A 53347-nucleotide genomic window follows, 5' to 3' on the forward strand; every position below is an offset into this window, starting at 1 on the left:
ATGTGGAAGGCGCGGGCCACGGGCTGCGGGTGATGGGGCTTTCGCCCGGCACGGTGGCCACGCAGATGCAGCGCGAGATCAAGGCGAGCGGTGTGAACCCTGTGAGCCAGATGAGCTGGGAGGACCATATCCCCGCAGAGTGGCCGGCGCGCGCGCTTTTGTGGATGTGCGGGCCAGAGGCCGATGGGCACCTTGGGCAGGAACTGGCCCTGCGCGACGAGGCGCTGCGCCGGAAGGTGGGCCTGATATGATTACCCTCACAAAAGACGGAGCACTCTGGGTTGTGTCTCTAAACCGCCCTGAAAAGGCCAATTCGCTCACGGCGGCCATGCTGGAAGAGCTCTGCGAGATTGTCGAAGGTGCGGGCGCGGCGCGGGTGCTTGTGCTCACAGGGGAGGGCAAGGTTTTTTCCGCCGGAGCCGACCTTGACGAGGCGCGCGCAGGGCTGGCTACCTCGCCGCTCTGGGAGCGGCTTTCAGGCGCGGTGGCGGCTTTTGAGGGGCTCAGCATTGCCGCGCTCAACGGCACGCTGGCGGGCGGGGCCATGGGCATGGCGCTGGCCTGTGACATCAGGCTGGCTGTGCCTGCGGCCAAGTTTTTCTACCCAGTGATGAAGCTCGGCTTTCTGCCGCAACCCTCGGACCCGGCGCGGATGCGTGCGCTTATTGGCCCGGCGCGCGCCAAGCTGGTGCTGATGGGCGGGCAAAAGATATTGGCCGAGGAGGCGCTGGCCTATGGGCTGATTGACCGGATCGTTGCGCCTGACGCGCTGTTGGAGCAGGCGCGGGACATCGCCGCTGATGTTTTGGCGGCAAAACCCGAGATTATCAGCGGCATCAAGCGGATGATTTGACCCAGTCGCGCGCTTCTTCAAGCTCGGCCAGGTCAAACATGCGCAGCTTGGTTGAGATAAAATAGCCAGCGGCCTTTGTGAGCGGGCTGATCCAGCCGATATCAGACACGACGGCCACGCGCCGGATATGTTTGATATTGGCGATGTCAAACTTGAGGCCCGGCCAGATGATTGAGGGGTCAAAGCCTGTGAAGCTTTCGATCACCTCAATGAAGTTGACGGTGCCATGTTTGTCGATGAAGGCCTGCATGGGCGCGAGCGCCTTGTCATAGTCTTCGCGGGTGATATGGCCTGAAACCGTGATTGTGGCGGTTTTTGTGTTGTCGTCTTCGGCGTAGATCAGGGGCATGTCGGGCCCTCCTTCCTAGGGCATATATAGCAGAGCTGTTCTGTGCGCTCTTTGCGCTGGCGCAAGTTTGCTGGTCTGGCTCTGCTCAGTTGTAAAATTTGTCTGAACGGGGCATTAGCCATAGCTGTGGACGAGTTATCGGGGAAAGTGGACATGGACGGGCAACCAGAGATCATCACCATGGCGATGGGCTATTTGAACCAAGGCTGGGCGCTGGCGCAGGGCTGGCTTTTGAGCCCTGCGGCCTGGTCGCAGTTTGCCTTGCTGATTGTGGCTTATCTTTTGGCGGTTCTGGCGGCGCGGATGCTGCGGCCCAAGCTTGCCGCGCTGCTCACGCCCGAGGCCACGCAGCAGAACATGCTGGCCAATGCGCGGCGCTGGCTTCTGGTGTTTATCCCGTTGATGCTGCCGCTTCTGGCCTATGTGTTTACCGCTGTAGGCGAAAGTGTGGTGCGCTCGCTGTTTGATTCGGGCGCTGTGATTGCCTTTGGCAAGCGGGTGTTTCTCTTCCTCGCTGCGCGCATTCTGGTGCGCGAGATCTTGAGCGACCCGTTTTTGAGGCTCTTGGGGCGCTATGTGTTGATCCCTGTGATGGCGCTTTATGCGATCGGTTTGCTGGATTTTGTCAGCCTCAAGCTGAGCGAAACCGTGATCAGCCTTGGCAACATCAGCTTCTCGCTCATGTCGATCGTGCGCGGGCTGATTGCCGGCTCGATCCTGTTCTGGCTGGGGCGCTGGTCAAACGATCAGTCGAGCGCCTTCATTGAAAAGCAGCAGGAGATGCGCCCCGCCACGCGCACGCTGGCGGCCAAGACAGCCGAGCTTATGATCTTTGGTGTGGCCTTTTTGTTGCTGATGAACATCATGGGCATATCGCTCACCTCGCTGGCGGTGCTGGGTGGTGCGATTGGTGTGGGCCTCGGCTTTGGCCTCCAGAAGATTGCATCCAATTTCATCTCCGGTGTGATCCTGCTTGTTGAGGGGCAGGCAACCGTGGGCGACTATGTCGAGCTGGACGGTGGCGAGGCGGGCAAGATCGTGAAGATGACAGCGCGTGCGGCCATATTAGAGACGTTTGATGGCCGCTGGATTGTGGTTCCCAACGAAGATTTTATCACCACGCGGGTGGTGAACTACTCGGATGCCGGCAGTGCCAACCGCTATGAGGCGCCCTTCTCGGTGAGCTATGACACCGATATCAACCTTGTGCCTGACATTGTTGAGGCGGCTGTGGCCAAGCACCCCAAGGTGTTGGCCAAGCCCTATCCGCCCGATTGCGAGCTGCGCGGCTTTGGCGACAGCGGCGTGGATTTTGCCGTTGAGTTCTGGGTCAACGGGCTGGACGACGGCGAGAACAAGTTCACCTCCGATGTGCTCTTCCTCATTTGGAACGCGCTCAAGGACAACGGCATCACCATCCCCTATCCGCACCGTGTTGTGGAACTGCACGACAAGCGGCAAGGGTGAAGCGCGCCCTTGTCATAGGGGCGGGCCCAGCGGGGCTGATGGCCGCCGAAGAGATGGCGCGCGCGGGGCTGCATGTGACGGTGGCCGAGGCCAAGCCCAGCGTGGCGCGCAAGTTTCTCATGGCGGGGAAGTCGGGGCTCAACATCACGAAAGATCAGCCCTTCGAGGCTTTTGTTGCAGCCTATGAGCAGCCTGCCCTGCGCCCGATGCTGGAAGCTTTTGGGCCTGCGCAGGTGATAGCCTGGGCCGAAGCGCTGGAGCAGGAGGTCTTTACCGGCAGCTCCGGGCGCGTGTTTCCCAAGGCGATGAAGGCCTCGCCGCTTCTGCGCGCCTGGCTTGCAAGGTTGGCGGCGCTGGGCGTTGACATCAAGACGCGCCACCGCTGGCTGGGCGGGCAGAGCTTTGATACGCCTACGGGGCAGGTTGCGCTTGCCGCCGATGTCACCGTGCTGGCCATGGGCGGCGCAAGCTGGGCAAGGCTCGGCTCCGATGGCGCCTGGGTCGCGCAGATGCCCGATCTTGTCGCGCCGTTCCAGCCCGCCAACATGGGCTTTGCTGTGGCGTGGTCGCGCCACATGGAGCCGCTGTTTGGCGCGCCTGTGAAGCCGGTCGCGCTGCGGGCTGGCGGGATCAAGCATCGTGGCGAATTTGTCGTCTCGCGGCGCGGGCTGGAAGGCAGCGGCATCTATGCTGTCTCTAAAGTGATGCGCGAAGGCGCGCCGCTCTGGCTGGACCTGATGCCAGACGTGACGCTTCAACAGATCGAGTCCCGCCTCGCAAAAGCGGGCAAACAGAGCCTGCCCAATGCGCTCAAACGGCTGAAGCTTGACCCTGTGAAGCGCGCGCTTTTCTTCGAGTTCGGCAAGGATAGAGACACATCTGTTGCCCAAACGCTCAAAAACCTGCCCATCGCCCACGCGGGCCCAAGGCCGATGGACGAGGCGATCTCCACAGCCGGTGGCTTACGCTTTGAGGCGCTCACCGAAGGCCTCATGCTCAAAAGCCAGCCCAACATCTTTGCCGCCGGCGAAATGCTCGATTGGGAAGCCCCCACAGGCGGCTATCTCATCACAGCCTGCCTCGCCACAGGCAAATGGGCCGGCCGGCACGCGGCTCAAGCGGCCTAGCCCTTTTTTATTGCCTCAAATATCCCACCGATTCCGCGCAGCGAGTGCGCTCTATCGGTCATCGCGTTTGCTGCGCAAACTGCTTGGGGGGTCCGGGGGGAGCAGCGCTCCCCCCGGCGGGTCGGATTGTGCGCAGCACAATTCGAAATGAGTTAATGCGCCTCGGCCCAGTTTGCGCCTTGCCCGGCATCGACCACAAGCTGCACGTCGATCTTCACCGCCGGTTCGGCGGCGCCTTCCATAACCTCGCGGGCGCGGGCGATTGTTTCCTCGACAGCGCCATCTTCGACCTCGAACAGGAGTTCGTCGTGCACCTGCAAGAGCATCTTTGCGGGCAAGTCTGCAATCGCCTCTGGCATGCGGATCATGGCGCGGCGGATGATGTCGGCGGCGGTGCCCTGGATGGGCGCGTTGATGGCGGCGCGTTTGGCAAAGCCGGCGCGCGGGCCTTTGGCGGCGATCTCCGGGGTGTGGATCTTGCGGCCGAAAAGCGTCTCTACATAACCGTGACTTTTGGCAAATTCGGTTGTGGCGTCCATATAGGCCCGGATGCCGGGGAAGCGTTCGAAGTAGCGGTCGATGAAGCCCTGCGCCTCGCCGCGCGGGATGCGCAGGTTGCGCGCGAGGCCAAAGCCCGAGATGCCGTAGATCACGCCGAAGTTGATCGCCTTGGCGCGGCGGCGGATGTCGGGGGTCATCTCCTCCAGCGGCACATCGAAGATTTCCGAGGCGGTCATGGCGTGGATGTCGTGCCCGTCGCGGAAGGCCTGTTTGAGCGTGTCGATCCCTGCGATATGGGCGAGGATGCGCAGCTCGATCTGGCTATAGTCAAGCGCGATGAGTGTTTTGCCCTCTTCGGCGACAAAGGCTTCGCGGATGCGGCGGCCTTCCTCGCTGCGGATCGGGATGTTTTGCAGGTTCGGATCGGACGAGGCGAGGCGCCCGGTGTTGGCCCCTGTTTGCACATAGGAGGTGTGCACGCGGCCTGTTTCGGGGTTGATGTGGTCTTGCAGCGCGTCGGTGTAGGTGCTTTTGAGCTTGGAGAGCTGGCGCCAGTCCAGCACGCGCGCGGGCAGTTCGTGTTCTGTGGCCAGTTCTTCGAGCACATCGGCGCCCGTGGCGTAAGCGCCTGTTTTGCCCCGTTTGCCGCCTTCTATGCCCATCTCGTCAAACAGGATTTCGCCCAGTTGTTTGGGGCTGCCCACGTTGAAGCTGCGGCCGGCAAGCGCGTGAATTTCGGCCTCCAGCCCGGCCATTTTCTGCGCGAAAGCGTTGGACATGCGTGACAGCGTGTCACGATCCACCTTGATGCCGTGCATCTCCATTTGCGCCAGCACGGGCACAAGCGGGCGCTCCAGCCGTTCGTAGACGGAGGTGACCTTCTGGGCGTGCAGCTGTGGTTTGAAGAGCTGCCAGAGACGCAGGGTGATGTCGGCATCTTCGGCGGCATATGTCACGGCGTCCTCAATGGCGACGCGGTCAAATGTGATGGCCGATTTGCCGCCGCCAAGGAGCGACTTGATCGGGATCGGCGTGTGGCCGAGGTAGCGCTCGGAGAGCGTGTCCATGCCGTGTCCGTGCTCGCCTGCGTGCAGTGCGTAGGACATGAGCATGGTGTCATCCATGGGGGCGATATTCAGGCCGTAGCGTTTGAGCATCTTGGCGTCATATTTCATGTTCTGCCCGATCTTGAGCACCGAGGGGTCCTCCAGGAGCGGTTTGAGCAGGGACAGGCACTGTTCCAGCGGCATTTGCCCTTCTGTCAGCTCGTTTGTGCCAAAGAGCTGACCTTCTTCGCCCTCTTTATGCGCGAGCGGGATGTAGCAGGCATGGCCCGCCTCCACGCAGAGCGAAATGCCGACAAGGTCGGCGCGCATTTCGTCAAGGCCGGTGGTTTCGGTATCCACCGCCACATAGCCGCGGGCGCGGGCCTTGGCGATCCAGGCTTCCAGCGCTTCGGCTGTGTTGACCTTCTCGTAGGTTGCTGCGCCAAAGGCGGGGGCTTCGGGCGCGCCTGCGGGGGCGGCGGGGGCGTCTGGCTCCACGATCTCGGGGGCCTCTGCGCCAAGCTGGTCGGCGATCCGCTTGGAGAGCGTGCGAAACTCCATTTCGGCGAGGAAGCTCAGGAGCGTGTCTGGGTCGGGGTCTTGCACCTCGAGGTCATCAAGCGTGAAGGTCAGCGGCGTTGCGCAATCGAGCTGCACGAGGCGTTTGGACAGTTCGATCTGGGCGCGGTGTTCGATGAGGGTTTCGCGGCGCTTGGGCTGTTTGATTTCGCTGGCGCGGTCGAGCAGCTCTTCGAGGCTGCCGTATTCGTTGATCAGCAGCGCGGCGGTTTTGATGCCGATGCCGGGCGCGCCGGGAACGTTATCAACCGAGTCACCGGCGAGCGCCTGCACATCGACAACGCGCTCGGGGTAGACGCCGAATTTTTCATGCACGCCGTCGCGGTCGATCCGGCGGTTTTTCATCGCGTCGAGCATTTCGACACCGCCGCCGACAAGCTGCATGAGGTCTTTGTCGGAGCTGATGATTGTGACGCGCCCGCCAGCCTCGCGCGCCTGAACCGCAAGTGTCGCGATCATGTCGTCGGCTTCGTAGCCCTCAAGCTCTTTGCAGGCGATGTTGAACGCCTCGGTGGCGCGGCGGGTGAGCGGCATTTGCGGGCGCAGATCTTCGGGCATGGCCTCGCGGTTGGCTTTGTAGAGCTCATACATATCGTTGCGGAAGGTGTGGGAGCCTTTGTCAAAGATCACGGCGACATGTGTGGGCGCGTCGGGGCCTGTGTTGCCCTCAACGTAGCGGTGCAGCATGTTGCAAAAGCCAGCGACCGCGCCGATGGGCAGGCCATCGGACTTGCGGGTGAGCGGGGGCAGCGCGTGATAGGCGCGGAAGATGAAGGCGGAACCGTCGATCAGATGAAGGTGGCAGCCTTTGCCGAATGTCATGCGCGTGTCTCCCCATAGGTCTGGGCTATGGTTTGCCACGTTGCGCGCCGCGCTTAAAGGGGATTATCGCCCAGCCCGAATAGCACCGCAGGTGCCGGGCTATCGCCTGACCGCCCCGTCGGGCTGGCGATTTGGCAAAGTGTGGCGCGCCTCATTATTGGCGCGCGGGCTTGGCAGAGATAAAGTGCTTCGAAGGAGTGTTGTTCGCCATCCCGCGGTCAGGCGATGGCCCAACACTCTGGCGGGGGCAAAGGAACAGCTACTTGGGCCAAAAAAAGGCCGCCCGTGGGCGACCCGTTTCTTGCGCAATGTTTTGTGGCTCAAACTTTGTCTGCAAAGTCCTTGTGGACATATTTTGCATCGCAATAGGGGCATTCGACCCAGCCGTGCTCGCCCGGAATCTGAAGCCAGATGCGCGGGTGGCCGCCGGTGCCGCCATCACATGACACGCGGTAGCTGTCGACGATTTTTGTCTCGGGCGCTTGGGTTGTCATCGGGCAGTTCCTTCAGAGGCCTTGGTTTGGCTCATATAAGACAAGGCAGGCCGCGGGGGCAAGCCTGATCAATCGGCAAAGAGATAGTCGATATTGGCAATTTCAAGGCCCATTTCCTCGGTGGTGGCCAGGAAATGGGCCAGGGCCGTTGCGTTTTCTTCCAGGCTGCCTGTCTCGCTCAGGCGGTGGTGCCCGTCAAAATGGGCATCCCGCAGAATATCGCTTTCGTGGAGCATATCGGCCCGAATTGTGGGCAGCAGCCTTTCCAGCGTTTCGCGTGGGGTCTTCTCACCGGCAAGGCCAACCCGCATGGCGTGGCCCGTGAGATAGGCATCGGAAAAGTCGCATTCTATTTCAAGCAGGCGCGTTTTGGAGCGGTCTGAACAGAAATCATTGAGCAGGTCGATATTGCTCGGATCGATACAGACAACAAGTTGGTTGGTCTCGTAATAGTCAAACAACATCCGCAGAAGCGCCCGGCGGTGGCGGTGGCGTTTGACGATGGTAGACTGGAGGCCGCCAAGATCGGGCAGGGGTGTGCTTTCCTCGTTGAAGAGATATTCGACACAGGGAATGCCGCTAAACTTGTGAATGCGCTCCACCAGCCGCTTGGCGACATGCCATTTCTTGCAGACCACAATCAGCAGCTCGCGCTCGCGGCCGATGGACCCTTCGCTCTCCCAAAAACGGGTGCCAAAGCGGCGGCCCTCGCGGCCCCGGCTTGTCAGAAAACGAAAGAGGCTGGCCCCTTCATTGGAGATTTTGAACGCTCGGCCCCGGGTGGCATAGAGCAGCCCGAGGCGGCGCTTGAGCTCTTTGGCTTCGGGGCTGATCTTGCGGGCGAAGAGATAATCCTGACTGAGCAAGAGGTCGTAGTGATCGTTGTAAAAGGTGACAGGCATTCCGTAGTCGGTGAACATGAGGAAGGTTAGGGTGCGGGTGCGGATTTCGTTTTCCGGCACAAGGTGGCGCACGAGGGTTTGAAAGAAGGTCTCATCGGGAATCCATGTGGTGCGGAAAAAGCGCATGACATCTTTGCGGGCCTTGGTGAAGGCGAGGATCCATTCGATGGTGCGCCGCCGCAGGCACCACCACTGGCTGCCTATCTGCACCTCAATATCATGGGGGATCTTGCGGGTGAGGCCCAGCTTGCGCTGGAGGTTGAAGGCTGCATAGAATCTGCGTTTCTGGGTGCGTTCGTTGAAGAAATGCCGGTAGATCAGGCGCTCTTCCTTCATGCCGGTCTTGATCCAGTCACTTTCAAAATAGTCAAAGCTTTCAATGTAATCGACATCTTCATTGTCGAGAAAGTCATGGGCGTATTCCGCTGATTTGATGGCCATGCAATCGCCTGAGAGCATGTAGAAATGCGTGGCGCGCGGAAAGGCGGCAACAGCCGCTTCAACCGCGTTGAGCGTGGCTTGCACCAAAGACCAGGCCCCCCAGCCACATTTCAGCCGTTTGTGGGCGAAGGTGACGTTGGGGTTGTCCTTGAGCGCGCTCTCTATGGCGGCAAAATCGGCCGGTTTGGCGCGGGCATCAAAATGGATCGACATGTAGTCACCCGCGGCTGTAAGCCGCTCGGCCTGCTTGATGATGGCCTCTGGGTCTTTATGGCAGAGCAGTATGAAAGCGATTTTTGCCATAACGGAAACATTTACCTAGAAATTCTTCAAACTGTTTACTTGATAGAGGTGAAGGCCGGTTGAATAAACACGAAATCTTTGCTTTTTTGCGAACATTATAACGAGTGCTGTCGCCATGGGCGATTTTAGGAGGCGAAAATGGGTTTTCCCGGAACATGGATGACCGAGAGCGAGAGTGTCGTGTATCGGGTTGTGCCCAAATGTGCTTGCTCCACGATTGGGCAAATCATGTATTATTCTGATCATGGGGTGTTTTTTGACGGTGATATCCACGATGCCACCGAAGGGCTGCACAAATGGGCGCGTGAAGAGAGCCAGCCGCTGATCAACGCCAATGTGAGGACGCATAATTCCTTTGCCTTCACCTGTGTGCGCAATCCTTACACGCGGATTCTCTCAAGCTTTTTTGACAAGATCTGCGGGATTCAGCGCAACGGGCGGCGTTATCGTGGGAACCTTGTGCCGCTTCTGATCCAGAAATACGGGATCGAAGTGGGCGGGGAGGATGGCAAGCAGGAGTTTGACCAGATCAGGAGTTTCCGCCGCTTTTTGCTGTTTGTGCGCGACACCATTCGCTGCCGGCGGCCAATGGACCCGGACATTCACTGGAGTGCAATGTCGGGCCATGTGAGCACCTTTATTGTGAACGGTGGGCGCTATGACAAGATTGTCTGGACAGAGCAGTTCAACGACGGGATGCAGCAGGTGCTCAGCGCAATCGAGACTCCGCATGTCGTTGATCTGAAGGCCATTCCCCGGTTTAACGAAAGCGAGGGGCACGGGCCAAAGCGCGCGCATCCTGTGGAAGACTATTTTGACGATCTGTCGATGCATCTGGTTTACGAGATCTTCAAGCGCGATTTCAACCTGTTCAAATACGACTTTGAGGACCCATCCAACAAGATGCCGGTAGGCGAGATTGATTTGGACGAGGTTCATGCGAAGCTGGGCGATTGAGCGGCGCGGCTTTTGTAACGGCCTTGTGAATTTTTCATGAAGTTTCGCTTTTCGGGATTCAGATCAAATCTGTTTGCCTGAGTGGCAGGCAATTTCCTTTTGACTGCAAAGGAGATTGCCATGACACAGCACTTCCCGATGATAGACTATCGCCTCGCTAACGCGGCACCTGAACTTGAGGTCAGGAACCTGTCGCTTTGGTATGAGTCCAAGAAAGCGCTTGAAGACGTGAGTTTTGATCTTCATCCGAGCGAGCTTTTGGCCTTTATCGGCCCATCTGGCTGCGGCAAGTCAACCGCGCTCAAGTGTCTGAACCGGATGCACGACGATACACCAGGCGTCAGAATCGAAGGAGAGATTCTGTTCAGGCAGAAGGATGCCTATGCTCGGGACGTTGACCCGCCTGAGTATCGGCGTCACTTTGGTTGGGTCGCGCAAAAGCCGAACCCTTTCCCGGCTACGATTTATCGGAACGTTTCTTATGGCCCCCAAATTCATGGGCTAACTTCTGGCAAGGCAGACCTCGATGAGCTTGTGGAAAGCTGTCTGCGCCAGGCGCATCTGTGGGAAGAGTTGAAAGATGTCTTGCACAAGAAAGACGGAACAGAACTGAGTGGAGGTCAGCAGCAGCGGCTCTGTGTTGCGCGTGCCTTGTCGACGAAGCCTGAGATATTGCTGATGGATGAACCGACGGGATCGATTGATCCGATTGCAACGGCCAAGATTGAAGAGCTGATGATCTCGCTCAAGCAAGACCATGCGATTGTCGTGATCACGCATTCGATGATGGAAGCGCGCAGGGTGGCCGACCGTGTGGCTTACTTTCACCTCGGCAATCTTCTGGAGATCGGGCCGACCGAGCAGATGTTTACCGCTGCGCAAACCCGAGAGGCACGTTCATTTATCGCGGGCAAGTTCGGCTGATCAAACCACAAGCCCTTCGCGGCGGAAGACCTGCATCATCGGCACTTCGGGGCGCGGGCCAACGTGGCTGATCACCTCGGCGGCGCAGAGATTGCCCATTTTGCCGCAAGTTTCCATATCGCGGCCCGAGACGAGGCCGAAGAGGAAGCCGGCGGCGAACTGATCGCCCGCGCCTGTGGCGTCGACGGGGGTAATTTTTGTCACGCCGATATCGGTGCGCTGGCCTTCGTGAAGGATGCTCACGCCATCGCCCGAGCGGGTGCAGACCACGAGCGGGCAGGCGGCGGCGACGCGGGCAAGATCGGCCTCAAGATCATTGTCCTGATAGAGCGAGCGGATTTCGGCCTCGTTGCCGATGACGAAATCCATTTCGTTTTCGATGAGGTTCACAAAATCGGCGCGGTGGCGCTCGACACAGAAGGGATCGGAAATGGCGATCCCGGCGCGGCCTCCTGCGGCGCGGCAGGCGCGGGCGGTGCGGATGAAGGCGTCTTTGCCTTTGTCCTTGTCAAAGAGGTAACCTTCGAGAAAGACCACTTCTGCCCCTGCGGCCACGGTTTCGTCCACATCTTCGGGGCCAAGTTCGGCGGAAATGCCGAGGTAGGTGTTCATCGAGCGCTCGCCATCGGGAGAGACAAAGATCATCGAGCGCGAGGTGGGCAGCTCGCCGCCCGCCACGGGGGCATTCACAAAGTCGATGCCCTCCTTTGTCATCGCGTCAGCGTAGAAATGGCCCAGCTCATCGTCGCGCACGCGGCCTATGAAACCGGTGGCGAGGCCGAGGCTGCCGATGCCGGCGATTGTGTTGGCAACAGAGCCGCCCGGCGTTTGCACGCGCGCGCCCATGGCCGCAAAGAGCTGTTCGGAGCGCTCTGTCTCGACCAGCTGCATGATGCCTTTTTCGATGCCCATTTCGGTGAGGAAGCTGTCGGAGGACTGGGTGATGACATCGACAACAGCGTTGCCGATGCCGACAACTTGATACTTCTTCATAGGTTTTTTTCCTCGAATGCGCAGAGATCACGGATGATACAGGTGGCGCAAAGCGGTTTGCGCGCTTTGCAGTGGTAGCGGCCATGCAGGATGAGCCAGTGGTGGGCGTGCTGCTGGAAATCAACGGGGATGTTGTCTTCTATAGCGCGCTCCACGGCGTCGACATCTTTTCCGGGGCAGATGCCGGAGCGGTTGCCGACGCGGAAGATATGCGTATCGACCGCCTGTGAGGGATAGTGCCACCACATGTTGAGCACGACATTGGCGGTTTTGCGGCCCACGCCCGGCAGCGAGACAAGAGCGGCGCGAGAGTTGGGCACAACGCCGCCATAGTCTTCAACCAGTATGCGGGAGAGCTTGATGACGTTCTTGGCCTTGTTGCGGTAAAGCCCGATTGTCTTGATGTGCTCAATCAGGCCTTCTTCGCCAAGCGCCAGCATCTTTTCGGGGGTGTCGGCTATTTTGAAGAGCTCGCGTGTGGCCTTGTTCACGCCCACATCGGTTGACTGGGCCGAGAGCGCCACAGCAACGACAAGGGTATAGGCGTTGACGTGATCCAGCTCGCCCTTGGGGGCGGCGTCTGCCTCTTGAAAGCGGGTGAAGATCTCGCGGATCGTGTGATAATCAAGTTGTTTGGCCATGGGCAAACCCTATGCCCGCCTGTGGCCAAAAGGGCAAGGGACCAGCCGGAGCTGGCCCCTGTTTTCGCTCAGAACGACCAGACGACCGTGTCATCGCCCATCATGGCGCCGGCCATGGCGGGAGGCTGGGCCACGCCCACGCCCTCCATCAGCACGCTGGCATCCGCGCCCTTGCCGGGGAGGTAGATGGCGCAGACTTCAACGCGCGCGCCTTTGTCCATCGCCATTTTCAGAAGGCCCTGCGGGCTTGCGCCCCTTGGCGGCTGACCGGCTGTCGCGCTGTCGGGGGCCTGGGCAAGGGCCATATCTGCGGCAGGACCACAGAGCAGGATATGCGCACGGTGGCCCCGGCCCATGGCTTGGGTGGTGAGCACCATCGACATCAGCTGCACTTGTGCGTTTTCGGATGTGACGACTGTGACCAGCTTGTCGGGGCCATCGCTTGCAACAGCAGGCATGGCAAGCGCGGCGGCAAAGAGTGTGACGGCAAGAATTTTCTTCATGGAACTCTCCAATTGCTAAACGAAACGAACGCGCGCCTGAAAAACATATGCCAAAAGCGCTATATTAAAACGTGCCATTCTGACGCGTGTGCAGGCCTGTGGCGGATTTCCGCAGGAAACGGGTCGCCTGGAGCTTTGGGGCGGAGTAATGTTTTGGCAAGGAGAGAGCTGCAATGACCATAGACGCGCCTGAAGGGCAGTATCACTACAAGCTCATGCGCCGCGCCTTGGAGGTGATTGACGCCGCTGAGGCACCGCTTTCGCTTGAGGCGTTGGCGGGCGAGATGAACATGAGCGCGGCGCATTTCCAGCGCATGTTTTCGGCCTGGGTGGGCGTGTCGCCCAAGCGCTACCAGCAGTATTTGCAGCTGGGCGAGGCCAAGCGCCTCCTGAGCGAGCGCTTTACCACGCTGGAAACGGCGCAGTCTGTCGGGCTGTCTGGCAGCGGGCGGCTGCATGACCTTTTTCTGCGCTGGGAGGCGATGAGCCCCGGCGAATTTGCCCGCAAAGGCGCGGGGCTGAGCATCCGCTACGGCTGGTTTGATACGCCGTTTGGCGCGGCCATTGTCATGGGCACGGAGCGGGGCATTTGCGGCATGGGATTTGCCGAGGAGATGGGCCGTGAGACCTGTTTTGAGGATCTGGCGCAACGCTGGCCTGCGGCGGAGTTTGTGCACGCGCCCGAGCGGCTGGCGGGCTGGGTGACGGCGGGGATCAGCGGGACGGGCGAGACCGCGTTGCACCTGATGGGTGCGCCTTTTCAGATTAAGGTTTGGGAGGCTTTGCTGCGCGTGCCCTCGGGGCATGTGACCACCTATGGCGAGATTGCGGGGGCGATTGGCAGCCCCAAGGCTGTGCGCGCTGTGGGCACGGCTGTGGGGCGCAACCCTGTGAGTTGGCTCATTCCGTGCCACCGCGCCCTGCGCAAATCGGGTGCGCTGGGGGGCTATCACTGGGGATTGCCTGTGAAGCGGGCGCTGCTGGCTTGGGAAGCGGCCCGCGAGGAGGCGTGAGCCGATGGGCGAATTGCTGCCGATCAGGGGGGAAGGCCGCTTTGAGCGCAGGCTCAGGCAGGCTATATATGGGGTAAGCCGCAAGCTCTGTGGCAGGTATAAGATGAGGCAAAAATGACTCCTATTTCAAAATTGATGGCCATGGGCGCCCTGGGTGCGACTGTGGCTTTGACGGGCTGCACCGAGGCGGGGCTTGTCAATCAGCAGGACCCGAACCGGCAGGCCAAAGAGGGCGCTTTGCTTGGCGCCGCGGCGGGCGCGCTGATTGGGGCGATCACCCAGGATGACGCCAAGAAAGGCGCGTTTCGCGGGGCGATTGTGGGCGCGGGTATTGGCGGGCTGACCGGCGCGGCGCTGGACCAGCAGGAGCGTGATCTGCGCGAGAAACTGGGCAGCGATGCGAAGATCGTCAACACCGGTGAGCGGCTGATTGTGACCATGCCGCAGGATATTCTCTTTGCCACGGACAGCGCGAGCCTGCGCCCTGATTTGACCCGCGATATTCGGGCTGTGGCCAGCAGTTTGCAGGCCTATGAGGACTCGACTGTTCAGGTGATTGGCCATACCGACAACACCGGTGATGCGGGGTATAACCAGAGCCTCAGCCTGCGCCGGGCGCAGGCGGTGACGGCGGTATTGGCAAGTGAAGGCGTCAACAGTTTCAGAATGCAGGCGATTGGCCGGGGCGAAGATGCGCCGCTGGCCACCAACCTTTCGCCGGAGGGACGCCAGCTTAACCGCCGCGTGGAAATTGTGATCACGCCGAGCGTGTAAGCCCCACCACAGGTTTTACAGGACACCCCGCCCCTGAGAGGGCGGGGTTTTTCTTTTTGCGCACAGGGGCTGTGCATCTGTGGGAATTGTGCCTTGCGGGCTGGCAACCTAGGTAGGGGCATCGTGTAATTCAGGAGGCCAGCATGGCTCAGGTTAAACTTCTCGGACTGTCAGGCGCGCTGCGCAAGGGTTCAACAAACACATTGCTTTTGAAAGAGGCGGCGCGGCTTATGGGCGATGCGGAGCTGACGCTCGCCGATTTGAACCTGCCGCTTTATGACGGCGACCTTGAGGCCGCCGAGGGCGCGCCGGCTGCGGTGACAACACTCGCCCAGCAGATCGCGGCGGCGGATGCGGTGATCCTGTCGTCGCCGGAATACAACAAGGGCCTCAGTGGTGTGATGAAAAATGCGCTGGACTGGGTGAGCCGGGTGGAAGGCAACCCTTGGGCGGACAAACCCGTGGCGCTGATGTCCGCTGCGGCAGGGCGCGGGGGTGGCGAGCGCGGCCAAGTGACGCTGCGCAGCTGTATGGTCCCTTTTTCACCACGGTTTGTAACGGGCCCCGAAGTTGCGGTGGCTGCGAGCTATGCGGAGTTTGACGAAGAAGGGCGGCTGAAGGGCGAGCTTTATGTGAAGAACCTCACCGCCCTGATGGAAAAGCTGCGCGCCGCACTCTGAGGCTTCGAATTTGCTTTGCAAATCCGACCCGTGCGAGGGGGCAAGCCCCCTCGCGCTCCCCCGAGCCCTTTGCACAGCACAGGCGACGACCGATAGGGTGCGTTTGCGGCGCTGTTGAGCTTGGATATTTAGAGCAATAAGAAAGACAAAGCTGCGGTTTAGAGCACCTGTATCACGTCTTTGTCTATGCTGAGGATGTAGCCGCGGCGGGCGATATTTTTGATCAGAAGTTGGGAGACCAACTGATTGCCCAGGGTGTCGCGCAGCCGTTTGATACGGGTGGCGCCGGCGGCTTCATCGCAATCGGCGGCGTTGCGGCCCGAGATCATGGCCTCGATTTCGGCTCCGTTGAGGATGTCGTCATCCATGCGGGCTTCGGCTAGGACAGAGAGTGTTTCCATCGCAGCGCCCGTGAGCTTGAAGCCCATGTTGTTGAGGTAGACGGTGTTTTCTGCGCGGCTGAGCAGGAGGGAATTAACCTGAATGCCGGTGCGTTCGATCACGGCCATGCGGCGGCTGAAGCTGGCGAGGCCGAGCAGCAAGACGAAAGCCGCGATGAGCATGGCGGTTGCGAAGACCAGAAGAATGAAGATGACCATGCGGTAGCTGGCCAATGTGTCGGCGAAGGCTGTGCCGGATTGGGCGAGGATTTCCAGGAGTTTGATATTGGCTTGATCGGTGAGATCGTGGTTGGCTATGAAAAGCTGCTCAACGCGGGCGTTGAAGGCGCCGGCATCGGGGAGGGTGAGAAAAAGCACCACAGCGGCCACCAGCAGGATCATCACGATGGCGAAGATTCCGAGGTAAACGCTGCGCATGGGGGTGCTCATGCGCTCAGAAGCGGAGATAGAAGGATCCTGCACTCTCTTTCCTCTCGTTTAGGCCAGTGGCGTTGAAGACCGAGACAATATTGAGCAGCACCCAGCCACCTTTGGCAAGCCGCCCCGCCAGCTCGGTGGCGGCAGCATCGGGGGTGCAGGGGCCGGACAGGCGGGCGACACCGTAGTGCAGCTTGAGCGGGTTATCTTGTTTGGCCTTGTAATCGGCAAAGCAGTCCTGGGCCTTGAGCGGGGCCGCCAGAAGCGCCAGGGCGGCGGTTATGAGCATGAGCTTTTTCATGCTGTCAGACTGCGCGCTTTGGCTGTGTTATTCAATATCCAACCCCGCGCCAAAGCGGCGATATTGGATAGCGGCGCGGGGTTATTGCCTGTCTTTGATGCGGGGCTGACGGTGGGTTTGGGATTGGCTTGCATAAGATATGCGGGCCACAGAAAACCGAAAGGAGACCCACCTATGTCACGGAAATTTATGGCTGCTGTTGTGGCGGGCGCTGTTGCGTTCTCGTTGATCGGGGCGAGCCCGAGTTTTGCAGGGAGCCGCGAGCGCGACAAAGCCTTGCTGGGGCTGGCGGCCTTTGTGCTTTTGGGCGCAGCGCTTGCCGATGTCTCAACGGAGCGCAAACGCCATGACCATGCCGCGCATGAGCCGGTGCGCGCGCGACCTGTGCCACCGCAGCAGCGCAAAAAGACATTGCCGCGCGCCTGTCTGAGAGTGGTGAACACCCGCGGCCAGAGCATCCGCTTTCTGGGCCAGCGTTGTATGCAAAACAGCTACCGTTGGACGGCACAGCTGCCACGGAACTGCTCTGTGAAGCTCTGGACACGGCAGGGCCAGCGCCGTGGCTATGCACCGCAATGCTTGCGCCAATATGGGTTCCGCCTGGCGGGGTGAGCCATATCGGCTCTTGATCCGGACCTGTCTTACCTGTCATTTGGCGGCATGACAGGACCGGATCTTTCTTTTGAGCGCGCCGCGATGGCGCGTGGCTTTGCGCGCATTGCGGGTGTTGACGAGGTGGGCCGTGGGCCGCTGGCGGGGCCGGTGATGGCCTGTGCCGTGGTGCTTGATCTTGCACATATTCCCGAGGGGCTGAACGACAGCAAGAAGCTTACGGCCAAGCGCCGCGACGCACTTGCGAAAGCGATCATGGCCAGTGCGGAGGTGAGCCTTGGTGCGGCCACCGTGGAGGAGATCGACCAGTTGAATATTTTGCGGGCCAGCCATTTGGCGATGGAGCGGGCCGTGGCGGGGCTCAGCACACCGCCGGACCATTGTTTGATTGACGGCAACCTCATTCCCAAGGGGCTGACCGCGCCGGCGGAGGCGATTGTGAAGGGCGATGGCAAATCACTCAGCATTGCGGCGGCGTCAATTGTGGCGAAAACCGAGCGTGATGCGCTGATGCTGGCGCTGGCGCAACACTACCCGGGGTATGGCTGGGAAAGCAACGCGGGCTACCCATCAAAAAGTCACAGGTTGGCGCTTCAAAATCTTGGGGTGACCCCACACCATAGACGTTCGTTCAAACCAGTGCACAATATCTTGTATCAACAAAAAAATGTAAGTGACTGATTCAAAAAAGAAATTGACCGCGAATCGGCAATGACTCATCCTAGGCCTCAATAAGCGTGTGCAAAAAGCACCGAGACAGAGGCAGAAAATGAAAACGAAAACACCCAAGGCGAGCGCCGTTGCGCTTCCGCTGAACACAATTCTTGACGGTGATTGCATCGAGCGCATGAATGCGCTTCCTGCTGAGAGTATTGATTTGATTTTTGCGGATCCGCCCTACAACTTGCAGCTCAAGGGCGATCTTCACCGCCCCGACAACTCCAAGGTGGATGCGGTGGATGACCACTGGGACCAGTTTGACAGCTTCAAGGCCTATGACACATTCACCCGCGAGTGGCTGGCGGCGGCGCGCCGTTTGCTCAAGCCCAATGGGGCGATCTGGGTTATTGGCTCGTATCACAATGTCTTCCGCATGGGGGCAGAGCTGCAAAACCAGGGGTTTTGGATTCTCAACGATGTGGTGTGGCGCAAGTCAAACCCCATGCCGAATTTCCGTGGCAAGCGCTTTACCAACGCCCATGAGACAATGATTTGGGCGGGCAAGAGCGAGAGCAGCAAATATACGTTCAATTACGAGGCGCTGAAGGCGCTGAACGAAGGGATACAGATGCGTTCGGACTGGGTGATTCCGATCTGTAACGGCGGTGAGCGCCTGAAGGACGAGAACGGCGACAAGGCGCACCCGACACAGAAGCCTGAAGCGCTTTTGCACCGTGTGATGATCGGCTCGACCAACCCGGGTGATGTGATTTTGGATCCGTTTTTTGGCACGGGGACAACTGGCGCTGTGGCCAAGATGCTGGGCCGCGATTTTATTGGAATCGAGCGCGAAGAGGCTTATCGCAAGGTGGCTGAGAAGCGTATCAGAAATGTGCGCAAGTTTGACAAGGCCGCGCTGGAAGTGAGCGTCAGCAAGCGTGCGGAGCCGCGTGTGCCGTTCGGGCAGCTTGTGGAGCGTGGAATGCTGCGCCCGGGCGAAGAGCTTTACAGCCTCAACGGGCGACACAAGGCCAAGGTGCGCGCCGATGGCACGCTGATTGGCGATGATATCAAAGGTTCGATCCACCAGGTGGGCGCGCATTTGGAAGGCGCACCAAGCTGTAACGGCTGGACTTACTGGTGCATCAAGCGGGATGGCAAACAGGTTCCCATCGAGCTGTTCCGCCAGCAGATCCGCGCGGAGATGCGCAACTGACATTCACAAAAAGGCACCCCCTGAGAGCGGCTCTTAATTGAGCCGACGGGGGAGCTCTGTGCGAAACCCAACACCGCCGGTGCCTGTGGCCTGACTCCACGGCACTTTACCTTGGCCCCGCTCTCTATTGAGGCGGGGCCTTTTTTTCAGCTTTCCAGCGCTGTGATCATATCGACGCGGGTGGCATGGCGGCCGCCCTCAAAGCTTGTGCCGAGGAAGGCGTCAACGATGTCAAGCGCCAGCCCTTCTCCTGTCACACGCGCACCGATGGACAGCATATTGGCGTTGTTATGCGCGCGGATCATGCTGGCAGAAAAGGGTTCTGAACAGACACCGCAGCGGATGCCTTTGACTTTGTTGGCGGCCATCATGATACCCTGACCGGTGCCACAGAGGATGATGCCCAGCGCACAATCGCCCGAGGCCACGCGCTCGGCGGCGGCCTGCCCGTGGGCGGGGTAATGTGTGCTTTCCGGCGTTGTCGGGCCGATATCGACCGGCTCCCAGCCCTGCGCGGCGATATGTGTGGCGATGGCTTGGCGCAGCTCGATGGCGGCGTGATCGCTGGAGAGGGCAATGCGTTTGTTGGCGCTCATTGTGGCGGTGTCCTGTCTTTGTTTCTGGCGCGCGGGCTAGCGCGGCATCGGGTTTGTGCCTTTGTTATAGGGCGTCCACTCGGTAATCTCGGGGTAATACATTTCGCGCCAGCGGCGCACCCGAGGGTTCATATACTTGCGCCAGAGCGGCGGCACCATAGCCGCCATTGTCATGATCGGGTAACCGTAGGGAAGCTGTGGCGCCTGGTCGATATCGTAGTTTTGCAACAGCGGGAAGCGGCGGTCGGGTTTGTAGTGATGATCGGAGTGGCGCTGAAGATTGATGAGCAGCCAGTTTGACGCCTTATGCGCGGCGTTCCAGCTGTGGTGGGGCATGACGTGCTCGTATTTGCCTTCGCCCAGGTGTTTGCGGGTGAGGCCGTAGTGCTCGACATAGTTCACAAGCTCAAGCTGCCACACGGCGATGAAGGCTTGCCAGAGGAAGAGGCCGAGGCCGACCCAGCCGCCAATGAGGAGCGCCAGAAGCAGCATCGCGCCTTGCAGCGCCCAATAGCGGAAGAAGGGGTTGGAGGTATCGCTCCAAGGCAGCTCCTTGCGGGCGAGCATGTCTTTCTCGGCCTGAAAGGCAGAGCGCAGCCCCTCGCGCAACACGCGGGGGAAGTAGCGATGAAACCCCTCGCCCATGCGCGCTGTCACCGCGTCGCGCGGGGTGCCGACATAGCGGTGATGCACCAGAAGATGTTCGGTGCGGAAGTGCGAGTAGAGCACCATGGCGAGCAGGATATCGCCCAGCCAGCGCTCGAAGCGGTTTTTCTGGTGCATGAGCTCGTGGCTGTAGTTGATGCCGATGGTGCCGGTGATCACCCCGACCCCGAAGAAGAGCACAATGGTTTCCAGCGCGCCGAGGTGCTCGGCCCGGGGGACATAGTAGAGCAGCCCGAAGAGTGTAAGAAACTGGAGCGGTGCCCAGATTTGGGTGATGAGCGCATAGGCTTTGAGATGTTCCTCGCCAATGCCGGGATCGGCGTTTTCGAGATTGAGCCCAAGCAGGGCGTCAAGGCCAGAAAAGAGATACCAGGTGGCCACTGGCAACAACACAACCGTCCAGCCGCCATAGAGGGCCCCGATCCAGGCAAGCGGGATGAGTATAAGCGAGAGCCAGAACGGCAGAGCACGGCTGAGGCTGGCTGTCTGTTGGGCGGTAAGCATGGCGAAACCCTTTACTGAAACATATAGGCGAGACTATCGCAGGTGAGTGTTGAACGCGCTTTGCGCAAGGTCAAACGCCTTTCGCATGACGGTGGGCAGGGCGTTGCGGGCAAAGCGGTGTTTGGCGACAAACTCCAGCCCCTCGGCCTTGGCGTCTTGCGGGAGGTGGGCGATCTGCACATCAAGGCGGAGGTGAAAATGCGTGAAGGTGTGGCGGGCCTCTTCGGCAAGCGGCTGCCAGTCGGCTTCAAGGGGGGGCTGGGCGATTCGGTCTGCGCCCCATTCGGCACCGGGCCAGCCGAGCATACCGCCCAAAAGGCCTTTGTCAGGGCGACGCTCCATCAGCCAGGCGCCATCGGCGCGCCGGCCGATATAGGCAATGCCCAGGCGTGTGGGCTTGGCTGCCTTGGGGCGCTTGTGTGGCAGGGTCTCGGCAATCCCTTCGGCGCGGGCCTTGCACGGCGCGCGCCAAGGGCAGATGCCGCAGGCGGGCGCGCGTGGCGTGCACAGGGTTGCGCCAAGGTCCATCACCGCTTGGGCGTAGTCGCCCGCGCGTTTCTGGGGCGTGAGAGAGGCAGCATGGCTGCGCAGGGTTTCCTTGCTGTCAGGAAGCGGCTCTAACACGGCGAAAAGGCGTGACATGACGCGCTCCACATTGCCATCGAGCACTGTCTCTGGCTGATCATAGGCGATGGCGCTGAGGGCGGCGGAGGTATAGGGGCCGATACCGGGAAGTTTTTGCAGGCCCTCGCGGGTGTCTGGAAAGCCACCGAGCGCGGCCACCGCGCGGGCACATTTGAGCAGATTGCGCGCGCGTGCGTAATAGCCAAGGCCCGCCCATTCGGCCATCACATCTTCGTCGCGGGCGTTGGCCAGCGCCTCGACGGTGGGCCAGAGCAGAAGAAAGCGCGTAAAATAGGCTTTCACAGCGGCCACGGTGGTTTGTTGCAGCATGATTTCCGACAACCAGACTGCATAGGGATCAGGGCGCACCCCGCGTGTGCGATCAGCCGGGCTGACCCGCCATGGCAGCGTGCGGGCATGGACATCATACCACGCAAGCAGATCGGACGCAGAGGCCGTTTCACGCATTGTTTATACCTTATTGACCAATCGCTCTGTGCAAGGGGCACAGGCAGGGGTAACATGGCGCGGATGACCAAAGATGCAAGCCATACCCAGCGCAAACGCGGATTTAAGCGGGCTGCCAACCTTATGGGAGACAGGATCAAAGCTGTTTCCCAGCAGCGCGGTTTTGCTGTTTCGCGCTTGCTCACCCATTGGGAAGAAATTGCCGGACCAGAGATAGCCGCGATCAGCCGTCCGGTTGAGGTAAGTTATGGTAAGGGCGGTTTTGGAGCAACGCTGTGCTTGCTGACGACAGGGGCCAATGCGCCGGTGCTGGAGATGCAGAAAACCGGGCTGCGGGCGCGTGTGAACGCGGCTTACGGCTATAATGCGATATCCGGCATCCGGATCACCCAGACCCATGCCAGCGGCTTTTCTGAGGGGCAGGTCGATTTTGCCCACCGCAAGATCAAGGCGGGGCCAGAAGAGACCGACCCCGAGGTGCTGCGCAAGGCGCGGGCTTGCGCTGTTGCTGTGGGCGACACCAATTTGCGACAGGCTCTTGAAGCTTTGGGCCAAAACATTCTAACCAAACACAAACGCTTAAAGTGAGAAGAATATGAAACAGATACTTGCTATTGTCGGGATTGCGCTTGTTGCCGGGATTGGGTTCTGGGTGATCAACCAGAACAAGACCCCCACGCCCGTGGCCGCAGATTTGGGCGGCACATCAGCGGGTGACACTAGCGCGCAAAGCGCAGAGAGCGCAGAGACGGCGCAGCAGGCGATTGTGGAAATGACTTTGGGCAATGTGAATGCGCCGGTGAAGGTGACGGAATATGCCTCCTACACCTGCTCGCATTGCGGGGCGTTCCATCGTGAGGGCTTCAAGGACCTGAAGGCCAATTACATCGACACCGGCAAGGTTCATTTCACCTATCGTGAGGTCTATTTCGACCGGGCCGCGCTTTGGGCTTCCATGGTGGCCCGCTGTGGCGGGGCGGAAAAGTTCTTTGGCATCACCGATCTCATCTACAAGGGGCAGCGCGAATGGCTTGGCGGCGGTGATCCCGTGCAGATGGCGGATGGGTTGCGCAAGGTTGGCCGTGTTGCGGGGCTTTCAAGCGAAACGCTTGATGCCTGCCTGGAAGATCAGGACAAGGCGCAGGCGCTTGTGGAGTGGTTTCAGGCCAATTCAGAGGCTGATGGCATTGAATCGACTCCCTCGTTCATTGTGGGCGAAGACCGGGTGATTGGTAACAATTATGCCAAGCTGCGCGATGTGATCGACGCCCAACTCGGGAATTGAGCCATGTCCGCACCGCTGGAAGGACTGAAAGTTATCGAGCTGGCCCGCATTCTGGCTGGGCCCTGGGCTGGCCAGACCCTGGCGGACCTTGGCGCGGAGGTGATCAAGGTTGAGGCTCCGCAAGGAGATGACACGCGCCAATGGGGCCCACCCTTTGTGGAGCGTGAGGGAGACAGATCGGCCTCGTATTTCCATGGCTGCAACCGGGGCAAAGCCAGCGTTGTGATTGATTTTCGCACCGCCGAAGGGCAAGCGCATGTGCGTGAGCTGGTGAAAGATGCGGACATTCTGATCGAGAACTTCAAGCTGGGCGGGCTGGCCAAATACGGCCTTGATTATGCCAGCCTGGCCGAGGTGAACCCCCGGTTGATCTATTGTTCGATCACCGGCTTTGGCCAGACCGGCCCTTATGCCCATCGGGCGGGCTATGACTACATCATTCAGGGCATGTCGGGGCTGATGTCGATCACCGGTGAACCCGACGGGCAACCGCAGCGCGCCGGTGTCGCGATGACAGATGTGTTTACCGGGGTGTATTCGGTGGCGGGCATTCTGGCTGCCCTTTACCAGCGCGAGCGCACGGGGCGCGGCCAACAGCTTGATATGGCCCTTCTGGATGTGGCTGTTGCGGTGACGGCAAACCAGGGGTTGAACTATCTGACCACGGGCGTTGCGCCCGGACGGACCGGGAATTACCATCCGAATTTGACACCCTATCAGGTGTTTGACTGCAAGGACGGCCATATCATCATCGCAACGGGCAACGACGGGCAGTATCAGCGGCTGTGTGACTTGTTGGGCCTTGGCTGGATGAAAGATCACCCCGATTACAAGAGCAACGCCGACCGTGTGGCCCACCGCCCGGCCATGATTGCGCTTTTGATGGGCGAAACGGCCAAGCGGACCAAGGCCGAGCTGCTTGCGGGCTGTGAGGCCGAGGGGATTCCGGCCGGACCGATCAACAATATGGCTGAAGTTTTTGCTGATCCGCAGGTCAAGGCGCGTGGGATGCAGATTGAGCTGGACGGCGTTCCCGGAATCCGTGCGCCATTTGTGTTTACTGATGCGCAGCTGGCTTTGACGCGACCTTCGCCCAAACTTGGCGAGGATGGCTGAGGTGTTTCGGACTGTGCTGCGCACAGTCCGACCATCTGGCCGACCATCTGGGGGCGTTGCCCCCAGACCCCCTACACACTTTCAAACAGAAGCAGATGGGTCGGCCTCTGGGAGGGTCTGGAGCAGGGATGTGAGCTGCTCGGGATCATCAAAGAGAAGCCGCACCGGCAGGGTGAGCACCTCCTGACGCAGGGATTGGGGCAGGCGGACGGCGTCTTTTTCTGTGGTGACGAGGCGGGCATTGTGACGTTTGGCGTCTTTGGACAAACGGGCCATGAGAGCGGGTGTCAGGGGCTGGTGGTCGGCGAGGGCTTCGCTGTGCACCAAGATGGCGCCGAGGGCCTTGAGGCTGGCGAAGAATTTTTCCGGATGGCCTATTCCGGCAAAGGCAAGCACGCGGGTGTCTTGCCAGTCCATGCCCGTGGCCAGAGGCTGCAATGTTGCGGTGAGCCGCGGGACTTGCACTTTTGGGGCGAAGCTTTGCTGATCGGCGGAGCAGCCCAGTGTTATGAGCGCATCTGCGCGTTTGAGGCCCGCCCCGGGCGGCTCGCGCAGGGGGCCAGCGGGCAGGCAGCGCCCGTTGCCGAAGCCGCGTTTGGCGTCAACCACCACAAAGGAGAGGTCTTTCTTGACGCTCGGGTCTTGGAAGCCGTCGTCAAACAGGATCACGGTGGCCCCGTCTTGGACGGCCATTTCGGCCCCCTCACGACGCGACTTTGCGACAATGACGGTGCAGAAGGCCGCCAGCAGCAGCGGCTCGTCTCCGACCTCTGTGGCGCTGTGCTGACGAGGGTTGACGGTGAGCGGGCCTTGCAGCTGGCCGCCATAGCCGCGCGAGACAACAATTGGTTTGCTGTGGCCACGGGCCAGCAGCGCCTGCACGAGGGCGATCACTGTCGGGGTTTTGCCAGTGCCACCGGCATTGATATTGCCCACGCAGATCACCGGCACCGGGAGGCTGCGCGCGTTGAGCGCTCCGCGAGAGAGGCGGCGGGCGGTGGCTCGGGCGTAAAGCGCGCCAAGCGGAGCGAGCAGGCTGGCCTGCCAGCTGCGGCGGCGAAACCAGAAGCGGGGGGTTTGCATCAGCGCGTCTCCAGCTGGTCGAGTGTGTCGTGAATGAGGGCGGTGACGCGGTCTGTGGCCGCAGCACCGTTTGTGGCGATTTCCCAGGCCGCCATGGCCATTTTGGCCGCGCGGTCGGGGGCAGAGAGCTGGCTCACGGCTGCGGCAAGGGTTTGGGTGTCGCGCACGATATGCGCCCCGCCGGCTGCGGCAAAGCGTGCGTAGCTCTCAAGATGTTTGCCGACGTTGGGGCCATACACCAAAGCAGAGCCAAGGTTGGCCGCACTGTAGGGGCTGTGCCCGCCACATCCTGAAACCAGCGAGCAGCCCATGAAGCAGATAGGTGCGACCCTCAGGAAGAGACCGAGCTCGGCGGGATCTTTTGCGAGGAGAACCTGGGCGCTCTCATCGCCCAGCCCGTCAAGGTCGGGCCAGAGCGTGTAGCGCAGCTGGTGGTGCTCAAGGGCATGTTGAAAAGCGTCGCTGTCGCGCTCCTGATCGGGTAGGAGAATGAGCAGAAGCCGGTGGGCTGAGCGGCTTGCCTTGATATGGGCGGGCAAGAGGATGTCGAGTTCGGCGAGGTTTGTGCCGGCGGCAAGCCATGTGGGCCTCGATTTTATTGCAGCGGCAAGGCTGTCGAGCGCGGCCTCGTTGCATCCGGGCGGGGGCAGGCCCTCTTGCAGGGGGCCGCTTACAAAAACATTTTCGGCGGGGAGGCCCATTTTGATCAGGCTGTTGCGGGCCGCGTCATCTCTGGCAAAACAGGCTGAGAACAGCTTGAGCACCCGACGTTGCGAGAGGCTCTGGCCCGGCCAGAGGCTTGTCTGGAACGTGTCTGTTTGTGCATCCAGCAGGATCAGGGTGATGCCGCGTTTGTCGGCTTCCAGCAGCGGGGCGGCAAACGCGCCGCCGGCCCAGACGCAAAGTTGCGGGGCGAAGTGCCAGAACAGGTCTGTCGCCCCGGTTGAGCCGGGTTTGAGCACGCGCCAGTGGATGTTGGTTTCCAGCGCGTCCGGGCGCGGTAGGTTGCCGTCTGTGGTGAGCAGGCAGGTGATGTCGGGGCGCTCGAGCGCCAGCCTGCGGTGCAAGTGCAGGAAGCTGGGAAGATGGCTGGCTTTGGTTGCGTGAAACCAGAGGTCCACTTTGCGTGGCGCTGGCCTGTCGCCTTTCTGAGCCTGGGTTTTTGCTGCGGAGGGCCGGGAGAGCAGCTTGGAAAACAGAGACGTCATGAGGCTCTAGCTTTGCGTGCGGCGCTGGCGCGCAGAGGCGCAGCTCTTGTGCCAGAGCGGGCCCGGGGCGCTGGCAGGACGGGCGATGCGGCCTTAGATCTGCGACGCTGTGCCATGGCGGGCTCTTGCTTTCTTCAGGTCTCTTTAACCTAAGGGATTGCAACCCGGGGTCAAGACGATGCATGTGGGTGCAAAAGGATATGTCCTATGAAACCCTTTTTGGTATTGCAGTTAAGGCCTGAAGCGGCGGCGGCGGACAGTGAGTTTGCTGCGATTTGCACCAAGGCTGGGCTTGCGCCAACAGAGGTGCAGCGTGTGCGTTTGGACTGCGAAGACCTGCCCGCGCGGCTGGATTTGAGTGATTACGCCGGCGTGATTGTGGGTGGCGGGCCCGGGTGTGTCAGTGATGCGCCCGAGGCGAAAACCCCCGTTGAAGCCAAGATCGAGCGTGATGTGCTGTCTCTCATGCCCGAGATCACGGCGCGGGACGTTCCGTTTATGGGCTGTTGCTACGGGATCGGGGTGTTGAGCCACCATCTGGCGCAAAATGTCAGCAAAGAGCGTTTTGGCGAGCCTGTGGGCACGGCGGACTGCCGCCTGACGGAGGCTGGCAAGGCAGACCCGCTCTGCGCCGGTCTGCCAGAGCGGTTTGAGGCCTTTGTGGGCCATAAGGAGGCGCTGCAAAGCCTGCCCGAGGGCTGTGTGCACCTCATAAAAGCGCCGAGCTGCCCTTACCAGATGATCCGCTACAAGGAGAATGTTTATGCCACCCAGTTTCACCCCGAGGCCGATGCGGCGGAGTTTGAAGCGCGCATAAACATCTACAAGCACAGAGGCTATTTTGCGCCCGAAGAGGCCGAGAGCCTGATTGCCATGTGCCATGCGGCCAATGTGACGGAGCCTGAGCGGATTTTGCGCGCCTTTGTGGCGCGCTACAGAGCGTAATCGCGCTGGACAGAATCGGGCGGCGTGCTAGAATTTGATCAAATTTCTGCGAAGCCCGATGGAGAGCGCCATGAAAGACGACAACTTTCTCAAAGAGAACAATGCCCGGCATATGTGGCACCCGATGGGCGCGCCCGGGGACAGCCTTGAGCACCCCCCCACGATCATCAAGAGCGCTGAGGGTGTGAAGATCACCGATCTGGACGGGGCGGAAGTTGTTGATGCTGTGGGTGGCTTGTGGTGTGTGAACCTTGGCTACTCAAACAATGTTGTGAAAGACGCGATTGCCAAACAGCTTTACGAGCTGCCCTATTACTCGGCCTTTGCCGGCACGAGCAACCCGACGGCGATTGAAGCCTCATATGCTGTGCGCGAGTTCTTCAAGGACGATGGTATGGGGCGGGTGTTTTTCACCTCGGGCGGCTCAGACTCTGTGGAGACGTGCCTACGCCTTGCACGGCAGTATCACCGCATCAAGGGCGCGCCGACGCGCACAAAATTCCTGAGCCTGAAGAAGGGCTATCACGGCACGCATTTTGGCGGCGCGAGTGTGAACGGAAACAACCGGTTCCGCATTGCTTATGAGCCGCTTTTGCCCGGCTGTTTCCATCTGCCCAGCCCCTATACCTATCGCAACCCTTTTCACGAGACCGACCCGGCGCAGCTGGCGCAGAATATTGCGCAGGCCATGGAGGATGAAATCAACTTCCAGGGCGCAAACACCATTGCCGCCTTTATCATGGAGCCGATCCAAGGCGCGGGCGGTGTTATCGTTCCGCATGAGACCCTGATGCCGCTGTTGCGCGAGATTTGCACGCGGCACGGGATTTTGATGATTTCTGACGAGGTGATCACAGGCTTCGGGCGCACGGGGCACTGGAGCGGTGCGCGGCACTGGGGTGTGCAGCCCGATATGATGAGCACGGCCAAGGGGATTACCTCGGGCTACTTCCCTGTGGGCGCGGCTCTGATGAGCGAGGCGGTGGCCGAGGTGTTTGAAAACGACACCAAGGGTGAGGCGGGGATTTTCCATGGCTATACCTATTCGGCGCATCCTGTGGGCGCGGCGGCTGTAACAGCAACGCTGAGCGAAACCTTGCGGCTCGATACCAAGACAAACGCCGCAGCGCGCGGCAAGCAGCTTTATGAAGGGGCGCTGAAGCTTGCGCAGAAATACGACATCATCGGCGATGTGCGCGGCGGCCACGGGCTTATGACCGGGATCGAGATTGTCGCGGATACGGCAGCCAAAACGCCGATGGATATGGCCACGATGAAGCGCATCCATAAGGCGGCTTATGATGCGGGTGCGATGGTGCGGCTTGGGGCGAATAATATTTTGATGTCGCCGCCTCTGACGATTTCGGACGCGGAGATTGACACGGTTCTGACGGCGTTGGACGTGGGCTTCGGCTCTGTTTAAGCGATTGCGCCGCGCCTTTGGCGCGTCGCGGTGGCGAGGGGGCTTTGCCCCCTCGCGCTCCCCCAAGGTATTTTTGACCAGAAGAAGGGTTAGAGATCTCTGAGGGTTGCTGCGGCATAGGCGGCATACATGAGGGCACGGCGAGCGCGGCCAAGAGGAAAGCGTTTGGGAGGCTGTGCCATCAGTTTGGGCCTGTGCAATTTGTCTGTGCCAAGGATCTGGTCGGCCAAGAGCACGCCTGTATAGCTGCCCATAGCGACGCCATTGCCATGGTAGGCAAAGCCGGCATAGGCGCCGGGCATCTCGGGGATGGCACCGGCAAAGGGTGTGAGGTTGGCAGAGAGGCAGACCATGCCCGACCAGTGGTAGGGCGTTTCTACATGGGCCCACGCGGGGAACATGGCCTCGAAATCGGCGCGGATCTTGCGGCGGTTGCGCGCTTCGGACGCCGCCGAGGAGTTGAGGCCACCGCGCATTCCAAAGAGGAAGCGGCGGCCCGGCATCAGGCGGAAGTAATGCAGAAGCGTGCGGCTGTCATAGGCGGCTTGATCGGAGTTCCAGCCGTTGGCGAGCTCTGTCTTTGTCATCTCGCGGGTGACTATGACGGAGGATTGAGCGGGCAGATAGCGCGCGGCCATCCACGGTGGCAAATCTTCTGAGGCGTAGCCATTGGTCGCGACGATGATGTTTTCAGCGCTGAGGATGCCCTGTGGCGTCGCGAGGTGGTAGCCGGCGCTATGGGTGATGTTTTGCACAGGACTGCGGCCAAAGACGCGAACGCCGGCAGCCTTTGCTGCGGACAAAAGGCCGGCAAGGTATCGGCGCGGGTTTAGCCCGAAGCCTATCGGGGTTGTCAGTGCGCTGTGAAACGGGCCGGACATGCCAAGCGCGGGCAGCTCTGACTTGCTATGAAGGATCGGCGAGACGCCGTAGTTTTCCTCGATCGCCCTGGCCTGATCAGTGAAGTCTATGGAGCTCTTATGGGCGAGTTGGGTTTCGCCTTTGCTGTGGGTTTGGGCTTGGATCTTGTAGGTGTCCAAGGTTGTTGCGACGTGGTGCACCGCTGCGATTTCGGCTTGTCGGTAGGCCAGCCGTGCAGGTTTGCCAAACTGCCTGTCGAGCATGAGGTCGCTGGCCATCGCCCCACCCAGACAGCAGAAACCTCCGTTGCGCCCTGAAGCTCCCCAGCCCGGGAACCCCGCATCAAGCAAGGCAACAGACACCCCGGCCTGCGCCAGAGCCAGTGCCGCAGACAGGCCGGTAAACCCTGCGCCTATGATGGCGACGTCAGCTTTTTGCGCCCCGAGCAGCGGCGGGCGTTCAAGCGCGCTGTCCGGCACTGTAGTTGCCCAATAGCAACCATCACTGCGCGCGTCTGAATAGGCATGATCGGGGTAGATCCGGCGCATCAATCAGCCATGCGCTCGGCGGCCCTCTCTTCGCGCCTTTGACGAAGTGTTGCCCGCTTGGACATGAGCGAGGCGGTGATGACACCAACAGTGACAATGCTGATCATGATGGTGGAGAGCGCGTTGATTTCGGGGGAAACTCCAAGCCGCACGGCTGAAAATATCTTGATTGGCAGCGTGGTGGCCGAGGGGCCGGCGGTGAAGGAGGCGATCACAAGATCATCCAGCGAAAGGGTGAAGGCCAGCAGCCAGCCCGAGATAACAGCGGGGGCTATGATAGGGAGCGTCACAAGGCGGAAAGCCTCAAAGGGTGAGCACCCCAGGTCAAGTGCTGCCTCTTCAAGCGAGCGATCAAAGCTGACAAGCCGCGACGACACAACCACAGAAACATAGCACATGGAGAAGGTGGTATGTGCCAGAACAATGGTAAGCACACCGCGATCCAGCCCAATACCGATGAACAGGAGCAAGAGCGACAGCCCGGTGATGACCTCGGGCATAACGAGCGGAGCATAGATCATTCCGGAAAAGAGCGTGCGGCCCATGAACCGGCCGCCGCGCACCAAAACATAGGCGGCCATGGTGCCCAGAACAGAGGCAATGGTCGAGCTGACAACAGCAACCTTCAGGGTGACCAGGGCCGCATCAAGGAAGGCCTCGTTTTGGAAAAGCTCACCATACCATTTTGTCGAGAAGCCCGCCCAAACCGTCACCAGCTTGGATTCGTTGAAACTGTAGACCACCAGAATGAGCATCGGTAGATACAGAAAAAGAAAGCCGATGGTGAGAGATGTGGCATTGAACCAAGTGAAACGTCTCATGTCTCTTGCTCGCCTCCCTCTTTCTTATTGCCACAAATATCCCAGGGGGTGCGGGGGACAGCGTCCCCCGCCTCGGTCGGATTTCGCGCAGCGAAATTTGAAACAAACAGGCTGCGCCGGTCGGACAGTCTCATTGGCCCTCCGCCTCCCGCTGCTTTTGCTCGTTGCGCTGAAACAACACGATCGGGATGATGAGGATCAGCAGCAGGATAACAGCCACAGCCGAGGCCACTGGCCAGTCGCGGTTGGAGAAAAACTCCTCAAACAGCACCTTGCCGATCATCAGGGTTTGCGATCCACCCAGAAGCGAGGGGATGACAAATTCGCCCAGTGCGGGGATGAACACCAGAAAACAACCCGCGATGATCCCTTGTTTGCTCAGCGGGATGGTGACCAGCCAAAAGGCGGTGAGCCGCGAGCAGCCCAAGTCTTCGGCAGCTTCCAGCAGAGAGCTGTCGAGCTTTTCAAGCGCGGCATATATCGGCAGGATCATGAAAGGCAGATAGGTGTAAACAATGCCGATGTAGACGGCGGTGTTCGTATTGAGAATGATCAGCGGCTCCGAGATCAGGCCGCTCCAGATCAGGAACTGGTTGAGAAAGCCCTCGTTGGACAGAATTCCGATCCAAGAATAGACGCGGATCAGAAAGCTCGTCCAGAACGGCAGGATCACCAGCATCATCAATGTGGGGCGCCAGGCGTCTTCGGCTTGGGCCATGGCATAGGCAATCGGATAGCCAACCAGCAGCGTGAACACGGTCGAGAGCGCAGCAATTTGCAGCGAGCTGAGGTAGGCCTTCCAGTAGAGATCATCCGTGGTGAGGAACCAGAAATTCTCCAGATCAAGCTCTGCGAAGAAACTGCGCAGCCCTGCCCAGCCAGACGACAGGTCAAGCGTGGGCGCGTAGGGCGGAATCGCCAGAGCCGTGTCGCTCAGGCTGATCTTGAAGACGATCGCAAAGGGCACGAGAAAGAGAACAAGCAGCCAGAGATATGGCACAGCGATGAGGGTGAAGCGGCGCATGGCTCAGCCCTCCAGCACGATGGCGGCAGTGTCTGTCCAGCTGAGCCAGACGGTGTCTTCCCAGGTGAAGCTGCGGCGCTCAAGCCTTGTGGTGTTGGCTGTCTGGGCCTTGATCATCTGGCCACCCTCGATTTCAACATGATATGTCGAGAGATTTCCAAGATAGGCGATGTCGATGATCTTGCCTTTGATGGCGTTTGTGACCTTGGCAGGCTTTTGCGCGGTGATGGAGATCTTTTCTGGCCGAATGGCCAGCGCACATTTGCCGCTTTCGCCAAGGTTTGTGGTGGTTTTGGCATGGAGCGCGGGCTTGCCCTCGCCATAGGCAATGTCATAGCCGTCTGCGTTGCGGCTTGCGTGGCCGTGCAGGATGTTCACATCCCCGATAAAATCGGCGACATAGACGGAGTTGGGCCGCTCGTAGATATCGGCGGGGGTGGCCACCTGAATGATCTGGCCCTCATCCATCACCGCCACGCGGGAGGCGACTGTCATGGCCTCTTCCTGATCATGGGTGACAATCACGAAAGTTGTGCCGGTTTTTTCCTGAATATCCATCAGTTCGAACTGGGTATCCTGGCGCAGCTTCTTGTCGAGTGCGCCGAGTGGCTCATCGAGCAGCAGAAGCTTCGGCGCCTTGGCGAGCGCGCGGGCAAGGGCAACGCGCTGGCGTTGACCGCCGGAAATCTGATGGGGTTTGCGCTTGGCGAATTTGGTCAGCCGCGTGAGGCGCAGCATCTCCTCGACGCGGGCGTCCAGCTCGGCCCCCGCCTTGCCCTCGCGTTTGAGGCCGAAGGCGATATTGTCTGCCACAGTCAGATGGGGAAAGAGCGCATAGGATTGAAACATCATGTTGACGGCGCGCTTGTTGGGCGGCACGCCCGCCATATCTTGTCCGGCAATCAGGATCTGGCCTTCTGTCGGGGTTTCAAACCCCGCGAGCATCCGCATCATGGTGGTCTTGCCGCAGCCCGAGGGGCCGAGCAACGCAAAGAACTCGCGCGCGTAAATATCTTGTGTGAGGTTGTCGATGGCAACGAAATCACCAAAGCGTTTGGTCACGTTCTTGAACTGGATAAGCGGTTTTTCATCCGCGTTTTCCCATGGTGCGAAAACGGTTTGAGCCATTGAGTCCCCCGAGGTTTGAAAAGCCCGCAAACCGGAGTTTGCGGGCTGCTGATCAGGCTTATGTGCCTGATTTTATTTTTGTCCAGAGCCGTGTGACAACCCGCTGGACTTTGGCCGGGTAAGGCCGTGTCGTGAACAGGTTTTGCAGCGTTTCCTCGTCTGGATAGACCGCTGGATAATCCAGGATCTCCTGATCAATGAATTCCTGGGCCGCCTTGTTGCCGGACGCATACCAGACATAGTTTGTGGCAGCGGCCGAGTTCTGTGCATCAAGGATGAAGTTGATAAACTTATGCGCGCCCTCAGGGTTTGGGGCATCCGCCGGGATGGCCATTTGGTCAAACCACATCTGCGCGCCCTGCTTGGGGATGGAGTAGTCTATCTCATGCCCGTTTTCAGCTTCGGATGCGCTGAACTGTGCTTGGAACACGTCACCAGACCAGCCAACCGCAACACAGATATCGCCATTGGCCAGCGCTGTGATGTATTCCGAGCTGTGGAACTTGCGAATATAGGGGCGGATGGCGGTGAAAACCGCTTCAGCCTTGGCGATGACCTCCGGGTCTTGGCTGTCGGGGTCTTCGCCGATGTAGTTGAGCGCAGCCGGGATCATCTCGGCAGGGGCATCAAGGAAATAAACACCGCACTCGGCCAGCTTTTCCATATTGGCGGGGTCAAAAACCAGCTCCCAGCTATCAAGCGGTGCATCTTCACCGAGGGCCGCCGTTACTTTGCCCACATTATAGCCGATGCCTGTGGTGCCCCACATATAGTTGATAGAGTAGGCGCCACCGGGGTCATATTGATCGGTGCGTTGCTGGATCACGTCCCACAGGTTGCCCGCGTTGGGCAGCTGGGCCGGATCGAGCTTCTGGAAAGCCCCGGCAGAGATCTGGCGTTGCAGGAAGGTGCCCGAAGGCACCACAACATCATAGCCCGAGCCACCGGCGAGCATCTTTGTTTCGAGCACTTCGTTTGAATCAAACACGTCATAGATCAGTTTGAGTCCGGTTTCGTCTTCAAATTTGGCGAGCAGGTCTTCATCGATATAATCAGACCAGTTGTAGACCCGCACTTCATCAGCCGAGGCCATGCCTGCGAGAAGGGCGAGGGATGCGACTGCGGTGAGCAGATGGGTTTTCATATTTGCTTTCTCCCTGTGAAAGAGGTCATTCCCCTTGACGAAATATTTGATCAAGTTTTGACTGTCTTGGCAACATTTCAATTAAGATGCCTGCATGACGCGCGGAAAATTGCAAGAGATTCGGAAGGAGCGCCTATGACTCACGACCCCGAAAACATGGCCCAACTGGTCAGTTTTTTGGCCTATCCCGAGAGGGCGTCTGCCGAGTTGCCAGCGCATGAAAAAGTCTACCGGGCGCTGCGTGATCTGCTGTTGTTCGGGGAGCTGGCACCTGGCCAGGCGGTGACCATTCAGGGGATCTGCGACATGCTGGGCGCAGGGATGACACCGGTGCGGGAGGCCATTCGCCGGCTTACGGCGGAGGGAGCCCTTGAGTTTATGGGAAACCGCCGCGTTGTTGTGCCTGTGCTGACGGTGTCACATGTGAACGAGCTGATATTCGCACGACAGGCAATTGAGCCACAGCTGGTTGTGCGCGCCACAGAGCGGGCAACCGACAGCACCATTGAGGAGCTGACCCAGATTGACAGCGCATTGGACGCCGCCATCGCCCGAGGCGATGTGCGCAGCTATCTGGAGCAGAATTACCGCTTTCATGCCCGTCTTTACTCCATGGCCGAGGCGCCTATTCTTTCCGCACTGGCCGATGGGCTTTGGCTAAGATTTGGGCCATCTTTGCGTGTGGTCTGCGGGCGTGTCGGCACGGAGAACCTCCCCGATCAGCATCACGAGGCGCTCAGCGCCATGCGTGCGGGCGATGCGCAGGCGGCCGCAAAGGCCATGCGGGAGGATGTCATTCAGGGCATGGAGCAAGTGCGCCGTGCGCTGGCCGAGGGCGGTAGTGATTGACAGAAAATAATTTGATCATATTCTGATGGAGACGAAATTGATCGCGTGGCCTTGCCGCGCAGCGGGGAGTTTCACATGACATTGATCACCAACCATATGCCGACCGAAGAGCTGCAACGCCTTGATGCGGCCCACCATATGCACCCTTTCACCACAGGCGATGACCTGGCCAAGAAGGGCGCACGGGTGATCACCCGGGCCAAAGGCTCGACCCTGACAGACAGTGACGGGAACGACATCCTCGATGGCATGGCGGGGTTGTGGTGTGTGAACATCGGCTACGGACGCGACGAGCTGGCCGAGGTGGCGGCGCGGCAGATGCGCGAGCTGCCCTATTACAACACATTTTTCCAGACCACCCATGTGCCCGTAATCGCGCTGGCCGAGCGGCTGGCCGAGCTTGCGCCGGGCGATCTTAACCATGTTTTCTTCTCCAATTCCGGCTCGGAGGCCAATGACACCAATATCCGCATTGTGCGGACCTATTGGCAGGAAAAGGGCCAGCCCGAGAAGACCGTGATCATCAGCCGCAAGAACGCCTATCACGGCTCCTCTGTGGCTTCTTCGGCCTTGGGCGGCATGGCGGGGATGCACGCGCAGAGCGGGATGATCCCGGATATCCACCACATCGACCAGCCGAACTGGTGGTCGGAGGGGGGCGATATGAGCCCTGAGGATTTTGGCCTTGAGCGCGCACAGCAGCTGGAGAAGGCGATCCTTGAGCTGGGGGAAAACCGCGTCGCCGCTTTCATCGCCGAGCCCATTCAGGGCGCGGGGGGTGTTATCGTGCCGCCGAGCACCTACTGGCCTGAAATTCAACGAATTTGTGACAAATACGAGATCCTGCTCATCGCTGATGAGGTGATCTGTGGCTTTGGCCGAACGGGCAACTGGTTTGGCTCGCAAACCATGGGAATCAAGCCGGATATGATGACTGTGGCCAAGGGGCTGAGCTCGGGCTATGCGCCGATTTCGGCAAGCATTGTGAACGAGGATATCGCCGCCGTTCTGGGCGCTTGCGAGTTCAACCACGGCTATACCTATTCGGGCCATCCTGTGGCGGCGGCTGTGGCTTTGGAGAACCTGCGTATTCTGGATGAGGAGGGCATTGTGACCCATGCGGCCAACGAGCTTGCGCCTTATTTGAAAGAGAAATTCGAGAGCCTTGGTGACCATCCGATGGTGGGCGAAGTGAAGGTTGTGGGCATGATGGGCTCGCTCGCGCTGACGCCGGACAAGACCACGCGGGCGAAGTTTGCCGCCGATGTGGGGACTGTTGGATTCATGGTGCGCGAGCGCTGTTTTGCCAACAATTTGATCATGCGCCATGTGGGCGACCGGATGGTGATTTCGCCACCTCTGGTGATCACGAAAGCCGAGATTGACATGTTGAGTGCGCGCGCCAGAAAGGCGCTCGACGAGGGCTATGAAAACGTGAAAGCGGCGGGGCTGTTCAAGGCGATGAGCTGAGGGGTTTCGGCTTGCGCCGACCCGCTGGGGGACGCTGTCCCCCAGACCCCCTCAAGCAGTTTGCGAAGCAAGCGCGATGACCGATAGAGCGCACGTGCTGCGCGGTTGAGATGGGATATTTGGAGCAATAAGAAAGAGCTTTTTCGAGCTGCGTTTTGAGGCGTTAACTGTTTTGGCGGGGCCGAAAGAGGCGGGGGTGAAAAGCGTGCACAGGGCGTGCACCATATGTGCACCGGCTGAAGCGCCCCCTTGTTAAGGGAAAATTAGGTAATGCACCGTGCGGTGGAGCGCGGTGGGCAGGCGGCAGGGCCGTCTGCGCGCCGTGCCGGGCCCAACAGAAGCGTTTGCATCTGTGATGCAAATCAGCTTCGGCGGGAGCGCCCTGTCCAGCCCCGTTCTGCCGCTCAAGCGGTGAGTTTCTTGCCGAGGCCGTCCAGCATGTTGAGGCAGGCTTGCAACTGGTCGGGGGCGATGAATTCGTCGGGCTTATGCGCCTGTGCGATGCTGCCCGGCCCGCAGACCACGGCGGACATGCCGAGCTGTTGGAAGAGGCCCGCCTCGGTTCCGAAGGCGACGACATCGACGCCGTTCCCGCCCGTGAGGGCTGCACAGAGATCGCGGGCTTCGTTCTCTTCCATCGGCATCAGGCCCGCCACCTCGCCCAGTGTCTCGACTTCGATATCGGCGGCGGGGTGGACCGCGCGCATGGCGGGGAGGAGTGTCTTTTGCGTGTAGGCATCGAGCGCCTTGTGCACGAATGTGTAATCACTGTCCTGAACGGGGCGGAACTCCCAGTCGACTTCGGCTTTGCCGACGATCACGTTGGGGGCCACGCCACCGGCGATACGGCCGATGTTCACGGTTGTATAGGGTGGCTCAAAGCGGCTCCCTTCGGGGGCGCGCGCCATCAGATCACTGCGCAGCTCCATCAGCTTTGTCACATAGCGCACCGCATATTCGGCGGCGTTGACTCCGCGCTCCGGCTGGCTGCCGTGGCCCTCAAGGCCGGTGAAGCGCGTGGTGTATTCGCAGCAGCCTTTGTGGCCCTCGATGATGCGCATTTCGGTGGGTTCACCGATGATGGCGATGGCGGGTTTCAGCCCCTGTGCCTGAAGCTCTTTCACCAGCGCTTGTGCGCCGATACAGCCTGTCTCTTCGTCATGGGTGAAGGCGAAGTGGACGGGGCGGGTGAGCGGCAGCGCGGCGTAGGCCTCGGCCATGGCGAGCGTGGCGGCGATAAAGCCCTTCATATCACAGGTGCCACGGCCAAAGAGCAGCCCGTCGCGGTCGGTCAGGGTGAAGGGGTCGCTTGTCCAGTCCTGATCTGTCACGGGCACAACATCGGAGTGGCCTGAAAGGACGATGCCGCCGTCGCCCTCGGGCCCCAGCGTGGCGAAGAGGTTGGCCTTGGTGCCGCAGGGCGCGCTGTAGGTTGTCACCCGCGCGCCGAGCTGGCCCAGATGATCGGCCATGAAGGCGATCATCGCGAGGTTGCTGTCCGGAGAGATGGTTGGAAAGGCGATCAGCTTTTCCAACAGGTCGACGGTGCGGGCGAGGGTTGTCATGGCTTCACAAACATCTTGCGGGGGCGGTTGCAGAGCGCTTCGGCGGGGCCGTCTTCGCGGATGAGGATGGTTTCGGTGATTTCCATGCCCCAATCGTCCATCCAGAGGCCGGGCATGAAGTGAAAGGTCATGCCAGGTTGCAGCACGGTTTCATCCTCGGCGCGCAAGCTGACGGTGCGCTCGCCCCAGTCGGGCGGGTAGCTGAGGCCGATGGGGTAGCCGCAGCGCGCGCCGCGCTCGATCCCGGCTTTTTCCAAGGGCGCTGCGAGGGCATTGGCGATGTCGCAGGCGCGGTTGCCGGCGCGGGCTTTTTCAAGGCCCGCTTCAAGCCCTTCCACAAGGGCCGCCTCGGCGCGCTTGAGGAAGTCTGACGGCTCGCCCAGAAAGATCGTGCGGCAGAGGGGGGCGTGATAGCGGCGGTAGCAGCCGGAGATTTCAAAAAAGGTGGCTTCGCCCTTGGCGAAGGGGCGGCCATCCCATGTGAGGTGGGGCGCGGCGGCATCGGAGCCTGAGGGCAGAAGCGGCACGATGGCCGCATAATCGCCCCAGTGGCCATCGGCGCCGCGGATCGCGTCGCGCTGTACTTCGGCGACGATTTCGTTTTTGGGCACGCCCGGCTCGACGCGCTCTATGAGGCCGTCGATGATCCGCTCGGAAATGGCGGCGGCGCGGCGCATGAAGACCAGCTCTTCTTCGGATTTCACGGTGCGCTGCCAGTTGACCAGCGCTGTGGCATCAAGGAACTGTGCATTCGGCAGCTCTGTGAGCAGGGTCTGGAAGGCTTTGGCGGAAAAATAGTAATTGTCCATCTCGACACCGATGCGGACATCTTCCTTGCCGATGGCCTTGATACGCGCGGCCAGATCTTGCATCGGGTGGCGCTCGGTGGATTGGACGTAGTTGTCGGCGTAGCCGTGGACGTGGCTGTCTTCCATATAGACGGTGCGCAGGGCGCCGTTTGCATCTTGGCGGCGGCCCCACCAATGGGGCGCGTCATCATGGGTGATGATCACCCCTTGGTGGACGTAGAAAGACCAGCCGTCATAGCCTGTGAGCCAGGCCATATTGGAGGGGTCTTGCACATAGAGCAGGTCGATGCCTGCGGCCTCCATTGCGGCGCGTGTCTTGGCGAGGCGGGCGGTATATTCGGTTTCGGAGAAGGGGGTTCTGTGGAAATTCATCTGCGCGGCCTGAATTGGGTTGTGGTGAGGCCATAGGGAAGGATCTGGCTGGCGCGGTCTAGCCGCCAAAACGCCCTGATTGGGTAATTAGCGACATTTGCAGGCCCGGCTGTGGTGTGATTCCGGATTTATACATAGGTTAACTATTAGGCGGGGTGAAAGATTGTGTCTGAAAAACGGGCGGTGGGCGCAACAAGCTGGCGCAAACACCAAGTTTTTGTGCGCATTCTGACAGAATATCTGCGAGATCTGCGCCATAAAAAAATAATGGGTTAAACTGTTGCATGACTCCCCTCACCTAGGGTTAGATGTGCGGCAATAAGTGGCTGAAGCCACGACTAACGACGGGGAGCCGATTTTGGCCAACACGCAGAATGAAGATGCGTTCGTAGCGTTCGAACGTGTGCAGAAGAGTTATGATGGCGAGACGCTTGTTGTAAAAGACCTGAACCTGACTTTGCCAAAGGGCGAGTTTCTGACAATGTTGGGGCCATCAGGGTCGGGCAAGACGACCTGCCTGATGATGCTGGCGGGCTTTGAAACAGCGACGCATGGCGAGATCAAGATTGACGGTGTGAGCATCAACAACATTCCGCCGCACAAGCGCGGTATTGGCATGGTGTTCCAGAATTATGCGCTTTTCCCCCATATGACGATTGCAGAGAACCTCAGCTTCCCGCTTGAGGTCCGCAAGATCGGAAAATCGGACCGTGAGGCCAAGGTCAAGCGGGCCTTGGATATGGTCGAGATGGGCAGCTTTGGCGGCCGCCGCCCGGCGCAGCTTTCGGGCGGGCAGCAGCAGCGGGTGGCGCTCGCGCGGGCGCTGGTGTTTGAGCCGGAGCTTGTGCTGATGGACGAACCGCTCGGCGCGCTCGACAAGCAGCTGCGGGAGAAGATGCAGTTTGAGATCACACATCTGGCGCATGAGCTCGGGATTACCACGGTTTATGTGACCCACGACCAGACCGAAGCGCTGACCATGTCTGACCGGGTGGCGGTTTTTGATGACGGGCGCATTCAGCAGATCGCGCCACCGGACGAGCTTTACGAAAGCCCGCAAAACAGCTTCGTGGCGCAGTTTATCGGCGAGAACAACACGCTCAGCGGCACGGTCAAGCAGATCAGCAATGGCAAATGTGTGGTTCAGCTCGACAATGGTGAAGAGATTGACGCCAAGCCTGTGAATGTCAGCAAGGTGGGCGAGCGCACAACGGTGTCTATCCGTCCGGAGCGGGTTGAATTTGACAAGACACGCCTGCACGCGGATGCCCACACGCTCAAAGCCGAGGTGCTGGAGTTTATCTACATGGGAGATATTTTCCGCACACGCCTGCGCGTGGCGGGGAATGACGAATTCATCATCAAGTCGCGCAACGCGCCCGACCAGGTGCGTTTGCAGCCGGGGCAGCAGATCGAGATCGGCTGGCTGGCGGAAGATTGCCGCGCTCTAGAGGCGTAGGCAGAGAGAATATCACGCGGGCCGCCAACGGTGCGCGTTGATTGATGTGGGTGTGCTGACGGCCCAAAAGGCTCACCCTCAAAGTTCAAAAGGGCAATAACGGGAGAATGAAATGAAATTCACCAAGACACTTATGGCAACAACAGCGCTGACAATGGTTGCTGGCGTTGCCGGTGCGGCGGATATGGCCGACGAAATGACCATCGTGTCATGGGGCGGTGCTTACACGGCGTCGCAAATGAACGCGTATCACAAGCCTTACATGGAAAAAACCGGCGTCAACATCATCAGTGATGACAGCTCGGCTGAAGCCGTGGCCAAGCTGCGCGCCATGAACGAAGCCAACAACATCACATGGGATGTTGTGGATGTGGTTGCTTCTGACGCCATGCGCCTCTGCGACGAAGGCCTCGCGCTGGAAATTGATCCGGACACGATGTTGGCAGATGCGCCTGACGGCACGAAAGCTTCTGAAGACTTCGGCGACCTTCTGGTCAGCGAATGCTTCATTCCACAAATCGTTTATTCAACGACATTCGGCTATCGCACCGACATGGTTGGCGACAAAGCCCCCACAACCGTGTGTGATATCTTTGATTTGGCCACATATCCTGGCAAGCGGTCGCTCCAGAAGCGCCCAATCGACAACATGGAGTGGGCTCTTTACTGCGACGGCGTTGCCAAAGATGACATCTATGATGTTCTGGGCACAGACGCAGGCGTCGACCGTGCGCTTGCGAAGCTTGACACCATCAAGGACCAGGTTGTCTGGTGGACAGCCGGTGCGGAAACACCCCAGCTTCTCGCCGATGGCGAAGTTGTGATGGGTTCCACGTTCAACGGCCGCCTCTTCTCGGCGATTGCCGAGCAGAACCAGCCGATTGGTATGCTCTGGGACATGCAGTCATTTGACCTTGACGGCTGGATCATCCCTGCGGGCCTTTCACCCGAGCGCCAAGCGCGTGCTCTGGACTATGTATATTTCGCGACAGACACACAGCGTCTGGCCGATCAGGCGAAATACATCTCCTACGGTCCTGCGCGTAAGTCGTCTGCGCCGCTCGTGGGCAAGCACGCTGACCTGGGCATCGACATGGCACCACATATGCCAACAGACCCTGCCAACGCGGCCAACGTTCACCTCTATGATTACAGCTGGTGGGCTGACAACCGTGACGATCTGGACGCGAAATTCCAAGCCTGGCTTGCGAAATAAGCGATACAGCCGGGGGGGCCTTTGCGGGCCTCCCCTTCTTGCCCTCAGGTTTTGTATGTGATCCGCGCCGGATAGTATTCAAAACGCATGAGGCAAAAAGACCTCGAACGCGACCCATAACCGACATCAGACGGGGAAGACCATGAGCGACATCAAGACAAACGGGCCAGTTTTGGCCGCAGATGGGACACCGCTCAAGCGGAGCCTTGCGCGCGCCTTGCGGGTTGAGAAGACCCGAGCCCTGATGTTGATTGCACCGCTGCTTATTTTTGTGCTGATCTCTTTTATCATTCCGATTGTGTCCATGCTCTTTCGCTCGGTGGACAACCGGATTGTAGAAGACACCATGCCCTATACGGTTGCGGCGCTGAAAACGTGGGATGCCAGCTCTGGCGCCTTGCCGGATGAGCCCGTCTATGCGGCGCTGGCGCGTGATATGAAGGCGGCAGCCGAGAAAAAGGAACACACCCGGATTGGCGGGCGGCTGAACTATGAGGAAAGCGGATTTTCCTCGCTGTTTCGCAAGACAGGCCGTGCGGCCAAGAAATTTGATCTGGACAGCGGTGAGCCTTTCAAGGCCAAGCTGATCGACATCCACAAAGACTGGGGCAAGATCGAAACCTGGAAGATCATGCAGACCCATTCGGTAGATTATACCAACGGGTATTTTCTCAATGCGGTTGATATGAAGCGCACGCCCGACGGGGCGCAGATGCAGGATGATGACAAGCGCGTGTTGCTCAAGCTGTTTGGGCGCACCATGTGGATGAGCCTTGTGATCACCGGCATGTGTATTTTGCTTGGGTATCCTGTGGCGTGGATTTTGGCGAACCTGCCTGCGCGTCAGGCCAACCTGCTGATGATCCTTGTGCTCTTGCCCTTCTGGACCTCGCTGCTTGTGCGCACGAGCGCCTGGAAGGTGATGTTGCAGCAGCAAGGTGTGATCAACGATGTGCTTGTCTGGCTTGGCTTTATTGCCGATGACTCGCGGTTGATTATCATCAACAACGCGACCGGCACGATCATTGCGATGACGCATATCTTGCTGCCGTTCATGATTTTGCCGATGTATTCGGTGATGCAAACGATCCAGCCAAGCTATCTGCGCGCGGCCAAGAGCCTTGGCGCGACGAACTGGACGGCCTTCTGGCGGGTGTATTTCCCGCAGTCTATCCCCGGCATCGGGGCGGGTTCGATCCTCGTGTTCATTCTGGCGATTGGCTATTACATCACGCCGGAGATTGTGGGCGGCAATAAGGGTGTCTTTATTTCCAACCGGATCGCCTATCATATTTCGACATCGCTCAACTGGGGGCTTGCGGCTGCGCTTGGCTCGATCCTGCTGGCGGCGGTTCTTATTCTTTACTGGGCCTATGACAAGATTGTCGGCATCGACAACGTGAAACTGGGATAAAGACAATGGCAGCACTGACTCCGATTTCGCGCAAACCCTTTTGGCTGGTTGCTTTGATGGTGGGCGGCTTTGGCGCCTTCTTCGGCCTGTTCATCGGGACATCAAATGGCAGTGGTATCACCGGTGCCATTGTGGGCGCAGCGCTGATGGTTGGGCTGGCCTGGGCCTATATCAACCTGCTGAAGAACGAGCCTGTGGGCCGTGGTATAACCTTTGCTGCCTTTGGCATTGCCGGTTTTGCGGCCGGGGGCCTTCCAACGGCCATTCTTGGTGCGCTGATCGGCGCTCTGGGCGGCTGGCTGATCTATTGGGCCTATGAAGGCCGGTATCGCGCCTATCTTGCCCCCTATCTGACATGGCAGCAGGTGCTTTGGCACTTTGGCTTCCGGACAATCTGTGGGGTGATTTTTGTTTTTCTGATCACGCCTATTCTGGTGGTTCTGCCTTTGAGCTTTAATGCGCAGAATTTCTTTACCTTTACGCCCGAGATGCTGCGATTTGACCCTGCGGGGTATTCTCTCAAGCATTACCAGGATTTCTTCAGCAACAACGAATGGCAGCGCAGCTTCAAGAACTCGCTGATCATCGCGCCGATTGCGACGATAATTTCGGTGACCCTTGGCACGCTGGCGGCGATTGGGCTGAGCCAGAGCCATGTGCCCGGGCGGCGCGCGATCATGGCGATCCTGATTTCGCCGATGATCGTTCCGCTCATCATCTCGGCCACGGGCATGTTCTTCTTCTACAGCCAGATCGGCAACTGGATGGAAGGCTCGCTGGGGCTGGACAAGAACCTGGTGGGCTACATCAAGGTTGTTCTCGCCCATGCGGTGCTGGGCATTCCTTTTGTGATCATCACGGTGACGGCGACGCTTGTGGGCTTTGACCGCTCGCTCACCCGCGCGGCGGCCAATATGGGTGCGGACCCTGTGACCACCTTCTTCCGTGTCCAGATGCCGCTCATTTTGCCGGGGGTTATTTCGGGCGGGTTGTTCGCCTTTATTACCAGCTTTGACGAGGTTGTGGTGGTGCTCTTTGTTGGCTCGGCGAGCCAGAAAACCCTGCCCTGGCAGATGTTCACCGGCCTGCGCGAGCAGATCAGCCCGACGATCCTTGCTGTGGCGACGATCCTTGTGGTGATCTCGATTGCCCTGCTCACCACGCTCGAGTTCCTGCGCCGCCGCTCGGAGCGGTTGCGCGGCATGTCGCCAAGCTGATGCAGATCGGCGGTGTGACCGCTGTTGTCACCGGCGCGGCCAAGGGGATTGGCGCGGCGCTCGTGGCCGAGCTGAAAACGCGCGGGGCGGCCCATGTGGCCGCCTTTGACATTTCCGATGCCGTGAACAGCTGCGGGGCCGACAGCAGTTACACGCTCGATGTGAGCGATGCGGCAGAGATGCGCGCCGCGATTGGGGCGGTGGAAGCCAGCGCCGGACCGATCGGGCTTTTCTGCTCCAACGCGGGCATCATCGGCGCGCTGGACCTGAGCTTTGAAAACGCCGCCGGCGCAAGCGTGGCAGACTGGCAGCGCGCCTGGGATGTGAATGTGATGGCGCATGTTCATGCGGCGGCTGTGCTTGTGCCCTTGATGCGGGCGCGGGGCGGCGGGCATTTCTTGCAGACAGCCTCGGCCGCAGGGCTGTTGAGCCAGATCGGCAGCGCGCCTTACGCCACAACCAAGCACGCGGCCATCGGCTTTGCCGAGAACCTTGCGATCAGCCACCGCGATGATGGTATTCGGGTGTCTGTGCTCTGCCCTCAAGGCGTTGACACCGATATGATTCGCGGAGCAGAGGACCACCCCGCCGCCATGGACGGTGTGCTGAGCGCCGAAGCGGTGGCCAAGGCCGCGCTGGACGGTGTGGAAGCGGAGCGCTTCCTGATTTTGCCGCATCCGAAGGTGGAGGGCTATCTGACAGCCAAGGTGGCGCATTACGAGCGTTGGATTGGCGGGATGGCCAAGCTGCAACGGGGGTATAAACCTGCTAGTTGAGCGCCGAAATCAGAATGGGCGCAGGCGGGACAAGGGGGCTGACCATGTCTGCCGGCGCCACGCCCTGGGAGTTGGACAAGAGCGCAAAGGCCAACCAAGCCAGTAGAACGGCCCGGCGCGACCTGCGGCGCAGAGGGGCACGAAGCGGCAAGACAAAGGGCGCAGTCAAACGGGGACCTCCTGAGAGCGGATGGCGACGGCCAAGCGTCCCAGAATAATCTGACCAAAGCGTGCCGGCCCTGTGACAAATTGAAGAGTATTTTAGACAAATTCGCGGAATGCGCCGATCAAGGGGCGCCGCAGGCAAAAGGCGAAGGGAGCACGGACGTGTCAGAGGCAGAAGCGTATCGCACAAGAATGAAAGCGGTGCAGGCGGCGCACCAAGCCAAGCAAAAAGAGCTGCGCGACCCCGAAAAGGGGCTTGTTTTGGTGCACACGGGCAATGGCAAGGGCAAGAGCAGCTCGGCCTTCGGGGTGATTGCCCGTGCGCTCGGTTGGGGGCAGCGCGTGGGGGTGGTGCAATTTGTCAAAGGCAAGTGGATCACTGGCGAGAAGCAGTTTTTTGACAAGCTGGGTGGCGTGGACTGGCACATGATGGGCGAGGGCTTCACCTGGGACAGCCAGGACCGTGCGCGCGACATTGCCGCCGCGGAGGCGGCTCTGGGCAAGGCCCGCGAGATGTTGGAGAGCGGTGACTACGACTTGATCGTGCTGGACGAGATCAACATTTCGCTGCGTTATGAGCAAATTGCGCTGGCGCCGGTTCTGGACGCGCTGGGCGCGCGCCACCCGCGCACCGGGGTGATCCTGACGGGGCGCAACGCGCCGCAGGGGCTGGTGGATTATGCCGACCTTGTGACCGTGATGGAGGAGGTGAAGCACCCTTACAAAGCGGGCATCAGGGCGCAGCGCGGGGTGGATTTCTGAGTATCGAATTGCGCTGCGCGCAATCCGACCAAGGCGAGAGGGGCTTTGCCCCTCTCGCGCTCTCCCCAGGATATTTTGAGCAATAAGAAAGAGCCTGAGGAAGAGGCCGAAGGATAGAGTTCTAGCTGCGCACGAGTGTGTCGTAGGCCTCGGCGATGTCGCGTGTGAGCGCGCCGACCTCGAAGGTAAACTCGCCAATCTGGCCCACTGGGGTGACTTCGGCGGCGGAGCCTGTGAGCCAGCATTGCTCAAAATCGGCCAGCTCTTCGGGCAGGATATGGCGCACATGCACTTTGATACCGCGCTCTTCCAGCATCTTGATCACGGTTTGGCGGGTGAGACCATTGAGGATGGCATCGGGATCAGGGGTGTGGACTTCGCCATCTTTGACAAAGAAGATATTGGCCCCGGTGGCCTCGGCCACATAGCCGCGGTAATCCAGGAAGAGGGCATCGGAGCAGCCCTTGGCCTCGGCGGCATGTTTGGACATGGTGCAGATCATGTAAAGACCTGCGGCCTTGGCCGAGGTTGGAATGGTTTCGGGGGAGGGGCGTTTCCATTTGGCGATGTCGAGCTTGGCGCCCTGGAATTTGGCATCTCCATAGTAGCTGCCCCATTCCCAAGCGGCGACGGCCATGCGCACCGGGTTGCGCGAGGAGGCGACACCCATATCTTCGCCGGCCCCACGCCAGGCAACGGCGCGGACATAGGCGTCTTTCAGGCCGTTGGCATCGAGCACGGCGCGTTTGGCGGCTTCGATTTCATCGACGCTGTAGGGGATTGGCATATCGAGCAGCTTGCCGGAGTTCAGCAGGCGTTCGGAGTGTTTGCGGCTGAGGAACACCTTGCCGTTGTAGCAGCGCTCGCCTTCAAACACCGAGCTGGCATAGTGCAGCGCGTGGCTGAGGATGTGGACATTGGCGTCGCGCCAGTCAACAAGGGCGCCGTCCATCCAGATTTTTCCGTCACGATCATCGTAGCCTGACATAGTGGTCTCCTCCGCGTCAGTTTTTGAATGTTGCGCCAAATTGGTCCGATCCGGACATAAAGTTGCGCAAAAACTGAGAATCGCTACCAGTTGCGTCTTGGAATGTCAACAAAGCTGACATAAACTTGCGGCAGGCAAGGAGAGTGTGGGTGATGAGCGAACCGATCAGTGGCGAGAGCCTGTTGTTTTTGACGGACGAGCAATTGCAGCAGGGAATCGAGGGGATGTTTTTTGCCTATCGCGGCTTTACGGCCGACCCTGACCGTATTCTTGAAGACCTCAACCGCCACCGCGACCAGAACTATGGTCGCGCCCACCACCGGGCTGTGCATTTTATCGGGCGCGCGCCGGGGACCACCGTGAAGAACCTTCTGGAGATCCTGGGTGTAACCAAGCAATCGCTCAACCGCGTGTTGCGCACGCTGATGGCCGACGGTCTTGTGGAGGGCAAGGTGGGCGGCAGCGACAGGCGCGAGCGCAACCTCTATCTGACAGAGGCCGGCGCGGCGCTGGAACGGCAGCTCTCTCAGGTGCAGCGCGAGCGGATGCGGGCGGCTTATCGGGCGGCGGGGCCTGAGGCGGTGCGCGGATTTCGGCAGGTGCTGGAAGCTATGATGGATAAAGAGATGCGCAAGAAGTATGGTGCCTTGAGGGATAAGGCCAATGACTGATGTGGATGCGCATCTGCTGATTGTGGATGATGACGAGCGGATCAGGCTTCTGTTGCAGAAATTTCTGATGCGCGCCGGTTTTCTTGTGTCGGGTGCGCGCGATGCGGCCCATGCGCGGCGGCTTCTGGCGGGGCTTGAATTTGATCTGATCGTCCTGGATGTGATGATGCCCGGTGAGACAGGGATTGAGCTGACCCGAGCTTTGCGCGAGAGCTCGGCGGTGCCTGTCTTGCTGCTGACGGCCAAGGGCGAAACTGAGGATAGGATTGTCGGGCTGGAGGCGGGGGCTGATGATTATCTGGCCAAGCCCTTCGAGCCCAAGGAGCTCTTGCTGAGGATCAATGCCATTTTGCGCCGAATGCCCGAGCTTGCGGTGGAAGAGATCCGGCCCAAGGTTCTGGGGTTGGGCGCGTATCACTATGACATCGAGCGGGGCGAGCTGTGGGAGGGCACCGCGCTTGTGCGGCTCACCGCGACCGAGACCCAGCTTATGAAGATATTTGCTGTTGCCGCCGGCGCGCCGATCAGCCGTGTGCAGCTTGTGGAAAAGCTGGGCCGCGACCACGGGCAGGCGCAGGAACGGGCGATTGACGTGCAGATCACCCGGTTGCGCCGCAAGATAGAGCGTGATCCCAAGCAACCACGCTATTTGCAGACGGTGCGCGGGGCGGGCTACATGCTTGCGCCGGATTGACGGGCAGTTTGCGCCCGGGCTGCCTTTGACGGCGAAAGGAGGGGCTATGACTCCGCTGAAAGGCATCGCGCTGAAGCTGTGCTCTGTTGTGACATTCATCACCATGGCCTCGCTGATCAAGGCTGCATCGGCGGAAGTGCCGGCGGGGCAGGCTGTTTTCTTCCGGTCGGTTTTTGCGCTGCCCGTTATTCTGGCCTGGCTGGCCGTGCGGGGAGATCTGCGCACCGGGCTGAAAGCGGCGTCTCCTATGGGGCATTTCTGGCGTGGTTTTGTGGGCACGGCGGCCATGGGGCTTGGTTTTGCCGGGCTTGGGCTCTTGCCGCTGCCGGAGGTGACGGCGATTGGATATGCAGCGCCTTTGCTGACGGTTGTGCTGGCTGCGATGTTTCTGGGCGAGCAAGTGCGGCTCTTTCGGCTGGCCGCTGTGGCGCTGGGGATGCTGGGGGTTTTGGTCATTCTGGGGCCGAGGCTGAGCGCCTTTTCGGGCGACCATGTTGAAAAGACAGCTGCCTTGGGTGCGATGTTGGTGTTGACAGGCGCGCTCTGCGCCGCGCTGGCACAGATCTATATCCGCAAGCTTGTGGCCACCGAGCAGACCTCGGCGATTGTGTTTTACTTCTCGGTCACATCGGCCTGCCTGTCTTTGCTTACAGTGCCGTTTGGCTGGGTTGTTCCGAGCCTGGAGGCGGCGGCTCTGCTGGTGATGGCGGGGGTGCTGGGCGGCATGGGGCAGATCTTTCTCACCTCGGCCTACCGCTTTGCGCCGGCTTCGGTTGTGGCGCCGTTTGATTATGCCTCGATGCTCTTTGCCATTGTCTTCGGGGTTGTGTTTTTCAATGAAATTCCCGATTTGCGGACAATCAGCGGCGCAGGGCTTGTCATTCTTGCGGGAGTGATCATCATCTGGCGTGAACACCAGCTCGGGCTGGAGCGCGGCCGTGCGCGGCGCGGGATGACACCGCAAGGCTAGGAGACAGAAATGCCGACAGTTGGGGAAGCGCTGGTGCAGAGGCTCAAGGTGCATGGGGTGCGCCATGTTTTTGGTATTCCCGGGGTGCACACTGTGGAGCTTTACCGCGGGCTGGCCGCGTCGGGGATTGCGCATATTACGCCGCGCCACGAGCAGGGAGCCGGCTTTATGGCCGATGGCTATGCGCGCGCTTCGGGCAAGCCGGGGGTGGCCTTTGTCATCACCGGGCCGGGGCTGACAAATACGCTGACGGCGATGGCGCAGGCGCGGGCGGATAGCGTGCCGATGTTGGTGGTATCTGGCGTGAACAAGACACATACGCTGGGCAAGGGATTGGGCCATTTGCATGAGCTGCCAGACCAGTTGGCGCTGTCAAAAACAGTCTCTATTCAGGCCCAGCAGGTGGACACTGCTGAAAGCCTGATGCCAGCAATTGATGGGGCATTCGCGGGGATGAGCGGCGCGCGCGGCGGGCCTTATCATATCGAGATTCCGATTGATGTGGCCAAGCAGACCCACGCCAAGGGGGGCGCAGCGCCTGAGCTGCCTGCGCCGCTTGCGCCTGATGCGGGCGCGGTTGCCGTGCTGGGTGCGGCGCTGATGAAAGCAGAGCGCGTGGTGATCCTTGCTGGCGGTGGCGCCAAGCGGGCCGAGGCGGCGCTGGGGCAGCTGGCCGAGCGGCTTGATGCGCCCGTGGTGCTCACCGTGAATGCGCGCGGGCTGATGCACCGCCATCCGCTTGGCATTCCAGCGAGCCCGAGCCTGAAGGCGGTGCGCACGGCGATTGGTGAGGCGGATATGGTGTTGGCCGTGGGAACGGAGTTTGGGCCGACGGATTATGACATGTATGCGCTGGGCGAGATGCCCGAAATGAAGCGGCTGGCGCGGATTGATATTTGCGCCGAGCAGCTTGCGCGCCACCCTGCTGACATGACCTTGAGGGCCGATGCGGGCGCAGCGCTTGCGGCGCTTTTGGCCGAGGTGCGCGACAAGCCGATTGGCGATGGCGCGGCCAGGGCAGAAGCGGCGCGCAAGGCCGCTTGGGAGGAGCTGGGCGAGGACTACCGCAAGATGTGTGGCCTGCTGGATGTGATCCGCGATGCGCGGCCCGGCGCGCTTATTGTGGGCGACAGCACCCAGCCGATTTATGCGGGCAACCTTTATTATGACCACGATGTGGCCGGTGGCTGGTTCAATGCGGCCACCGGCTTTGGCGCGCTGGGCTATGCCATTCCTGCGGGGATCGGGGCGCAGATTGCCAAGCCGGAGCAGCCTGTTGTTGTGATTGCGGGGGATGGCGGTGCGCAGTTTACCCTGCCCGAGCTGATGACCGCCGCGCAGGAAAAGCTGCCGATCGCCTTTATCATCTGGAACAACGGCGGTTATGGCGAGATCGAGCTGACCATGGAAAACGCCGGTATCGACGTGGTGGGCTGTGACCCGAAACCACCGCTGTTTGAGCATGTGGCGGCGAGCTGCGCGATGCCGTATACCCGCGTTGCCGCCGAGCCTGAAGCGCTGCGCGCGGCGCTGCGGCCCACGGCGGGGCAAATTGGCCCCGTCATGATCGAGATTGATGCGCCGTTCATCGCGCGCTGAGGAGGACTGTTTTGGCAAAGTTCGTGACGGTTCCTGCGCAAGCCACGCCGGAAAGCGGCGCTTGGTGTGAGTTGCATCAGGAGCGCCCGCGTGGGCTCTTGCCCGTGGCGGCGCGCAAGCAAGTGGCACGGCTCGCCAGCGCCGAGCCGCAGTGGGGCGGTGTTGTGTTGCTCCCCGGAGAAGTGACCCATTGGGTGCAGGTTTCGGCAGGAGAGATCGTCAGCTTTCAATCGTTCCTCACCGGGCGGTTGGCGCAGGCTTTGGGCGCTGAGGGCGCGCCCGATATGGAAACCTTGCAAGACGCGATGAGCCAGCCCGAGCGGCTTGCCGGGCTGTTGCGCAGTGCAGATCTGGCTGGTGAGAGCGGCGTGGCGCTTGCGGCGCTGATGGGTGTGGAGCTGGCGGCGACGCGGGCCTTCTGGCTGGGGGCTGACATCCGCCTGTTGGGCGAGGGGGCCTTGGCCGACGCTTACGAAGCCGCGCTCAAGGCGCAGGCGGCCTGGGTGACGCGGGCTTAGGCCGCGAAAGCCGGGCCTTGCCTTTGTCTCGGTGGCGTGAAATTTTCGCCACAAGGGCCAGAAAGGGCGGGACCATGAAAACAGATGAGCATAGCCAACAGGCGTATTTGCCCCAGACAACTGCGCCGCGCAACGCGGGGCTTCCGTTGGACCTTGACTGGGTGGCGCGGGCGCAAGCCAACACCTCGGCCATCGAGCGGCGCGCAAGCACGCTGGGCGCGCGGCGGAGCGTGAAGAAGGCGCATCAGGCGGCGTGGCTTTTGAAAGCGATCACCTGTATCGACCTCACCACCCTTGCCGGCGATGACACGGCGGGGCGTGTGGCGCGGCTGTGCGCCAAGGCGCGCCAGCCTGTGCGCGACGATATTCTCGACGCGCTCGGCATGGGGCCGATCACCGTGGGCGCTGTCTGTGTTTACCACGATATGATTGCCCCTGCGGTGGAGGCTCTGGCAGGCAGCGGCATTCCTGTTGCTGCTGTGAGCACGGGCTTTCCGGCGGGGCTTTCGCCCTTTCATCTGCGGGTCAAAGAGATTGAAGAGAGCGTGAAGGCGGGGGCGCGCGAGATTGATATCGTGATCTCGCGGCGGCATGTTCTGACGCAAAATTGGCAGGCGCTTTATGACGAGATGCGCGCCTTTCGCGTGGCCTGTGGCGATGCGCATGTGAAGGCCATTCTGGCCACGGGCGAGCTTGGCAGCCTGCGCAATGTGGCGCGCGCGAGCCTTGTTTGCATGATGGCGGGGGCTGACTTTATCAAGACATCAACAGGCAAGGAGAGCGTGAACGCGACCCTGCCTGTGAGCCTCGTGATGATCCGCGCGATCCGCGAGTATGAGGCGGCGACGGGCTTTCGCATTGGCTACAAGCCTGCGGGCGGGATCAGCAAGGCGAAGGACAGTTTGGTTTACCTGAGCCTCATGAAAGAAGAGCTGGGGGATGGCTGGCTTCAGCCCGATTTGTTCCGCTTCGGGGCGTCGAGCCTGCTGGGCGATATCGAGCGGCAATTGGAACATTATGTGACGGGGGCCTACTCGGCTTCATACCGTCATGCGACAGGGTAAGGCTATGACAGTTAAAGAGATTTTCGACAGCATGGACTATGGCGAAGCGCCCGAAAGCGCGGCGGAGGCCTTTGCCTGGATCACCGACAATGGCGCGCGGTTTGGGCATTTTATTGACGGCGTGTTTACCGAGGCGGGCGCGGGCTTTCTCAGCCGCAACCCTGCCAATGGCGAGACGCTGGCAGAGCTGACGCAGGCCACCGCCGACGATGTGGACAAGGCCGTTGCGGCCGCCCGTAAGGCGCAGCCGAAATGGGAGAAGCTCGGCGGCCACGGGCGCGCGCGGGTGCTTTATGCGATTGCCCGTCTGGTGCAGAAGCACAGCCGCTTGTTTGCGGTGCTGGAGACG

At 60.2% G+C, this 53347-nt stretch carries 54 protein-coding genes (1 of these 54 running past the window's edge); 32 read left to right on the forward strand and 22 right to left on the reverse strand.

Features of this window, described 5'->3' with window-relative positions; translation table 11 throughout:
* On the forward strand, window positions 1–251 hold the end of the coding sequence (locus Q0478_RS06745; RefSeq protein WP_298677466.1) for an SDR family oxidoreductase. 502 nt of this gene lie to the left of the window's left edge; 251 of the gene's 753 nt are visible here — the last part of the coding sequence; its start codon lies beyond the left edge, outside the window; its stop codon occupies window positions 249–251.
* Complete coding sequence (locus Q0478_RS06750; protein ID WP_298677467.1) at window positions 248–853, forward strand: enoyl-CoA hydratase/isomerase family protein; 606 nt, start codon at window positions 248–250, stop codon at window positions 851–853. Before Q0478_RS06745 ends, Q0478_RS06750 begins: the two co-directional genes overlap by 4 nt.
* Here the strand turns inward: Q0478_RS06750 and Q0478_RS06755 are convergent.
* Entirely contained in the window at window positions 837–1202 is a 366-nt protein-coding gene (locus tag Q0478_RS06755; protein WP_298677468.1) for an STAS/SEC14 domain-containing protein, read from the reverse strand. The genes Q0478_RS06750 and Q0478_RS06755 overlap by 17 nt on opposite strands.
* Before the next feature lie 153 nt (window positions 1203–1355).
* Here Q0478_RS06755 and Q0478_RS06760 point away from each other — a divergent pair, with 153 nt between their 5' ends.
* Together Q0478_RS06760 and Q0478_RS06765 are read left to right on the forward strand one after the other, a co-directional pair.
* Window positions 1356–2669, forward strand: coding sequence for a mechanosensitive ion channel domain-containing protein (locus Q0478_RS06760; protein ID WP_298677471.1), 1314 nt, complete (start codon window positions 1356–1358; stop codon window positions 2667–2669).
* Entirely contained in the window at window positions 2666–3796 is a 1131-nt protein-coding gene (locus Q0478_RS06765; RefSeq protein WP_298677474.1) for a TIGR03862 family flavoprotein, read from the forward strand. Before Q0478_RS06760 ends, Q0478_RS06765 begins: the two co-directional genes overlap by 4 nt.
* Before the next feature lie 152 nt (window positions 3797–3948).
* On the opposite strand, the gene polA is transcribed toward Q0478_RS06765, so the two are convergent.
* The 3 genes from polA to Q0478_RS06780 all read right to left on the reverse strand — a co-directional run bounded on the left by polA (window position 3949) and on the right by Q0478_RS06780 (window position 8884).
* Window positions 3949–6744 carry a DNA polymerase I gene (gene polA / locus Q0478_RS06770; protein WP_298677476.1) on the reverse strand — a complete coding sequence of 932 codons (2796 nt, stop codon included), beginning with the start codon at window positions 6742–6744 and terminating at the stop codon, window positions 3949–3951.
* A 320-nt stretch (window positions 6745–7064) separates the two neighbouring features.
* Window positions 7065–7238, reverse strand: a complete 174-nt coding sequence (locus Q0478_RS06775; protein ID WP_298677479.1) for a zinc-finger domain-containing protein — start codon at window positions 7236–7238, stop codon at window positions 7065–7067.
* 68 nt (window positions 7239–7306) lie between these two features.
* Window positions 7307–8884 (reverse strand): DUF5928 domain-containing protein, encoded by a 1578-nt coding sequence (locus Q0478_RS06780; RefSeq protein ID WP_298677482.1) that lies wholly within the window; start codon window positions 8882–8884, stop codon window positions 7307–7309.
* 138 nt (window positions 8885–9022) lie between these two features.
* Between Q0478_RS06780 and Q0478_RS06785 the strand changes: the two genes are divergently transcribed.
* Window positions 9023–9841, forward strand: coding sequence for a sulfotransferase family protein (locus Q0478_RS06785; RefSeq protein WP_298677484.1), 819 nt, complete (start codon window positions 9023–9025; stop codon window positions 9839–9841).
* 120 nt (window positions 9842–9961) lie between these two features.
* On the forward strand, window positions 9962–10765 hold the full coding sequence (locus Q0478_RS06790; RefSeq protein ID WP_298677487.1) for a phosphate ABC transporter ATP-binding protein: 804 nt from the start codon (window positions 9962–9964) through the stop codon (window positions 10763–10765).
* Here the strand turns inward: Q0478_RS06790 and Q0478_RS06795 are convergent, their stop codons facing one another.
* From Q0478_RS06795 to Q0478_RS06805, 3 genes are all read right to left on the reverse strand, one after another.
* Window positions 10766–11758 carry an adenosine kinase gene (locus Q0478_RS06795; RefSeq protein WP_298677489.1) on the reverse strand — a complete coding sequence of 331 codons (993 nt, stop codon included), beginning with the start codon at window positions 11756–11758 and terminating at the stop codon, window positions 10766–10768. It abuts the gene before it with no gap.
* Window positions 11755–12399 (reverse strand): endonuclease III, encoded by a 645-nt coding sequence (gene nth / locus Q0478_RS06800; protein WP_298677492.1) that lies wholly within the window; start codon window positions 12397–12399, stop codon window positions 11755–11757. Before nth ends, Q0478_RS06795 begins: the two co-directional genes overlap by 4 nt.
* 68 nt (window positions 12400–12467) lie before the next feature.
* Window positions 12468–12902: a hypothetical protein gene (locus Q0478_RS06805; RefSeq protein WP_298677493.1), complete on the reverse strand. Its 435-nt coding sequence runs from the start codon at window positions 12900–12902 to the stop codon at window positions 12468–12470.
* Between the two features lie 173 nt (window positions 12903–13075).
* Here Q0478_RS06805 and Q0478_RS06810 point away from each other — a divergent pair, with 173 nt between their 5' ends.
* The 3 genes from Q0478_RS06810 to Q0478_RS06820 all read left to right on the forward strand — a co-directional run bounded on the left by Q0478_RS06810 (window position 13076) and on the right by Q0478_RS06820 (window position 15369).
* On the forward strand, window positions 13076–13915 hold the full coding sequence (locus Q0478_RS06810) for a bifunctional helix-turn-helix domain-containing protein/methylated-DNA--[protein]-cysteine S-methyltransferase (RefSeq protein ID WP_298677494.1): 840 nt from the start codon (window positions 13076–13078) through the stop codon (window positions 13913–13915).
* 114 nt (window positions 13916–14029) lie between these two features.
* A complete protein-coding gene (locus Q0478_RS06815) occupies window positions 14030–14689 on the forward strand; it encodes an OmpA family protein (RefSeq protein ID WP_298677496.1) in 660 nt (219 codons plus the stop codon).
* A 143-nt stretch (window positions 14690–14832) separates the two neighbouring features.
* Window positions 14833–15369 (forward strand): NADPH-dependent FMN reductase, encoded by a 537-nt coding sequence (locus Q0478_RS06820; RefSeq protein ID WP_298677497.1) that lies wholly within the window; start codon window positions 14833–14835, stop codon window positions 15367–15369.
* Between the two features lie 158 nt (window positions 15370–15527).
* Here the strand turns inward: Q0478_RS06820 and Q0478_RS06825 are convergent, their stop codons facing one another.
* Both Q0478_RS06825 and Q0478_RS06830 read right to left on the reverse strand, forming a co-directional pair.
* Window positions 15528–16232: a helix-turn-helix domain-containing protein gene (locus tag Q0478_RS06825; RefSeq protein ID WP_298677498.1), complete on the reverse strand. Its 705-nt coding sequence runs from the start codon at window positions 16230–16232 to the stop codon at window positions 15528–15530.
* Entirely contained in the window at window positions 16204–16488 is a 285-nt protein-coding gene (locus Q0478_RS06830) for a hypothetical protein (RefSeq protein WP_298677500.1), read from the reverse strand. Before Q0478_RS06830 ends, Q0478_RS06825 begins: the two co-directional genes overlap by 29 nt.
* A 174-nt stretch (window positions 16489–16662) precedes the next feature.
* On the opposite strand from Q0478_RS06830, the gene Q0478_RS06835 reads away from it, so the two are divergent.
* The 3 genes from Q0478_RS06835 (at window position 16663) to Q0478_RS06845 (ending at window position 18976) form a co-directional block, all read left to right on the forward strand.
* Complete coding sequence (locus tag Q0478_RS06835; RefSeq protein ID WP_298677501.1) at window positions 16663–17100, forward strand: hypothetical protein; 438 nt, start codon at window positions 16663–16665, stop codon at window positions 17098–17100.
* Between the two features lie 48 nt (window positions 17101–17148).
* Window positions 17149–17781, forward strand: a complete 633-nt coding sequence (locus Q0478_RS06840) for a ribonuclease HII (RefSeq protein WP_298677503.1) — start codon at window positions 17149–17151, stop codon at window positions 17779–17781.
* A gap of 88 nt (window positions 17782–17869) precedes the next feature.
* The gene (locus tag Q0478_RS06845) at window positions 17870–18976 is read left to right on the forward strand and encodes a site-specific DNA-methyltransferase (RefSeq protein WP_298677505.1); all 1107 of its coding nucleotides are present in this window, start codon (window positions 17870–17872) and stop codon (window positions 18974–18976) included.
* Between the two features lie 146 nt (window positions 18977–19122).
* On the opposite strand, the gene rpiB is transcribed toward Q0478_RS06845, so the two are convergent.
* From rpiB to Q0478_RS06860, 3 genes are read right to left on the reverse strand one after another with little or no spacing between them, the layout of a single operon-like run.
* A complete protein-coding gene (gene rpiB, locus Q0478_RS06850; RefSeq protein ID WP_298677507.1) occupies window positions 19123–19572 on the reverse strand; it encodes a ribose 5-phosphate isomerase B in 450 nt (149 codons plus the stop codon).
* A 36-nt stretch (window positions 19573–19608) separates the two neighbouring features.
* Complete coding sequence (locus Q0478_RS06855) at window positions 19609–20742, reverse strand: alkane 1-monooxygenase (RefSeq protein WP_298677509.1); 1134 nt, start codon at window positions 20740–20742, stop codon at window positions 19609–19611.
* Between the two features lie 33 nt (window positions 20743–20775).
* Window positions 20776–21834 (reverse strand): A/G-specific adenine glycosylase, encoded by a 1059-nt coding sequence (locus Q0478_RS06860; protein WP_298677511.1) that lies wholly within the window; start codon window positions 21832–21834, stop codon window positions 20776–20778.
* Between the two features lie 54 nt (window positions 21835–21888).
* On the opposite strand from Q0478_RS06860, the gene Q0478_RS06865 reads away from it, so the two are divergent.
* From Q0478_RS06865 to Q0478_RS06875, 3 genes are read left to right on the forward strand one after another with little or no spacing between them, the layout of a single operon-like run.
* Window positions 21889–22422, forward strand: coding sequence for a DUF721 domain-containing protein (locus Q0478_RS06865; RefSeq protein WP_298677513.1), 534 nt, complete (start codon window positions 21889–21891; stop codon window positions 22420–22422).
* A gap of 7 nt (window positions 22423–22429) precedes the next feature.
* Window positions 22430–23119, forward strand: coding sequence for a DsbA family protein (locus Q0478_RS06870; RefSeq protein ID WP_298677515.1), 690 nt, complete (start codon window positions 22430–22432; stop codon window positions 23117–23119).
* A gap of 3 nt (window positions 23120–23122) precedes the next feature.
* Complete coding sequence (locus Q0478_RS06875) at window positions 23123–24235, forward strand: CaiB/BaiF CoA-transferase family protein (protein ID WP_298677516.1); 1113 nt, start codon at window positions 23123–23125, stop codon at window positions 24233–24235.
* A gap of 81 nt (window positions 24236–24316) precedes the next feature.
* Here the strand turns inward: Q0478_RS06875 and lpxK are convergent, their stop codons facing one another.
* The gene (gene lpxK, locus Q0478_RS06880; protein WP_298677517.1) at window positions 24317–25318 is read right to left on the reverse strand and encodes a tetraacyldisaccharide 4'-kinase; all 1002 of its coding nucleotides are present in this window, start codon (window positions 25316–25318) and stop codon (window positions 24317–24319) included.
* Window positions 25318–26526, reverse strand: a complete 1209-nt coding sequence (locus Q0478_RS06885) for a glycosyltransferase N-terminal domain-containing protein (RefSeq protein ID WP_298677519.1) — start codon at window positions 26524–26526, stop codon at window positions 25318–25320. Before Q0478_RS06885 ends, lpxK begins: the two co-directional genes overlap by 1 nt.
* 207 nt (window positions 26527–26733) lie before the next feature.
* Between Q0478_RS06885 and Q0478_RS06890 the strand changes: the two genes are divergently transcribed.
* Window positions 26734–27471: a glutamine amidotransferase gene (locus tag Q0478_RS06890; RefSeq protein ID WP_298677521.1), complete on the forward strand. Its 738-nt coding sequence runs from the start codon at window positions 26734–26736 to the stop codon at window positions 27469–27471.
* A gap of 70 nt (window positions 27472–27541) precedes the next feature.
* On the forward strand, window positions 27542–28894 hold the full coding sequence (locus tag Q0478_RS06895; protein ID WP_298677523.1) for an aminotransferase class III-fold pyridoxal phosphate-dependent enzyme: 1353 nt from the start codon (window positions 27542–27544) through the stop codon (window positions 28892–28894).
* Window positions 28895–28983: 89 nt separating this feature from the next.
* Here the strand turns inward: Q0478_RS06895 and Q0478_RS06900 are convergent, their stop codons facing one another.
* The 5 genes from Q0478_RS06900 to Q0478_RS06920 all read right to left on the reverse strand — a co-directional run bounded on the left by Q0478_RS06900 (window position 28984) and on the right by Q0478_RS06920 (window position 34420).
* Entirely contained in the window at window positions 28984–30303 is a 1320-nt protein-coding gene (locus tag Q0478_RS06900; RefSeq protein WP_298677525.1) for an FAD-binding oxidoreductase, read from the reverse strand.
* Window positions 30303–31124, reverse strand: coding sequence for an ABC transporter permease (locus Q0478_RS06905; protein WP_298677527.1), 822 nt, complete (start codon window positions 31122–31124; stop codon window positions 30303–30305). Before Q0478_RS06905 ends, Q0478_RS06900 begins: the two co-directional genes overlap by 1 nt.
* A 130-nt stretch (window positions 31125–31254) precedes the next feature.
* Complete coding sequence (locus Q0478_RS06910; protein WP_298677528.1) at window positions 31255–32148, reverse strand: ABC transporter permease subunit; 894 nt, start codon at window positions 32146–32148, stop codon at window positions 31255–31257.
* 3 nt (window positions 32149–32151) lie between these two features.
* The gene (locus Q0478_RS06915; RefSeq protein WP_298677530.1) at window positions 32152–33276 is read right to left on the reverse strand and encodes an ABC transporter ATP-binding protein; all 1125 of its coding nucleotides are present in this window, start codon (window positions 33274–33276) and stop codon (window positions 32152–32154) included.
* A 58-nt stretch (window positions 33277–33334) separates the two neighbouring features.
* Complete coding sequence (locus tag Q0478_RS06920; RefSeq protein ID WP_298677532.1) at window positions 33335–34420, reverse strand: polyamine ABC transporter substrate-binding protein; 1086 nt, start codon at window positions 34418–34420, stop codon at window positions 33335–33337.
* Window positions 34421–34576: 156 nt separating this feature from the next.
* Between Q0478_RS06920 and Q0478_RS06925 the strand changes: the two genes are divergently transcribed.
* Both Q0478_RS06925 and Q0478_RS06930 read left to right on the forward strand, forming a co-directional pair.
* Entirely contained in the window at window positions 34577–35269 is a 693-nt protein-coding gene (locus Q0478_RS06925) for a GntR family transcriptional regulator (RefSeq protein ID WP_298677576.1), read from the forward strand.
* A 75-nt stretch (window positions 35270–35344) separates the two neighbouring features.
* On the forward strand, window positions 35345–36739 hold the full coding sequence (locus Q0478_RS06930) for an aspartate aminotransferase family protein (RefSeq protein ID WP_298677533.1): 1395 nt from the start codon (window positions 35345–35347) through the stop codon (window positions 36737–36739).
* 404 nt (window positions 36740–37143) lie between these two features.
* Here the strand turns inward: Q0478_RS06930 and argE are convergent, their stop codons facing one another.
* Together argE and Q0478_RS06940 are read right to left on the reverse strand one after the other, a co-directional pair.
* The gene (gene argE, locus Q0478_RS06935) at window positions 37144–38304 is read right to left on the reverse strand and encodes an acetylornithine deacetylase (RefSeq protein ID WP_298677535.1); all 1161 of its coding nucleotides are present in this window, start codon (window positions 38302–38304) and stop codon (window positions 37144–37146) included.
* Window positions 38301–39485 (reverse strand): M24 family metallopeptidase, encoded by a 1185-nt coding sequence (locus Q0478_RS06940; protein WP_298677537.1) that lies wholly within the window; start codon window positions 39483–39485, stop codon window positions 38301–38303. Before Q0478_RS06940 ends, argE begins: the two co-directional genes overlap by 4 nt.
* Window positions 39486–39843: 358 nt before the next feature.
* On the opposite strand from Q0478_RS06940, the gene Q0478_RS06945 reads away from it, so the two are divergent.
* The 6 genes from Q0478_RS06945 to cobO all read left to right on the forward strand — a co-directional run bounded on the left by Q0478_RS06945 (window position 39844) and on the right by cobO (window position 46494).
* Window positions 39844–40944 (forward strand): ABC transporter ATP-binding protein, encoded by a 1101-nt coding sequence (locus Q0478_RS06945; RefSeq protein ID WP_298677539.1) that lies wholly within the window; start codon window positions 39844–39846, stop codon window positions 40942–40944.
* Window positions 40945–41056: 112 nt separating this feature from the next.
* Window positions 41057–42160: an extracellular solute-binding protein gene (locus tag Q0478_RS06950; RefSeq protein WP_298677541.1), complete on the forward strand. Its 1104-nt coding sequence runs from the start codon at window positions 41057–41059 to the stop codon at window positions 42158–42160.
* Between the two features lie 142 nt (window positions 42161–42302).
* Window positions 42303–43574 (forward strand): ABC transporter permease, encoded by a 1272-nt coding sequence (locus Q0478_RS06955; RefSeq protein WP_298677543.1) that lies wholly within the window; start codon window positions 42303–42305, stop codon window positions 43572–43574.
* 5 nt (window positions 43575–43579) lie between these two features.
* Window positions 43580–44791 carry an ABC transporter permease gene (locus tag Q0478_RS06960; protein ID WP_298677545.1) on the forward strand — a complete coding sequence of 404 codons (1212 nt, stop codon included), beginning with the start codon at window positions 43580–43582 and terminating at the stop codon, window positions 44789–44791.
* 14 nt (window positions 44792–44805) lie between these two features.
* A complete protein-coding gene (locus Q0478_RS06965) occupies window positions 44806–45567 on the forward strand; it encodes an SDR family NAD(P)-dependent oxidoreductase (protein WP_366914902.1) in 762 nt (253 codons plus the stop codon).
* A 327-nt stretch (window positions 45568–45894) separates the two neighbouring features.
* On the forward strand, window positions 45895–46494 hold the full coding sequence (cobO, locus tag Q0478_RS06970) for a cob(I)yrinic acid a,c-diamide adenosyltransferase (protein ID WP_298677549.1): 600 nt from the start codon (window positions 45895–45897) through the stop codon (window positions 46492–46494).
* A gap of 121 nt (window positions 46495–46615) precedes the next feature.
* Here cobO and Q0478_RS06975 read toward each other — a convergent pair whose 3' ends face one another.
* Window positions 46616–47482, reverse strand: coding sequence for a branched-chain amino acid aminotransferase (locus Q0478_RS06975; RefSeq protein WP_298677552.1), 867 nt, complete (start codon window positions 47480–47482; stop codon window positions 46616–46618).
* A gap of 152 nt (window positions 47483–47634) precedes the next feature.
* On the opposite strand from Q0478_RS06975, the gene Q0478_RS06980 reads away from it, so the two are divergent.
* From Q0478_RS06980 to Q0478_RS07010, 7 genes are all read left to right on the forward strand, one after another.
* Window positions 47635–48153, forward strand: a complete 519-nt coding sequence (locus tag Q0478_RS06980; protein ID WP_298677554.1) for a MarR family transcriptional regulator — start codon at window positions 47635–47637, stop codon at window positions 48151–48153.
* On the forward strand, window positions 48146–48847 hold the full coding sequence (locus Q0478_RS06985) for a response regulator (RefSeq protein WP_298677557.1): 702 nt from the start codon (window positions 48146–48148) through the stop codon (window positions 48845–48847). The genes Q0478_RS06980 and Q0478_RS06985 overlap by 8 nt, the downstream gene beginning before the upstream one ends.
* Window positions 48848–48893: 46 nt before the next feature.
* Window positions 48894–49817: a DMT family transporter gene (locus Q0478_RS06990; RefSeq protein WP_298677559.1), complete on the forward strand. Its 924-nt coding sequence runs from the start codon at window positions 48894–48896 to the stop codon at window positions 49815–49817.
* A gap of 9 nt (window positions 49818–49826) precedes the next feature.
* On the forward strand, window positions 49827–51416 hold the full coding sequence (locus Q0478_RS06995) for a 5-guanidino-2-oxopentanoate decarboxylase (RefSeq protein WP_298677562.1): 1590 nt from the start codon (window positions 49827–49829) through the stop codon (window positions 51414–51416).
* Between the two features lie 11 nt (window positions 51417–51427).
* Window positions 51428–51934, forward strand: a complete 507-nt coding sequence (locus tag Q0478_RS07000) for a 2-dehydro-3-deoxygalactonokinase (RefSeq protein WP_298677565.1) — start codon at window positions 51428–51430, stop codon at window positions 51932–51934.
* Window positions 51935–52008: 74 nt separating this feature from the next.
* On the forward strand, window positions 52009–52998 hold the full coding sequence (deoC, locus tag Q0478_RS07005; protein WP_298677568.1) for a deoxyribose-phosphate aldolase: 990 nt from the start codon (window positions 52009–52011) through the stop codon (window positions 52996–52998).
* A gap of 4 nt (window positions 52999–53002) precedes the next feature.
* Window positions 53003–53347 (forward strand): aldehyde dehydrogenase family protein (locus tag Q0478_RS07010; protein ID WP_298677569.1); only part of this gene is annotated, 345 nt, incomplete at its 3' end.

Source organism: uncultured Lentibacter sp., assembly GCF_937123735.1.
GTDB lineage: Bacteria > Pseudomonadota > Alphaproteobacteria > Rhodobacterales > Rhodobacteraceae > Lentibacter.

Bases quoted from the DNA above. Each gene is read 5' to 3' on its own strand.
- Q0478_RS06990 (WP_298677559.1), top strand. From the start codon at position 48,894: ATGACTCCGCTGAAAGGCATCGCGCTGAAGCTGTGCTCTGTTGTGACA.
- deoC (WP_298677568.1), top strand. From the start codon at position 52,009: ATGAAAACAGATGAGCATAGCCAACAGGCGTATTTGCCCCAGACAACT.
- Q0478_RS06950 (WP_298677541.1), top strand. From the start codon at position 41,057: ATGAAATTCACCAAGACACTTATGGCAACAACAGCGCTGACAATGGTT.
- Q0478_RS06900 (WP_298677525.1), bottom strand. From the start codon at position 30,303: ATGCGCCGGATCTACCCCGATCATGCCTATTCAGACGCGCGCAGTGAT.
- Q0478_RS06905 (WP_298677527.1), bottom strand. From the start codon at position 31,124: ATGAGACGTTTCACTTGGTTCAATGCCACATCTCTCACCATCGGCTTT.
- Q0478_RS06920 (WP_298677532.1), bottom strand. From the start codon at position 34,420: ATGAAAACCCATCTGCTCACCGCAGTCGCATCCCTCGCCCTTCTCGCA.
- Q0478_RS06835 (WP_298677501.1), top strand. From the start codon at position 16,663: ATGTCACGGAAATTTATGGCTGCTGTTGTGGCGGGCGCTGTTGCGTTC.
- Q0478_RS06930 (WP_298677533.1), top strand. From the start codon at position 35,345: ATGACATTGATCACCAACCATATGCCGACCGAAGAGCTGCAACGCCTT.
- nth (WP_298677492.1), bottom strand. From the start codon at position 12,399: ATGGCCAAACAACTTGATTATCACACGATCCGCGAGATCTTCACCCGC.
- Q0478_RS06830 (WP_298677500.1), bottom strand. From the start codon at position 16,488: ATGAAAAAGCTCATGCTCATAACCGCCGCCCTGGCGCTTCTGGCGGCC.
- Q0478_RS06960 (WP_298677545.1), top strand. From the start codon at position 43,580: ATGGCAGCACTGACTCCGATTTCGCGCAAACCCTTTTGGCTGGTTGCT.
- polA (WP_298677476.1), bottom strand. From the start codon at position 6,744: ATGACATTCGGCAAAGGCTGCCACCTTCATCTGATCGACGGTTCCGCC.
- Q0478_RS06995 (WP_298677562.1), top strand. From the start codon at position 49,827: ATGCCGACAGTTGGGGAAGCGCTGGTGCAGAGGCTCAAGGTGCATGGG.
- Q0478_RS06865 (WP_298677513.1), top strand. From the start codon at position 21,889: ATGGCGCGGATGACCAAAGATGCAAGCCATACCCAGCGCAAACGCGGA.
- Q0478_RS06795 (WP_298677489.1), bottom strand. From the start codon at position 11,758: ATGAAGAAGTATCAAGTTGTCGGCATCGGCAACGCTGTTGTCGATGTC.
- Q0478_RS06775 (WP_298677479.1), bottom strand. From the start codon at position 7,238: ATGACAACCCAAGCGCCCGAGACAAAAATCGTCGACAGCTACCGCGTG.
- rpiB (WP_298677507.1), bottom strand. From the start codon at position 19,572: ATGAGCGCCAACAAACGCATTGCCCTCTCCAGCGATCACGCCGCCATC.
- Q0478_RS06895 (WP_298677523.1), top strand. From the start codon at position 27,542: ATGAAAGACGACAACTTTCTCAAAGAGAACAATGCCCGGCATATGTGG.
- argE (WP_298677535.1), bottom strand. From the start codon at position 38,304: ATGACAACCCTCGCCCGCACCGTCGACCTGTTGGAAAAGCTGATCGCC.
- Q0478_RS06810 (WP_298677494.1), top strand. From the start codon at position 13,076: ATGACCATAGACGCGCCTGAAGGGCAGTATCACTACAAGCTCATGCGC.
- Q0478_RS06870 (WP_298677515.1), top strand. From the start codon at position 22,430: ATGAAACAGATACTTGCTATTGTCGGGATTGCGCTTGTTGCCGGGATT.
- Q0478_RS06925 (WP_298677576.1), top strand. From the start codon at position 34,577: ATGGCCCAACTGGTCAGTTTTTTGGCCTATCCCGAGAGGGCGTCTGCC.
- Q0478_RS06790 (WP_298677487.1), top strand. From the start codon at position 9,962: ATGACACAGCACTTCCCGATGATAGACTATCGCCTCGCTAACGCGGCA.
- Q0478_RS06785 (WP_298677484.1), top strand. From the start codon at position 9,023: ATGGGTTTTCCCGGAACATGGATGACCGAGAGCGAGAGTGTCGTGTAT.
- Q0478_RS06975 (WP_298677552.1), bottom strand. From the start codon at position 47,482: ATGTCAGGCTACGATGATCGTGACGGAAAAATCTGGATGGACGGCGCC.
- Q0478_RS06815 (WP_298677496.1), top strand. From the start codon at position 14,030: ATGACTCCTATTTCAAAATTGATGGCCATGGGCGCCCTGGGTGCGACT.
- Q0478_RS06955 (WP_298677543.1), top strand. From the start codon at position 42,303: ATGAGCGACATCAAGACAAACGGGCCAGTTTTGGCCGCAGATGGGACA.
- Q0478_RS06875 (WP_298677516.1), top strand. From the start codon at position 23,123: ATGTCCGCACCGCTGGAAGGACTGAAAGTTATCGAGCTGGCCCGCATT.
- Q0478_RS06985 (WP_298677557.1), top strand. From the start codon at position 48,146: ATGACTGATGTGGATGCGCATCTGCTGATTGTGGATGATGACGAGCGG.
- Q0478_RS06760 (WP_298677471.1), top strand. From the start codon at position 1,356: ATGGACGGGCAACCAGAGATCATCACCATGGCGATGGGCTATTTGAAC.
- Q0478_RS06890 (WP_298677521.1), top strand. From the start codon at position 26,734: ATGAAACCCTTTTTGGTATTGCAGTTAAGGCCTGAAGCGGCGGCGGCG.
- Q0478_RS06755 (WP_298677468.1), bottom strand. From the start codon at position 1,202: ATGCCCCTGATCTACGCCGAAGACGACAACACAAAAACCGCCACAATC.
- Q0478_RS06860 (WP_298677511.1), bottom strand. From the start codon at position 21,834: ATGCGTGAAACGGCCTCTGCGTCCGATCTGCTTGCGTGGTATGATGTC.
- Q0478_RS06840 (WP_298677503.1), top strand. From the start codon at position 17,149: ATGACAGGACCGGATCTTTCTTTTGAGCGCGCCGCGATGGCGCGTGGC.
- Q0478_RS06855 (WP_298677509.1), bottom strand. From the start codon at position 20,742: ATGCTTACCGCCCAACAGACAGCCAGCCTCAGCCGTGCTCTGCCGTTC.
- Q0478_RS06750 (WP_298677467.1), top strand. From the start codon at position 248: ATGATTACCCTCACAAAAGACGGAGCACTCTGGGTTGTGTCTCTAAAC.
- Q0478_RS06940 (WP_298677537.1), bottom strand. From the start codon at position 39,485: ATGAATTTCCACAGAACCCCCTTCTCCGAAACCGAATATACCGCCCGC.
- Q0478_RS06780 (WP_298677482.1), bottom strand. From the start codon at position 8,884: ATGGCAAAAATCGCTTTCATACTGCTCTGCCATAAAGACCCAGAGGCC.
- Q0478_RS06805 (WP_298677493.1), bottom strand. From the start codon at position 12,902: ATGAAGAAAATTCTTGCCGTCACACTCTTTGCCGCCGCGCTTGCCATG.
- lpxK (WP_298677517.1), bottom strand. From the start codon at position 25,318: ATGCAAACCCCCCGCTTCTGGTTTCGCCGCCGCAGCTGGCAGGCCAGC.
- Q0478_RS06820 (WP_298677497.1), top strand. From the start codon at position 14,833: ATGGCTCAGGTTAAACTTCTCGGACTGTCAGGCGCGCTGCGCAAGGGT.
- Q0478_RS06915 (WP_298677530.1), bottom strand. From the start codon at position 33,276: ATGGCTCAAACCGTTTTCGCACCATGGGAAAACGCGGATGAAAAACCG.
- Q0478_RS06910 (WP_298677528.1), bottom strand. From the start codon at position 32,148: ATGCGCCGCTTCACCCTCATCGCTGTGCCATATCTCTGGCTGCTTGTT.
- Q0478_RS06980 (WP_298677554.1), top strand. From the start codon at position 47,635: ATGAGCGAACCGATCAGTGGCGAGAGCCTGTTGTTTTTGACGGACGAG.
- Q0478_RS06845 (WP_298677505.1), top strand. From the start codon at position 17,870: ATGAAAACGAAAACACCCAAGGCGAGCGCCGTTGCGCTTCCGCTGAAC.
- Q0478_RS06885 (WP_298677519.1), bottom strand. From the start codon at position 26,526: ATGACGTCTCTGTTTTCCAAGCTGCTCTCCCGGCCCTCCGCAGCAAAA.